48 protein-coding genes and 1 tRNA gene (2 of these 49 cut by a window edge) are annotated in these 57671 nt (G+C 41.3%); 24 read left to right on the top strand and 25 right to left on the bottom strand.

From position 1 onward, the window contains the following. From MED121_RS05935 to MED121_RS23620, 3 genes are all read right to left on the bottom strand, one after another. Positions 1 to 1296, bottom strand: the 5' portion of a protein-coding gene (locus MED121_RS05935) for a methyl-accepting chemotaxis protein (protein ID WP_009832724.1). It extends 825 nt beyond the left edge of the window; the window shows 1296 of its 2121 coding nt (coding positions 1-1296); its start codon is at positions 1294 to 1296; its stop codon lies beyond the left edge, outside the window. Between the two features lie 515 nt (positions 1297 to 1811). Next, a complete protein-coding gene (locus MED121_RS05930; RefSeq protein WP_009832723.1) occupies positions 1812 to 4334 on the bottom strand; it encodes an immune inhibitor A domain-containing protein in 2523 nt (840 codons plus the stop codon). Positions 4335 to 4406: 72 nt separating this feature from the next. Beyond that, entirely contained in the window at positions 4407 to 4838 is a 432-nt protein-coding gene (locus tag MED121_RS23620) for a hypothetical protein (RefSeq protein WP_009832722.1), read from the bottom strand. A 521-nt stretch (positions 4839 to 5359) separates the two neighbouring features. Here MED121_RS23620 and MED121_RS05920 point away from each other — a divergent pair. The 6 genes from MED121_RS05920 (at position 5360) to MED121_RS05895 (ending at position 12937) form a co-directional block, all read left to right on the top strand. Continuing rightward, entirely contained in the window at positions 5360 to 6316 is a 957-nt protein-coding gene (locus MED121_RS05920) for a LysR family transcriptional regulator (RefSeq protein WP_009832721.1), read from the top strand. Between the two features lie 225 nt (positions 6317 to 6541). Then, positions 6542 to 7972: an ethanolamine permease gene (gene eat / locus MED121_RS05915; RefSeq protein ID WP_009832720.1), complete on the top strand. Its 1431-nt coding sequence runs from the start codon at positions 6542 to 6544 to the stop codon at positions 7970 to 7972. A 191-nt stretch (positions 7973 to 8163) separates the two neighbouring features. Beyond that, the gene (locus MED121_RS05910; protein WP_009832719.1) at positions 8164 to 9537 is read left to right on the top strand and encodes a glutamine synthetase; all 1374 of its coding nucleotides are present in this window, start codon (positions 8164 to 8166) and stop codon (positions 9535 to 9537) included. 83 nt (positions 9538 to 9620) lie between these two features. After that, a complete protein-coding gene (locus MED121_RS05905) occupies positions 9621 to 11009 on the top strand; it encodes an aldehyde dehydrogenase family protein (protein ID WP_009832718.1) in 1389 nt (462 codons plus the stop codon). Positions 11010 to 11021: 12 nt separating this feature from the next. Further along, positions 11022 to 12188, top strand: a complete 1167-nt coding sequence (locus tag MED121_RS05900) for an iron-containing alcohol dehydrogenase (protein WP_036178809.1) — start codon at positions 11022 to 11024, stop codon at positions 12186 to 12188. 35 nt (positions 12189 to 12223) lie between these two features. Beyond that, positions 12224 to 12937 (top strand): GMP synthase, encoded by a 714-nt coding sequence (locus tag MED121_RS05895; RefSeq protein ID WP_009832716.1) that lies wholly within the window; start codon positions 12224 to 12226, stop codon positions 12935 to 12937. Between the two features lie 140 nt (positions 12938 to 13077). Here MED121_RS05895 and MED121_RS05890 read toward each other — a convergent pair whose 3' ends face one another. The 6 genes from MED121_RS05890 to MED121_RS05865 all read right to left on the bottom strand — a co-directional run bounded on the left by MED121_RS05890 (position 13078) and on the right by MED121_RS05865 (position 19055). Beyond that, positions 13078 to 14142 carry a M48 family metallopeptidase gene (locus tag MED121_RS05890; RefSeq protein WP_009832715.1) on the bottom strand — a complete coding sequence of 355 codons (1065 nt, stop codon included), beginning with the start codon at positions 14140 to 14142 and terminating at the stop codon, positions 13078 to 13080. Between the two features lie 26 nt (positions 14143 to 14168). After that, positions 14169 to 15200, bottom strand: coding sequence for a DUF898 family protein (locus MED121_RS05885; RefSeq protein WP_050764534.1), 1032 nt, complete (start codon positions 15198 to 15200; stop codon positions 14169 to 14171). Between the two features lie 358 nt (positions 15201 to 15558). Then, positions 15559 to 16296 (bottom strand): transporter substrate-binding domain-containing protein, encoded by a 738-nt coding sequence (locus MED121_RS05880; RefSeq protein WP_009832713.1) that lies wholly within the window; start codon positions 16294 to 16296, stop codon positions 15559 to 15561. A 209-nt stretch (positions 16297 to 16505) separates the two neighbouring features. Beyond that, positions 16506 to 17243 carry a transporter substrate-binding domain-containing protein gene (locus tag MED121_RS05875; RefSeq protein ID WP_009832712.1) on the bottom strand — a complete coding sequence of 246 codons (738 nt, stop codon included), beginning with the start codon at positions 17241 to 17243 and terminating at the stop codon, positions 16506 to 16508. 503 nt (positions 17244 to 17746) lie between these two features. Beyond that, positions 17747 to 18136, bottom strand: coding sequence for a hypothetical protein (locus MED121_RS23615; protein ID WP_009832711.1), 390 nt, complete (start codon positions 18134 to 18136; stop codon positions 17747 to 17749). Positions 18137 to 18269: 133 nt separating this feature from the next. Continuing rightward, a complete protein-coding gene (locus MED121_RS05865) occupies positions 18270 to 19055 on the bottom strand; it encodes a transporter substrate-binding domain-containing protein (RefSeq protein WP_242603179.1) in 786 nt (261 codons plus the stop codon). 283 nt (positions 19056 to 19338) lie between these two features. Here MED121_RS05865 and MED121_RS05860 point away from each other — a divergent pair, with 283 nt between their 5' ends. The 3 genes from MED121_RS05860 to MED121_RS05850 are packed head-to-tail and all read left to right on the top strand — an operon-like array spanning position 19339 to position 20970. Next, the gene (locus tag MED121_RS05860; RefSeq protein WP_009832709.1) at positions 19339 to 19884 is read left to right on the top strand and encodes a hypothetical protein; all 546 of its coding nucleotides are present in this window, start codon (positions 19339 to 19341) and stop codon (positions 19882 to 19884) included. 43 nt (positions 19885 to 19927) lie between these two features. Beyond that, positions 19928 to 20425 (top strand): dual specificity protein phosphatase family protein, encoded by a 498-nt coding sequence (locus tag MED121_RS05855; protein ID WP_009832708.1) that lies wholly within the window; start codon positions 19928 to 19930, stop codon positions 20423 to 20425. Beyond that, the gene (locus MED121_RS05850) at positions 20425 to 20970 is read left to right on the top strand and encodes a hypothetical protein (protein WP_009832707.1); all 546 of its coding nucleotides are present in this window, start codon (positions 20425 to 20427) and stop codon (positions 20968 to 20970) included. Before MED121_RS05855 ends, MED121_RS05850 begins: the two co-directional genes overlap by 1 nt. Before the next feature lie 224 nt (positions 20971 to 21194). Here MED121_RS05850 and MED121_RS05845 read toward each other — a convergent pair whose 3' ends face one another. Beyond that, complete coding sequence (locus MED121_RS05845; RefSeq protein ID WP_050764533.1) at positions 21195 to 22169, bottom strand: M14 family metallopeptidase; 975 nt, start codon at positions 22167 to 22169, stop codon at positions 21195 to 21197. Between the two features lie 349 nt (positions 22170 to 22518). On the opposite strand from MED121_RS05845, the gene MED121_RS05840 reads away from it, so the two are divergent. The 5 genes from MED121_RS05840 to MED121_RS05820 all read left to right on the top strand — a co-directional run bounded on the left by MED121_RS05840 (position 22519) and on the right by MED121_RS05820 (position 29082). Further along, positions 22519 to 23619 (top strand): substrate-binding domain-containing protein, encoded by a 1101-nt coding sequence (locus MED121_RS05840; RefSeq protein ID WP_009832705.1) that lies wholly within the window; start codon positions 22519 to 22521, stop codon positions 23617 to 23619. Between the two features lie 23 nt (positions 23620 to 23642). Further along, a complete protein-coding gene (locus MED121_RS05835) occupies positions 23643 to 25178 on the top strand; it encodes an ABC transporter substrate-binding protein (protein WP_036178805.1) in 1536 nt (511 codons plus the stop codon). 66 nt (positions 25179 to 25244) lie between these two features. Next, positions 25245 to 27245: a dipeptide ABC transporter ATP-binding protein gene (locus MED121_RS05830; RefSeq protein WP_009832703.1), complete on the top strand. Its 2001-nt coding sequence runs from the start codon at positions 25245 to 25247 to the stop codon at positions 27243 to 27245. A gap of 2 nt (positions 27246 to 27247) precedes the next feature. Beyond that, the gene (locus tag MED121_RS05825; protein ID WP_009832702.1) at positions 27248 to 28189 is read left to right on the top strand and encodes an ABC transporter permease; all 942 of its coding nucleotides are present in this window, start codon (positions 27248 to 27250) and stop codon (positions 28187 to 28189) included. Next, on the top strand, positions 28186 to 29082 hold the full coding sequence (locus MED121_RS05820; protein ID WP_009832701.1) for an ABC transporter permease: 897 nt from the start codon (positions 28186 to 28188) through the stop codon (positions 29080 to 29082). The genes MED121_RS05825 and MED121_RS05820 overlap by 4 nt, the downstream gene beginning before the upstream one ends. Before the next feature lie 135 nt (positions 29083 to 29217). Here MED121_RS05820 and MED121_RS05815 read toward each other — a convergent pair whose 3' ends face one another. The 3 genes from MED121_RS05815 to MED121_RS05805 are packed head-to-tail and all read right to left on the bottom strand — an operon-like array spanning position 29218 to position 32300. Further along, a complete protein-coding gene (locus tag MED121_RS05815; RefSeq protein ID WP_009832700.1) occupies positions 29218 to 30498 on the bottom strand; it encodes an alkaline phosphatase family protein in 1281 nt (426 codons plus the stop codon). A 22-nt stretch (positions 30499 to 30520) separates the two neighbouring features. Continuing rightward, a complete protein-coding gene (locus MED121_RS05810) occupies positions 30521 to 31087 on the bottom strand; it encodes a phosphonate degradation HD-domain oxygenase (protein WP_009832699.1) in 567 nt (188 codons plus the stop codon). A 19-nt stretch (positions 31088 to 31106) separates the two neighbouring features. Continuing rightward, on the bottom strand, positions 31107 to 32300 hold the full coding sequence (locus MED121_RS05805; protein ID WP_009832698.1) for a TauD/TfdA family dioxygenase: 1194 nt from the start codon (positions 32298 to 32300) through the stop codon (positions 31107 to 31109). Between the two features lie 275 nt (positions 32301 to 32575). Here MED121_RS05805 and MED121_RS05800 point away from each other — a divergent pair, with 275 nt between their 5' ends. Beyond that, positions 32576 to 33511 carry a LysR substrate-binding domain-containing protein gene (locus MED121_RS05800; RefSeq protein ID WP_009832697.1) on the top strand — a complete coding sequence of 312 codons (936 nt, stop codon included), beginning with the start codon at positions 32576 to 32578 and terminating at the stop codon, positions 33509 to 33511. Positions 33512 to 33601: 90 nt separating this feature from the next. On the opposite strand, the gene MED121_RS05795 is transcribed toward MED121_RS05800, so the two are convergent. Next, entirely contained in the window at positions 33602 to 34132 is a 531-nt protein-coding gene (locus MED121_RS05795) for a peroxiredoxin-like family protein (RefSeq protein ID WP_009832696.1), read from the bottom strand. 260 nt (positions 34133 to 34392) lie between these two features. Here MED121_RS05795 and MED121_RS23610 point away from each other — a divergent pair, with 260 nt between their 5' ends. Then, positions 34393 to 35328: an AraC family transcriptional regulator gene (locus MED121_RS23610; RefSeq protein ID WP_009832695.1), complete on the top strand. Its 936-nt coding sequence runs from the start codon at positions 34393 to 34395 to the stop codon at positions 35326 to 35328. A 182-nt stretch (positions 35329 to 35510) separates the two neighbouring features. Next, a tRNA-Ile gene (locus MED121_RS05785) sits at positions 35511 to 35587 on the top strand. Positions 35588 to 35687: 100 nt separating this feature from the next. Here MED121_RS05785 and MED121_RS05780 read toward each other — a convergent pair. The 6 genes from MED121_RS05780 to MED121_RS05755 all read right to left on the bottom strand — a co-directional run bounded on the left by MED121_RS05780 (position 35688) and on the right by MED121_RS05755 (position 46010). Further along, complete coding sequence (locus tag MED121_RS05780; protein ID WP_009832694.1) at positions 35688 to 37910, bottom strand: DEAD/DEAH box helicase; 2223 nt, start codon at positions 37908 to 37910, stop codon at positions 35688 to 35690. Then, entirely contained in the window at positions 37907 to 39214 is a 1308-nt protein-coding gene (locus MED121_RS05775) for an ATP-binding protein (RefSeq protein ID WP_009832693.1), read from the bottom strand. Before MED121_RS05775 ends, MED121_RS05780 begins: the two co-directional genes overlap by 4 nt. Positions 39215 to 39217: 3 nt before the next feature. Continuing rightward, the gene (locus MED121_RS05770; protein ID WP_009832692.1) at positions 39218 to 41527 is read right to left on the bottom strand and encodes a TerB N-terminal domain-containing protein; all 2310 of its coding nucleotides are present in this window, start codon (positions 41525 to 41527) and stop codon (positions 39218 to 39220) included. A 610-nt stretch (positions 41528 to 42137) separates the two neighbouring features. Next, on the bottom strand, positions 42138 to 43583 hold the full coding sequence (locus MED121_RS05765) for an IS1182 family transposase (RefSeq protein ID WP_009832691.1): 1446 nt from the start codon (positions 43581 to 43583) through the stop codon (positions 42138 to 42140). Between the two features lie 156 nt (positions 43584 to 43739). After that, positions 43740 to 45008: an MFS transporter gene (locus MED121_RS05760; protein WP_009832690.1), complete on the bottom strand. Its 1269-nt coding sequence runs from the start codon at positions 45006 to 45008 to the stop codon at positions 43740 to 43742. 225 nt (positions 45009 to 45233) lie between these two features. Next, positions 45234 to 46010: an IclR family transcriptional regulator gene (locus tag MED121_RS05755; RefSeq protein ID WP_009832689.1), complete on the bottom strand. Its 777-nt coding sequence runs from the start codon at positions 46008 to 46010 to the stop codon at positions 45234 to 45236. Between the two features lie 221 nt (positions 46011 to 46231). Here MED121_RS05755 and MED121_RS05750 point away from each other — a divergent pair, with 221 nt between their 5' ends. The 6 genes from MED121_RS05750 (at position 46232) to MED121_RS05725 (ending at position 52043) form a co-directional block, all read left to right on the top strand. After that, positions 46232 to 47182: a tripartite tricarboxylate transporter substrate binding protein gene (locus tag MED121_RS05750; RefSeq protein WP_050764532.1), complete on the top strand. Its 951-nt coding sequence runs from the start codon at positions 46232 to 46234 to the stop codon at positions 47180 to 47182. A gap of 96 nt (positions 47183 to 47278) precedes the next feature. Then, on the top strand, positions 47279 to 47743 hold the full coding sequence (locus tag MED121_RS05745) for a tripartite tricarboxylate transporter TctB family protein (protein ID WP_165474611.1): 465 nt from the start codon (positions 47279 to 47281) through the stop codon (positions 47741 to 47743). A 26-nt stretch (positions 47744 to 47769) separates the two neighbouring features. Beyond that, positions 47770 to 49287, top strand: coding sequence for a tripartite tricarboxylate transporter permease (locus MED121_RS05740; protein WP_009832686.1), 1518 nt, complete (start codon positions 47770 to 47772; stop codon positions 49285 to 49287). A gap of 18 nt (positions 49288 to 49305) precedes the next feature. Further along, complete coding sequence (locus MED121_RS05735; RefSeq protein WP_009832685.1) at positions 49306 to 50388, top strand: sugar kinase; 1083 nt, start codon at positions 49306 to 49308, stop codon at positions 50386 to 50388. Between the two features lie 218 nt (positions 50389 to 50606). Beyond that, positions 50607 to 51509, top strand: a complete 903-nt coding sequence (locus tag MED121_RS05730) for an NAD(P)-dependent oxidoreductase (RefSeq protein ID WP_009832684.1) — start codon at positions 50607 to 50609, stop codon at positions 51507 to 51509. An 87-nt stretch (positions 51510 to 51596) separates the two neighbouring features. Then, positions 51597 to 52043, top strand: coding sequence for a hypothetical protein (locus MED121_RS05725; RefSeq protein WP_009832683.1), 447 nt, complete (start codon positions 51597 to 51599; stop codon positions 52041 to 52043). Between the two features lie 167 nt (positions 52044 to 52210). On the opposite strand, the gene MED121_RS05720 is transcribed toward MED121_RS05725, so the two are convergent. From MED121_RS05720 to MED121_RS23605, 3 genes are read right to left on the bottom strand one after another with little or no spacing between them, the layout of a single operon-like run. Beyond that, positions 52211 to 52609 (bottom strand): hypothetical protein, encoded by a 399-nt coding sequence (locus MED121_RS05720; protein ID WP_009832682.1) that lies wholly within the window; start codon positions 52607 to 52609, stop codon positions 52211 to 52213. A gap of 51 nt (positions 52610 to 52660) precedes the next feature. After that, on the bottom strand, positions 52661 to 53083 hold the full coding sequence (locus MED121_RS05715; RefSeq protein ID WP_009832681.1) for a DUF1240 domain-containing protein: 423 nt from the start codon (positions 53081 to 53083) through the stop codon (positions 52661 to 52663). After that, the gene (locus MED121_RS23605) at positions 53084 to 54925 is read right to left on the bottom strand and encodes a hypothetical protein (protein ID WP_009832680.1); all 1842 of its coding nucleotides are present in this window, start codon (positions 54923 to 54925) and stop codon (positions 53084 to 53086) included. A gap of 692 nt (positions 54926 to 55617) precedes the next feature. Between MED121_RS23605 and MED121_RS05705 the strand changes: the two genes are divergently transcribed. Then, entirely contained in the window at positions 55618 to 56445 is an 828-nt protein-coding gene (locus MED121_RS05705; RefSeq protein WP_009832679.1) for a helix-turn-helix transcriptional regulator, read from the top strand. Between the two features lie 78 nt (positions 56446 to 56523). Here the strand turns inward: MED121_RS05705 and MED121_RS05700 are convergent, their stop codons facing one another. Continuing rightward, positions 56524 to 57357 carry a carbon-nitrogen hydrolase family protein gene (locus MED121_RS05700; protein WP_009832678.1) on the bottom strand — a complete coding sequence of 278 codons (834 nt, stop codon included), beginning with the start codon at positions 57355 to 57357 and terminating at the stop codon, positions 56524 to 56526. 80 nt (positions 57358 to 57437) lie between these two features. Beyond that, positions 57438 to 57671: the 3' portion of a TRAP transporter large permease gene (locus tag MED121_RS05695; RefSeq protein ID WP_009832677.1), read on the bottom strand. It continues 1062 nt past the right edge of the window; the window shows 234 of its 1296 coding nt (coding positions 1063-1296); the start codon falls outside the window, past its right edge; the stop codon is at positions 57438 to 57440.

Raw genomic sequence — 57671 nt, 5'->3', positions numbered from 1 at the left:
GATGACTTGCTTCAACAGGGGTTGAATCTGGTCAAGGAATTGATTGCAGGCATCGCTTAGCTGGCCTAATTCATCAACCGATCTATGTTGTAACCTGTGGGTAAAGTCACCTTGTGCCACTTGTTTCATAAAGCCAGTTAGCTTAACAACGGGGCGAGAGATTTGGCTCGATAACCACCAGATGATAACAATGGAGATCAGAGTGATCACTAGACCCACTAGGATGAACTGAATGTTTTGCTGGAATTGCTGCTCGCTTGTTGCTTGGTTTAGCTTGATTAAGTCCGCTAGCACAACCGCTTTAGGCACACTGATCCATAAAGACCAGTTAGGGATACCTGCTCCTACCTTGATGCTTATCATCGCCTGAAAATTCTCATCTTCAGGATCATTGATTAACTCAAAGGTGTCTTTGTTCATGTTTTCAATGATATGTGACGCTTTGCTTGGTAAAAAGCTACGAATATTATTGCCCGTTTCTTTTTTGTCGCTGTCTGAGGCGATACCACCTCGGTTACTGATAATGAGCACACGGTTATTACCGTTATATAGCTTGTCGCTAAGTTGTTTGGCAATTCCTTCTAGACTTTTTAATGAAATATCGAGTCCTGTAATGCCGACAAACTTTTGTCGAATCATAATCGGAGTCACTAAAGAGGTAAGCAGCGTATCCACCCCATTAACTGGATAAATATAAGGCTCAATTAAGCAATTGCTATGGCTATCTTTAGAGCAAAGGTAATATTCACCAACACGGTCTGTGCCGTCAGGTCGGCTGCTATCGTCATAACTTAATAGCGCTTCTACTTGAGGCCTGCCGGTATTGGAGCGGGTCCAATAGGGGATAAAGCGACCGCTTTCATCATAACCAAGCGCGCTTTGGTTTTTATATTTATCATCTTGATTATCTAAGGCATTTTCTTCCCAAAGGGTATACACCCCAAGGACTTCTGGACGCTTATCTAATGCACTTTGCAAAATGCCATTAAAATTGTCCCTTAGATTATCTTGCTCTAATTGGGTATCAGCCGCTGTTTTTAAACTAATAAAAGTACGCGCTAGATCCTCATTGATCAAAAAGCCAGTTTGCAAGAGGTTGGTGATATGTTCCGCACTGTTGCTTAGTCGACCTTCTAGCTGCTTCTCGAATAAGTTGAAAAACACTGTTTGGGTATTATCTTGAACTTCATGTTGCAGACTTTTGGTCGACAAAATAGAAAATGCAGAAAGACAAAGAATGGCAATAAGTGTTGCGAGACCAGTGAAGAGTGAGATTTTTAACTGAATTGATTTCATTAACAAAGCTCTCTTGTTTAAAGTTTAATCAATATTGTGTGGGGCAGTAAAAAAGCCTAAGCATTTCAACTAGTTAATGTTTTTAATTAGCTTTATCTAATATTTCATTTATATTTCAAATGTAATAAAGCGTTAAAAAACGATCGAATTGTAAACAAATTGTTATTGATGGGCTAGTCAAAATGCACTAACCCCTCATTTTGTCGTGTTTAAAAGTCGTACAAAATTAAAGCTTTTAGAACAATGAGTTCGGTGAGAATAGTGGTTTGAATTTAATTGAAATGACGGCAGGTGCTGAAAATAAAGGCTTGAGCTCTAGATTAAAGCTTTTAAGTTATTATTGAATGTAAAAAATTTATTTATTTTTTATTACTTAATAGAATAATAAGCCTTGTTTATATGAGAAATTAATAATTAAGATAATGCTTTATTATCTAGAAGCGTCATTGAAATAAAAAGCCATACACCTAGGTGTATGGCTTTATTGTATCACTAGATTATTGTGCGTTTAAGACTTAAAGATTAAGGCTAATCTCTTTTGTCGTTACGGCACCGTCATCGTCAGTTACGGTTAGTGTTACCACTTTTTCGCCTTTTGTTGGGAAAACGTGGATAACAAAGCGTCCTTTTTTCACTTTACCGTTAGGTAGTGTCCAAGTAGTAGAAACGATTTTACCGTCTTCGTCTTTACTCTTAGATTTAAGCATAACAAGGCGACCAAATTGCTTCACTTTCGCTTTCGCAACGGGGGCAATATTATCAGGCTCAGTTGGCTCTTCACCTTTAACATTGAGGCGAATAATCGCGTATTTGTTGCTGCTATCTTGTTCAACGATCTCAACCGACAGACCTTTCTCTGTTAATAAGCGGCCAGAATCTGGTGCTTGAGGAGAGCTATAGTCTTGATCATCTGAGAAGTAGTGGTTGCCTTCAAGATTGTTATCAATCAGTTGGTTGCCATCACTTGCTGTCAGAGTGAAAGGTGTTTGCTTCTGCAAAGAGAAGGTCGCATCACGCATTTGATAACGAGTTTGGGCAATGGCATTATCATTAGCCCAAAGTAGCGCATTTTGGTCAGCATCAACCACACCTAACCAACCTTCACCTGGGTGGTTACCAACCCAGTTATCAGAGCTAGATAGGTCAACATACCAAACCAATAGGCCTGGTTGGAAGTCCATGATTTGTCCCATACGCTTGATATTAGCTAGGCCTTCATCAACACTTTCATGACTACGCCATTGTAGAAGGTAGTAATGCTCTGCAGTGTGGAAACCTTGGTTAATGTTATAGCCGTTATAGCTAAATACATTGTCAGTTTCAGCATCAGAAATAAGCGTGCTGGTACCGTCCGCGACAAAGTTTAGGTTATCTAGGTAGAAACCTTCTTCTGTTAGGCCGCCGTCTGTCACATATTCAAAGCTTAATGTGATGTCTTGGCCTGCCCAAGCAGTAACATCAAATTCAGCATCAACCCAGCCATTAGAAGAGCCAGATAGGGCAGGTACTAGACCTGTACCATATGGGTCATCCATAGTGGTGATGTTACCGGCAATGGCTTCACCGTTAATTAGGACACGCGCAAAGTCATAGTCTTTTTCGATAGTGAACCAAGCTTTGAATTGTAAGCTAACACTCTCACCAGCTGGCACAGTTAAAGAAGCGGACATAGATGAATTTAAGTCATCACCTTTGTCAGAGTAATAATGGTTAGCTCCTTCAAAAGGCGCGATACCGTCAACTTGCTTAAGCGGTAGATCAACACGCACTAGGTTGTCTTTGCTGTTATCTACTGTTTGATTCAAAGTAACAAGCGTTGGGTTATCAGTCAGCTCTTCTAAGGTGAATCTTTGGTCATTGATCCAGTTACCACCCATGTACTCTTGTAAGTAGACTTTTGCCCAAGCACTGAATGCACTAGGTTGAGTACCACCAATCTTACCTGCCCAGCTACCTGAGGACATGATAGACCAGTAAGACACTGGCTCACCTTTGCCTGTGTATTGAGTATCGTATTCGTCAGGTAGACCTAAATCATGGCCATATTCGTGAGCACATACACCGGCAGCGGCATCAATAGGCTGCATTGTGTAATCGTAGGCGACATATTCACCGCCGAAACGTTCAAGACCGCTTGATGTACCAGAAAGAGCGTGAACATTACCTAGGTTGTATCTGTGGGACCAAATCGCATCATCACCTAAGACACCACCACCGGCTTCTTCACCAACCGATGCATGAAACACCATAAGGTGATCAATCATGCCATCAGGTTCACGGTAGTTACCGTCGCCATCATAGTCGTATCTGTCTTCTAAGTCATAATCAGCAAGGTTAATATTTGGATCTTGAGCGAGTTGGTCAAGTGCTTCACGGACCAAGCCTTGCGCGTTGATATCATTATCTGTGGTTGCTGAGTTACCACCATAAGTAGCGGCTTTTTCAGTCGCACGATACCAACCATATACAGCACCATCGACAGAATAGGTTTCACCTGATTCGTCTTGATAGTACTGGCGCATTGAAATTAGATTTTCATCGTTAGGGCCAGTGTAGCCTTCACCTGAGAAAAGCAGGTCTTGATAGTGATCAGTGCTGTAAGAATCATAAAGCATTTCCGTATGCTCAGATGTCAAACCGTTATCGTCCCAAGGCAGATCTGGGAAATCGATCAGTAGGGCTAACACCTTGTCGGTACGCATTTCTGGCTCAGTTAACGCGGTACTTCTTAGTTGTTTGTGACCGCGGTTTTTACCAATGGCTTTTAATACGCGAGCTCTTTGCTCAAGCATTTTTTTATCAGGAGCATGGCTATCAATTTGGCCACCTTTACGCTTGCGTTCTAGTAAAGCTTGAACCGCAGCACGGCGTTCAGCGATGCTAGCATCCGCACTTAACTCACCTTTTTTGATGAGCATTTGAGCAAGTTTGTCTTCATTGGCGATAGCCAAATCCGCAACGGGTTGAGCATGAGAAGGCATGCTGGATAAAGCGATAGCAACCGAAGCCGCTATCAGGGTCGTTTTAACCGGAATCATTCGTTAGTCCTTTATATAAAGTTGGTCTAATTGACGTGCAAAAAACACCAACTTGTTACTGGAATCAGAAACTTAATTGATTTTATTGGGACTAACTTGTTGTGAAGCGGGCTGACAAACTGTTTTTTCATTTGCTTTGTCACCCACCTTTGGCGGCTTGTTATTTGCTTTCTTTTGCATCTTTTTCTGAAGATAGTGTTGCAGTGCTTGCTGCTGCTCAGATGGGCTTGATTCAGCACAAATGATGCCTCTATCTATTAACGACTGGAGTAATCTTTCGTCATTGATACTACTTGCAAAAAGCGAATTAGCAGGCAGAAATGAGGCGGTACAGACAAGCGTGTAAAAAACATTTTTTTTAAACGTTTGATTCAAAAAGCTTTTTGTTAAAACCTTGAATGACTGAGTGCTCATAACGAAACCTAACAAGTTGTTCACAATAAAATCCGCTCTATTACAGTTTTTCGAGGGGCCTTCGTCAATAAAGTGTAAATCTAAGTTCATGATTCGTAAGCTTAAATGACCCTAAAATTAGCTTTAATCTTATTTTGACCAATCAGCCAAGATAAGGGAAGAAAAGGAGAAATGCGAACTTTTTCTGTCTCATTTTATTGAGGTGTCATTTTATGGGCTAATGGAACCCGTTTTAAAAGACTTATTATAAAAGACTAAAAAAATCTAAAAAAACAAACAAAAAAGACTAACAAATTCGCTTTCCATCTACTTTTTAAACGTCATATATCAATAAGGCTATAAGCTTAATGTGACTAAGTTATGCCAAATTTCAACCATGAATCATCTAATGTTAGCTAAGGAAGGTACGAATAAGACTGAGAAGAGGTGGCTTATTCGTACCTTCCCTAACACCTTGCGCTAAAACCTAGTATCAGTTGCGCCTCAAGTCATAAACCTCAGTACTTTCATTCACACGCTAAGGCAGGTGGGCTTCTTCGCATCTTCCCTAGGACTTGCGAGACGCATGTGTGACGGGCATGATGTTGGCTCTTAGGTAAAAGGTTAACAAGATGGATATTAACTTAGGGTTTGATTTAAAAGCACTTTCTGTCTTTGTGCTAGTGGCAGAAACAGGCAATATGTCACAAGCGGCAGAACGGCTTGGTACGACGCAATCTTCTATCTCGCAAACCCTCTCAAGTTTAGAAGCCAACCTGAAAACCCAGCTGATTGATCGCAGCGTGAGACCTTTGGTTATCACCTCTGCAGGTCGTTTTTTTTACGATAGGGCGTCTTACTTATTAAAAGAAGCGGCTCAGACCAGCCGTGATATCAAGCAAGAAAATTATGAGCAACTAAGGCAAGTGAATATCGCTATCGTTGACTCCCTAGTGACGGCTGTTGGTGGCCCTATTCTAGAGGCGGTAAAGCATAGAACCAGAGAGTGGAGTATCAAAACCGGCTCTTCTCATATGCATGCCCACGGGCTTTTATCTCATCAGCTAGACATTATTTTATCTGACGATGCACTAGAGGATCATCCTGATTTGTGCCGTTTTCCCATTTTACGTGAGCCTTTCATTATTGCCCTGCCCAATGACTATAAGGTGAAACAGCTTGATTTAAATAGCCTCTGTCGAGATTTAGATTTTGTGCGTTATTCAGAGCATTCCTTGATAGGACAAACGATAGAAAGGTATTTAAGGCGCATTCAATTAGAGCCCCCAATGCGCTTACAGCTCGACAACTCCTATGCGATTGCTTCCATGGTGTCAGCAGGTGCTGGTTGGACTATTACCAGCCCATTATGTTTGTTTCAATCTGGTATCAAGATGCATCAGGTTCAATGTTTACCATTACCAGGAGATAGCTTTGTGAGGGCCCTAACCTTGGTCGCAAGAAACAATGAATTGCTTGATTTACCTAAGACGATTGCCAAGGACAGTCGCGCGATTTTAAAAGAGAAGTTTTTACAGGAAGTAGGGGCGCACTTGCCCTGGTTGGAAGGTCAAATTGTGATTGAGTGAGTTTCTTATTGGAAACTTTTTCTCTGTTAGTGATTGTTTTTAAAAGAAATATTTTGACACTATTAATTTTTTTAATAGTACGAATTTATTTCAGATGATGGTGTTTGCAGAGCCTAAAAATAATCTCTTACTATCGAAAGGTATTCAATTTTTCGCAATTGAATCGCTATTTGAAAATCAGAACTATCGCTTTATCCCAACAATTATTGGAAAAGGAATAGCAAGATGTCAGACAGTAATAGCGCACTAGGTTATGACTCTGTAGCCAAAGAATACCTTCAAAAAAGGCAACTTAAACAAGGAGCCGCAGGGTGGATATTGCTTGCGGGTCTTGGGGTGTCTTATGTTATCTCAGGCGACTTTGCCGGCTGGAACTTTGGCCTAGCGCAAGGGGGGTTTGGTGGCATGCTCATCGCCACTGTTATTATGGGAATCATGTATACCTGCATGGTTTTATCATTGGCAGAGCTTTCTGCATCATTGCCTACTGCAGGTGGTGGCTATAGTTATGCCAGACGCGCATTGGGTCGTACCGGGGGCTTTTTAACCGGCACCGCCATATTACTTGAATACGCCATTGCGCCCGCTGCGATCGCAGTCTTTATTGGTGGCTATTGTAATGAATTATTTGGCTGGGATGGGGCAAGCGTCTATGCCGCTTTTTATGTGATTTTTATTGGTATTCATTTATTTGGTGCTGGCGAAGCCCTAAAAATCATGTTGGTTATCACCTCTATCGCCGCCCTTGCCATTATCGCATTTATTCTCGGTATGATTCCGCATTTTGAAGTGGCCAACCTGATGGACATTTCGGTTAACTCAAGTGCCGTTGGTGCCAGTGCGTTTCTTCCTCAAGGTTATATTGGTATTTGGGCAGCTATTCCTTTTGCTATGTGGCTTTTTTTAGCGGTTGAAGGTGTACCGCTTGCGGCAGAAGAAGCTACCGATCCTGCAAGAGATTTACCAAAAGGCATTATCACTGCCATGGTGATCTTGTTGGTTTTTGGTGGCTTAGTCTTGGTATTGGCGCCAGGTGGTTCTAGCGCAGACTTGATGAAAGATCATGCGGCGCCTTTAGTTGGTGCGTTACAGGCGGTTTATGGTGAAAACTCCATGGTCGCAACCTTTGTTAACCTAGTAGGTCTAGCCGGTTTGATTGCCAGCTTCTTCTCTATTATTTATGCCTATTCTCGTCAGGTATTTGCCTTGTCTCGTGCTGGTTACTTGCCACGTTTCTTGTCTTTGACAGGTAAACGCAAGGTGCCGACCTTAGCGTTAATCATTCCTGGCATTATAGGTTTCTTGCTGTCTTTAACCGGTGAAGGTGATTTGATGATCACCATGGCGGTATTTGGTGCCACCTTGTCTTATGCCCTGATGACCTTGTCTCACATTATCTTGCGAGTAAAAGAGCCTGATCTAGTGCGTCCATATAAAACACCTGGTGGCGTGTTCACTTCAGGTATTGCTTGTGTGTTAGCGGTTATCGCCTTTATTTCAACCTTCCTAGTGAGCCGAGAAGCGGCGATGTGGTCGGCTGTTTTCTACGGCATCATGGTGGCTTACTTCTTTTTATATAGCCGTCATCATCTTGTAGCACAGGCACCAGAAGAAGAGTTTGAAGCCATTGCAAATGCTGAAAAAGAGCTGAGCTAAGGGTTTAAAACTAACAAATAAAGCGAATTCTGAATGAGGAAAGCAGTACAAGGATGTACCTAGAGTACTGGTTAAGAGGGCTTAGAATGAGCTCTTTTAACTCTTGAAAGAAGTTAAATGCGTCGCTTGCCCTTCCAATATGGTGAGCAGACAGGTCCTAAAAAGAATATTTCGAACAAGAGTACGACATTATGTTAAATGCAAAAGATGTGAAAACAGTTGAAGATGCTAAGCGCATCATTGATGAACGTAATTTGAGCCATGTGAAGGTGGGTTTATTCGATATCGATGGCATTATGCGTGGCAAGTACATGAGCAAGGAGAAGTTCTTTTCTTCATTGGACAGTGGTTTTGCATTTTGTGATGTTGTATTAGGCTGGGATTCAAAGGATCAGCTTTATGATAATGGCAAGGTAACAGGCTGGGAAACAGGTTACCCAGATGCCCCCGTGCGCATATTACCTCATACTTGTCGTGACATAGTGGACGAGCCTGGCCAATTGCTTTTTATTGCTGAGTTTGTCGATGAGGCTGAAAAGGTCTGTCCACGTGGCACCCTGCGTAAAGTGATTGAGAAAGGCAAAGCCATGGGCTTTGATGCGTTTGCGGCGCTTGAGTATGAATTCTTTATGTTTGATGAAACCCCAGACTCCATTCGAGAAAAGGGCTTTCGTAACCTAAAACCTATCACCCCAGATTTCTTTGGCTATTCCGTCATTCGCAATTCAGTACATTCTGAGTTGTACCAGCAAATCATGGGGATGGGGGAGCTAATGGATTTCCCAATCGAAGGTTTGCACACAGAAACGGGGCCAGGTGTATTAGAAGCCGCTCTTGCGGTAGACGATGCGACCAAAGCAGCGGATAAAGCAGCGCTCTTTAAAACCTTCATGAAGGTGCTAGCACAACGTAATAATATGATGGCGACTTTTATGGCTAAGTGGTCCGGTGACTATCCGGGGCAAAGTGGCCACATTCATCTTTCTCTGAAAAATAGTGCTGATGGTAGCTCAGCTTTTTATGATGCCAATAATAAACACAATATTAGTAAGGTTCAGCGCCACTTTATTGCAGGCCAGCAGCGTCTTATGCCTGAATTACTGGCGATGTTCGCGCCAACCGTCAATAGCTATAGCCGTTTGATTCCTGGTTTTTGGGCACCGACTGATGCCACTTGGGGGGTAGAGAATAGAACCACGGCACTTCGAGTTATCCCAGGCTCGCCAAAATCTCAAAGGGTGGAATACCGTTTAGGTTCAGCTGATGCCAACCCTTATCTTGCTCTAGCGGCCGCTTTAGGTGCTGGTCTTTATGGTATAGAGCATGAACTAGAGCCAGAAGCGCAAGTCAAAGGCAACTCCTATGAGCAAACCCATTCGCCAGAATTAGCGCTGCCTCGTACCCTATGGGAATCTGCACAAAGGCTGAAGCACTCCGCCGCAGCTAAAGACTTATTTGGGGAAACCTTTGTTGAGCATTTTGCTGCAACCCGAGAGTGGGAAGAACGAGAGTTTCGCCGTCATATTACCGATTGGGAAATGGAACGTTACTTCGAAATTATTTAATCAGCTTGAGATTCACCTATTTTGAGTTGAAATTCAGATCTTTTTAGTTAAGAGCATAACCGCTTTGGATACAGGAAATTAGAATGACAAACATGATCAAAACCATCTCACCGATCAATGGTGAGGTTTATGTAGAGCGCCCTTTAGCCGCAACTAATGAAATAGACGATACCTTAATTAAAGCCAGATTAGCGCAGCAAGCTTGGTCCGCAAAAAGCGTGGCAGAACGTGCGCAAATTTGTACGGCTGCGGTTGATGCTTTTGTGGCGAACAAAGACGTGATTGCGAAAGAGTTAACTTGGCAAATGGGTCGTCCTATTCGTTATAGCCAAGGGGAAGTGGGGGGTTATGAAGAACGTGCCCGTTACATGATAGGGGCAGCAGAAGAAGCGCTAGCGCCGTTGCAGCTTGAAGAGAAAGCGGGTTTTACTCGCTACATCAAACGTGAAGCTTTAGGTGTGGTATTTGTGGTTGCCCCTTGGAACTTCCCTTTTATGACGGCGATTAATGCGGTTATGCCTGCTTTAATGGCAGGTAATGCTGTGGTACTTAAGCATTCGGCGCAAACGCCTTTATGTGCAGAACGTATGGTTGAATCCTTTGAAAAAGCAGGGTTACCAGCAGGTGTGTTCCAATATTTGCATTTATCTCATGCTGATACAGAAAGCATTATCGCCTCTGATAAGGTGGATTATGTTGCTTTTACGGGTTCTGTGGCGGGTGGTGAAATGGTTGAAAAAGCCGCAGCTGGTACTTTTAAAGGCACGGGTCTTGAGTTAGGGGGGAAAGACCCTGCTTATGTGCGCGCTGATGCCAATATTGATCAAGCGGTAGATACTGCCATTGATGGCGCTTTCTTTAACTCAGGCCAGTCATGCTGTGGTATTGAGCGTATTTACGTGCACGAGTCTGTCTATGATGAGTTCGTTGAAAAAGCAGTGGCATTGGTAAATGGCTATGTACTTGGTCGCTCTGATGATGAAAGCACAACCTTGGGCCCAGTGGTTAAAGCAAGCTCTGCTGACTTTATTCAAGGCCAAATAGACGAAGCCATAGAGCAAGGTGCAGTGGCGCATATTGATAGCAAAGCTTTTGCCATGGCAGAAAAAGGCACGCCTTACCTAGCACCACAAGTACTGACCAATGTGGATCATTCTATGCGTATTATGCAAGAAGAGTCCTTTGGCCCTGTTGTCGGCATTCAAAAAGTGGCCGATGACGAAGCGGCGATCACCTTAATGAATGACAGTGAGTTTGGCCTGACTGCCAGTGTGTTTACCACAGATGTAGAAGCCGGTATTGCAGTGGGTGAACGCCTTGAAACAGGCACCTTCTTTATCAACCGCTGTGACTACCTAGACCCAGCGCTCGCTTGGACTGGGGTGAAAAACTCAGGTAAGGGCTGCACCTTGTCATCTCTAGGGTATGACTATATTACTCGTCCAAAATCTTTCCACATTAAACTGCCTTAGTCGGAGCTTTTTATGACATATTCTCAATACACAATGAACTGGAATTATCCGACAGCGGTTCGCGCTGGTGTTGGTCGCATTAGCGAACTGGCCGATGCATGCCAATCTCTTGGGATGAAAGCGCCACTTCTAGTAACAGACCCAGGCCTGGCAAGCTTGCCTATGGTGACAGATGCTATCGCAGCCTGTGTTGAAGCGGGTTTAGATTGCCGTTTGTTTAGCAATATCAAAGGTAACCCAACCGGTGAAAACGTCAATGATGGCGTAGTCGCTTTTCGTGAAGGTAAGCATGACGGCGTGATTGCATTTGGTGGCGGCTCTGGCCTTGATGCGGCCAAAGCCATTGCCTTTATGTCTGGTCAAACCGCTGATCTATGGTCGTTTGAAGATGTGGGTGATAACTGGAGTAAAGCGATTGAATCAGGTATCGCACCGATTGTTGCGGTTCCAACGACCTCTGGTACAGGTTCAGAAGTAGGGCGAGCATCTGTGATCACCGATGATGTTAACCATGTGAAGAAAATCATCTTTCATCCAAAAATGTTGCCAGAGGTGGTGATCTTGGATCCGGTATTAACCCAAGGGCTCCCTGCCAAAATTACTGCTGCGACAGGGATGGATGCCTTATCTCATAACCTAGAAGCGTATTGCTCGCCTTACTATCACCCAATGGCTGAAGGGATTGCGATCGAAGGGATTCGCTTGGTCAAAGAGTACTTACCTCAAGCGGTTGCTAATGGGGATAACCTAGATGCCAGAATGCAGATGCTGGTGTCATCTTCCATGGGAGCGACCGCCTTTCAGCGAGGCCTTGGCGGCATGCACGCCTTAGCGCATCCTTTAGGGGCTTTATACGATGCTCACCATGGTTTATTGAATGCCATCTTGATGCCTTATGTGCTTAAAGCGAACCAAGAAGTCATTGCCGAAAAATTGTCTCGTTTAGCCCTTTATATTGGCCTAGAAGGCAGTTTTGATGCCTTTTTACAATGGGTATTAGATCTTCGTGAACAATTAGGTATTCCGCATACACTCGCGGCAATTGGCATAGATGAAGAAAAATCAGAGCGAGTAGGGCGTATGGCCACAGAAGACCCTTCTGCTGGCGGTAATCCAATTAGCTTTACCGAAGCTCAATACAGCCAGTTATTTAAAAATGCGGTACAAGGTGTGCTATAGCACCTTGTAAGCTGCAGCCATAAAGGATGCTTTAGATGAAGATTGGATTATTACAATGTGATTCTGTGATTGATGCGCTACAAGGAAAGCATGGCAATTATCCGGCTATGTTCAGGGAACTGTTTGCTCAAATTGATAGCCGTATTGAATTAACGGTTTTCAACGTCATTGAAGGTGAATATCCAGAGGATATTGACGCTTTTGATGGCTATGTCACCACAGGTAGCCGTTTTGGTGCTGAAGATGACTTACCTTGGATTATGGACTTGATCGGCTTTGTACAAACGCTCTATCAAGCCAACAAAAAGCTAGTGGGTATTTGCTTTGGTCACCAGATTATTGCAAAAGCTCTAGGTGGTCAGGTGGTGAAATCGGATAAGGGCTGGGGTGTAGGGGTTTCTGTCAATGAAGTGCTTGATGGCAATCAGCAGCAAATAGCTTGGATGAAACCGGCTAAAGCGCAAATGAAACTGATAGTGAGCCATCAAGATCAAGTGGTGCAATTACCAAAGGACAGTCAGGTGCTTGCTGCGAGTGAGTTCTGTCCAGCATATATGTACAGTGTGGGCGATTGCTTCTTGTGTGTACAAGGGCATCCTGAGTTTTCAAAATCCTATTCCAATGACCTAATGGAATCCCGTCGAGACCGCATCCCTCATGATGTGATTGAAGAGGGACAAGCCTCATTAGAGCAAGATGTGGACGATATCTTGATGACTCAATGGATAGTGAATTTCTTAAAAGACTAAACCTTCGAGCAAAGCACAAAAAAGCCCGAACACCTTTATTGGCTCGGGCTTTTTTGTGCCGCTCTTTTATTAAAAGCATTTATCAAGAGCATCTATTCAGAGTATTTATCTAATAAAGATAAGAGAATAAACAAGAGGGCTTAATGCGCTTCTTTATAATCCAAAATCGTTTGGATACGCTCTTCTGGGTCTGGGTGAGTTGAGAGGTAGCTCCCTAACTTTGAAAGTTTTCCTTTTTCTTCTGTGTCATGGGTATGGCTTTGGCTTTGGGTTAGGCGCCCCATAATTAATGCAAAGTTTTCCACGTTAATGCCGGCCAAGGTAAGTTGCTCCAACGCAAACTGATCCGCTTCTCGTTCAAAGTCACGAGAATAGGTCAGGTCGGCTAATAAGCTAGGCAGCCCCGTCACTATATCTAATGTATCAAGATCCCCTGTGACCATTAATATAAAGGCTGTCATGATAGAAGCCTGAATGGATCGCTTTAAGATATGTTTGTGCTTTAAATGGCCTATTTCATGAAAAAGTACCGAAATGATTTCGTCATCATTTTTGGTTAGCGCGATAAATTCATCGGTGAATACTAAAGTGCCGTCAGGCAAAGCAAATGCATTTGCACCAAAACCTGAGCGAAATTCTATTTTGATATTGAGATGTTCAAAATCTTTATAATAGGGCTTCATTAAGTATCTAAGGCTGCTTTGCTCTGCTTGCGATAATTCACTTGGCTCTAAAAAACTATGATCTAGAAGAGTCAGGCTTTGATCAAATTGAGTTTCTATAACCTCAGGCAAATTGTTAACAATTGCATTTGTTAGTTTAGGTATACCGTATACGACGCTGATAAACATGATGGCCACTAAAGCGCAGGTAGCGATCAGTATGGTGCTTAGGTTTGATTCGAATTTATGGAGTAGGGAGCCTTGATAGCGCGTCAAAGAAAGGGTTTTAGCCAGTGAATCTACCCCTTCATTATCATAACTAATAAAAAGCTGGTCATTTTCTAAGATGATTTCACGGGCAGTATTACCAATGCGGGACTCAATTTTAATTGAGCCCGCCTCGAAATTAATTAACTCATTACCTATGTGCTCAGCACCGGGACCATAAATGTAAAGCTTTACGCCGTTATGGTTATTGAGCTCTAAGCTTGCTTCATGGCGCTTTGATGATTTGCCATCAAGGTAATAGCCCTTAATTGTCATTTTCTAACGTCTCTAAATGATAAAGGCTAAACGCCAAAGTCAAAGGCTTGGCCCATTTCTTCACCCAGCGCGCCCACATTTTGTGAGGAGGCAGCGTAGAAATTCTCAAGGGAACCGTTAGCTTCAAGTCGAATGTTTTCGGCCATATATTTAATCATACGAATTTTTGCTGCAGGTAAATAAAGGCCCAAAGTCAAAATGGTTAAAAGCACATTAATTAACATGACTTTAAATAAACCCGGCATGGTGAAGTTGGCATTAAAATTATGCTCTTCAATATGCAGGTTTCGATAAAAGATATTATTTACAGTGACGATCGCAAAGATAATGAGCACTAGGTAAACTGGCAGAATAATAAGAGGTAGAAGAGCGACTAAAGCCGGAGCCGAACTAATGACACCTAAGGCAACTAAGCCAAAAACCAGCATCACTGCAGCAGCAATTAATGCAGGTTTACCATAATCCCAAGTTTTGGCGCTAAAGTGGAATTGAGTTGTACCGTAAGATGAGTGGTTGACTATGTATTTGTTCATTTCTTTATAGGCTTTAGGGTATAAAAGCCCAAAACTTAATACCCCAAGCAATGGCCAAATAATGACTGCCATAACCGCTTGCCAATAGGTTGCATGAAAGCGAAATTGAATATTGTTATAAGACGTCATGCGACGATTAAATGCCAAAGACTGATTAACAAAGTAAGGAATAGCAATGAATAGCGCTATACCTAATATTGCACCAAGAGTAGGCTTAAACTGCAAGGTAACCATGTAAATGATCAAGGCGACAACAGCGATTATACGCCCTTTTAATATTTGTATCGGCGTAGCTAAATAGCGAAAGTGAGTATTATTTAAATATAGATTTGAGTGTAAATAACGATTATTTCTAACTGTGGCCCAAGCGGAGTAAATACCTAAAGTTAATGCTGTTAAGAGCGCATTAACAACCCATAATTTAAAATATTCAAAACCTTGGCCGCGAAATTCAAAGGGGAGAATCTTATTTGTATGAGTTTTGTCATGATGAGTGGCGTTGTCAGTGGTTACTGATTCAGGCATTGAGCATTCCTTACTAATTTTATCCATTTTAGTTATTTCATATAAGGCTAATATATTGCCTTGTTTATGACGGTTTGCCTATCAGAAGTTTAAAAAATAATGATTTTACTTCTATCTGGGCTCACTTTCTGGCTCTTTTTGTGTCAAAAACTGATCCTGAGTGTAATGAAATAATAAAAACATTGAAAGTTATAATAAGTTGAATTTTTTAAGTGGTTAGTAAAACTATAAAGAGTTGATAATAAAATTGATAAAAAGCCATCCATGGCAAAGAGGGTCGGGTTTCCTTATTAAAAATTTAAACTCGTTTTATAAAGTTATGGAATCTGCGATTAAGTCACCTCTTCTCAGTCCTTAGTTAATTCTGATTAAATTCTTCTAGTATCTCTTGATAAATACCTTGGGATTGAATTTGAATAAATCCGGCATTAAAGTCATCCCGAATTTTTTCGCCATTAGGGATATTTTTTGACACCATGATATAAAGGTCATTTTTTTCTATTGGCGGCTGAACCATGCTTAATTCACTTGGATTCATTCCCATTTTCCCTGCAATACTTTTCACCACAGATAAGTTATCCGCATAAAGATTAATATTGTCACTGGCTAAGGCCTGCAAGCCTTCTTCCGCGCCGCTATAACCTTGAATACTCTCAAAAGGGAAGGCGTCAAAGCTTTGGCTAATGACTGATCCTTCCATTTTGCCAATCTTATATTGGTTAAGCATTTCAAACGAAGAGTAGAATTCAAGGTCGAGTTTTTGGTGCTTAATTACCCCTGTTAATACCGAATAAATAGGAATAGAAACATGGTAGTTTTGAGCTCTCTCATCAGAATAATAGGCACCCATCAGCACCTCTTTCTCTCCTGATTTGACTTGCGCCATAGCTTCTTTCCATTGGGTAAATTCGATCTCACTTTGATAACCAGACGCTTTAAAAGAGGCGGATACCAGAGCTGATATAAAGCCCCCCTGATCAAGGTTTTCTCCATAAAAAGGCTCCCAGTTTGTGGTGGTCAGTGAGACGTCTTGGGCTTGAGATAAGCTAGGTATCACCAAGCTAATTGCGAGCAAGGTTTTGAGTAAACGCGTCATTAATACACTTCCTTTAATAATTATTATGATTAATTTGCATGCAGGCTAACCTAAAAGTTTTTAGCGAATACATTAAAAAAGGTAAGAATGACTTGGCTGGATTTATAGGTGTCGTATTTGATTAAAATTTGAACGATCATTTAATAAAAAGAGATAAAAAACGTATTTGAGAGGAGAGTTTCGCCGTCCTTGGCAAACAAAATAAAATATTAATTTTGATTAAAACGAGACAAGATTTTGTCATAGGTGCCATTAACCTGAATTTGAACAAAGCCTTTGTTGAAGGCATCTCTTAACTCAATTGCACCTGGAATGTTTTTAGACACAAGTACATAAAGTTGGTTTTCTTCAATGGGGGGTTGCAGTAGTTTCAGTGAAGCGGGGTCAATTCCTATGTCTGTTGCCACATTTTTAGCGACCGCAAAACTATCAACATAAAGGTCTATGGTACCTGCATCTAGCGCTTTTAACCCATCATCAACGCCAATAAAACCTGTTAGGTTTTTAAAAGGATAAGCATCAAAACTTTTGCTCACAACAGACTGATCTATTTTGCCAATCTTATATTCATCGAGCATTTCAAAGGAGTTATAAAAGTCTAGGGGTAAACCTTCTTTTTTGATAATCCCGGTTAGTACTGAGTAGATAGGGAGGGAGAAATGATAGTCTTGGTTTCTCTCTTCTGAAAAATAGGCGCCAACTAAGATGTCTTTTTGGCCTGATTTGACTTGTTCTAGGGCATCTCCCCAGCTAATAAATTCGAGATTTGAATCGTAACCCGATGCTTTTAATGATTCGCGAACAATAACGGCAATGAAACCGCCATCATCTAGTTTAGAACCGTAAAACGGGGCCCAATCTGTGGTGGTTAAAGATATTGTTTTTGCTTGACTGAGTTGGCCAAAACCTAGGCCAAGTATCAGTAGTAGCACGGATAAAGCTTTCATTCTTTAGCTCCTAGTGTTTTAGAAAATATTGGCTTTGTTAAATATTTCTCCCTACGGCTGGAGAGCCATTAAATAAAGCAGCTGCAGATAAAAGATAGTATTAAAAAGTGAAATTATAAATGTGCTCAGAAATAATGGCGAAGGGCTGAAAGGTTATTGATGCGTCATTTTTTTATCTTGATCTTTATACGCCTACGATAAAGCCCTCCCACTTCAGTATGTGAATAAAAGCACTTAGATTTATGGTGAGGGGGCGTAATTTAATAATGATATCTGTTGATAAGCGCATCAAGAGACAAGGTTTTGGGGCACGCCTTTCGGGTCTTTGCAGAATACCTGTACGGCATTTTCATAATACCTGTACGGCATTTTCATAATACCTGTACGGCATTTTCATAATACCTGTACGGCATTTTAGAAAAAGCGTTACTCTGCGTTGCTCCTTCTCAAAGGTATCTAGATTATGTCAAAGTGACGCCTTGTTTGATGTTCTTCTCATAAGCCTATAAAGGGGCTTTATCGAATTCTTTACCAAGACGAAAACAATCAATGGCGGTATAAACCCAAGTTGCAACAATGAAATAAGTCAGGGTTTTGATAAACTCAGGGCCATACAGGGAAGGCCCATGGAGCAGTTGCTCAGTGATTTGTATTGGGTCAAAGCTTTGTTGACCCGCTAAAATTTGCTCAGCAATGATATTGGCTTTAAACATCGCTTCTTTCATGATGAAGAAGAGGGTACCCAGAGCAATGGCTAATGCAATAACACCACGAATAGGCTTTTTTAGCATAAAGTAACCGGCACCTGGAAATACGGTTGTACAAAGTAATGCGGCTTTATGGGACTTCTTCATGTATTGACCTTGCTTCGACTGATTTATCACTTTGGCCATTATAAAGCCTAGGGAAGTGATTAAATAGCGGTGAAAAGCAGCTTGTTAAAAATAGAGGGAGTATTGGCCTTAAGGAAGAGCAAGACTGGCCAGCGATAAATCATTATGCCCTCCTTGGCATTAAGCGAGTAGATTAGATTTGATTGAAGTCTTTTAGGATAGCCTCATAAGTCCCATTGGCTTGAATTTTAATAAAGCCCGAATTAAAAGCGTCCCTTAGTTCAATTGCGTTAGGGATATTTTTAGATACTAGTACATAAAGATCATTTTCTTCCAAGGGCGGTTGTACCAGTTGCAGCTGTGATGAATCCATGCCTAAATCTGTGGCAACTTGCTTTACCACCGCTACACTGTCGATATATAAATCAATTTGTCCTTGATCCAGCGCTTTCAAACCATCAGCGACACCTGGGTAACCTGTTAGGCTACTAAAGGAGTATGCATCAAAGCTTTTTCCCACTACCGAACCTTCAATTTTCCCTAATTTATAATTATTTAACTCATCGAATGAGTTAACAAAGTTAAGTGGGAATGTTTGTTTTTTTATGACGCCTGTCATCAAAGAATAAATAGGAATGGAGATATGGAAATCCCTTGCTCTTTCTTCGGAAAAATACGCCCCAACCAGCATGTCTTTCTCGCCTACTTTTACTTTCTCAAAGGCTTGTGTCCAATCACTAAAAACAATATTACTGGTATGACCTGAAGCCTTTAAGGATTCCGCCACTATGGCAGAAACAAAGCCACCACGATCCAAAGAACTACCATAAAAAGGGGCCCAATCTGTTGTTGTCAGAGAGATTTCTTGTGCTTGTATCTTACTTGCAAAGTTAAGCCCTAAAGCTAATCCAAATGTCGTCACACCTAGCCCCAAAACTCTAGGTAAGCGCCTTATTTTATCTTTAATATTCGCTATCAAAATGGTCACCTTTTATGCATTGTTAATGATATCTCCCTTAGCTTTTAAGCGTTTTATGATCACTTAATCAGCACATGAAGGGATTAAAATAGCTTAAATAGTGAACACCTTAATTAATACAGAATCTTGATTTGAAAAAACTATCGAACGATAAGCGAATTTATTTCAAGTATGGATGTTTTGTTAGGTTTAAAGTTAACTTGTTAATATAAAAGACATAAATAGGAAAAATATGCGTTTTGATTTAAGCTAAATAAAACATTGAGAGCAGATAGAGAAACGAATGTTAATAAGACGAGTATTAACCTATTTCACTTTAATTAGCTTTTTATCTGGCTGCATCATGGTGCCTAAAACGCATGAGTTTCAACAGCCAAAATGCGAGTTAGCCACTAAGAAATTAACCATAGATGTAGTGGGCTCTGATCTGGGGGATTTAAATTCCATACATGGCGATGGTGCTGCCGCTATTTTAATCCTAATGGGGGCTGTTTTTACGGTTTCTGCTGTCGTGTCTGGTTCAATTGTCGTAGCGGGTAATACGGTGCATTGGATTGAACAAGAAGGCACCTGTGATGATGGAAAAATTAAAAATGCCATTGCCGATCTCTCTGACTCGCTTTCCTCTATGGGGGGCTGGGTTGTAACTAGTTCCAAGCAAATGATCGACTGGATAAGCTTCTGGGAAAAGAGCGAAGAAGCGGATGAAATCGATGAGAAAGAAGAAGCAAAATTTGAGTTTGATAAAGAGGCTAGCACAGCAGATAACACACTAGAAGCAGAAGCAGAAGCAGAAGCAGAAGCAGAAGCAGAAGCAGAAGACGAATAGCGAGTTTAGATAAGCTCTTATTTAGAGAAGGAAAAGAGAGTTAATGAAGCATGTATTTTGGTTAATTGAAGGCAAGATAGCAGGGCGCTCTGGCCCTAATTTAGACACTTGGAACCTAGCTGAGCTCAAAGAGCAGGGCATCGCCGCCATCTTGAGTGTTAATTTTTCCGAATCGGTTGATAGTCGTGAGATGGAAGGCGCTGGGATAGCCCATGCCAATATTCCTATGTCGCCTAATGCGCCAGTACAATTGGGTGATAAAGAAACTTGCTTAGCTAATTTACCAAAAGCCATGGCTTTTATTAAGGCGCAAAAAGCGGCAGGCCCAGTGATGATTCATTGTCGTTCAGGCAAGGACAGAACAGGCTTGGTTATGGCAGCCTATCTGGTCCAATTTGAAGGTATGACAGCTAAAGAAGCCATGGATAAGGTGTTCAGTGTGAGGTCCATCGCCTTTAGTGCGGAGGGCTGGATACCTTTTGCATTGGATGTACTAGAGAGTTTTGAGATCAACTTAAGACACGAAAGGTGTCAGGCATAATGCGTATCATTTTGCTCTTGCTAATTTTAATTATTACACCAAGCTTAGCTACCGCATCTAGTATTAATAGTTGTGAGCCCAAATTTGATGCATTTATTAATAATTATGAAATTTATAGATTGCAGGCTTACAATTCAGTTATATCAAACTGCATTCCAACTAATGAATCATATATTCAAATTAAAGGCCATCCTGAGTCTAGAGTACCTTTTGAGGGATTTGTTGTAGGTATAGAAAGTTTTTGGCATCCAGCTTTGCGATATTTAGTAAAAGTTACATCCAAAGCAGGCGGGAATGTCACCTTGGTAATGCTACTTAAACATCAAAAAGCGGCAAATCAATTTGATAGGGGATTTCGGGAGGTGTTTTCCTCATCGATAGGTTATATCTCTGTTTTAAATGAAGGGCTAAATTCGCTGTTTGTAGTGACTCGAGATGAGTACATTTCTGAATCTTGTCGAGGGGTGGATGAAATAAAATATCAATATTCTGACGGTAAGTTCATTAAAACTAATAAGGCTATTATTTCACGTGAATGTAAATAAGTTTCGATGGATTTTAGCATTTTCATTCATGACGTCATGTCAACTTGCTTGGGCTAATGAAACTTGCACTTCAATAAATACCTAAATTTAGTTAGTTGCCTCTTACTAATAAGTAAGAGACAACATATGCAGATGTGTAAGGAGAAGTGACTAACAAAGCAGATATCTTCTGTCTATTGTGTCTGTTTCCTTGTTTTGGCTGCTTATATTTCAATCTTGATCATCTAAACTTCACGGGCTTCATCTACAACTGCAAGCCTGCCGCAAGGGCCGGCAAATCGTCGAAAGTGAACGGGCATAATTAAATAACAGTTATCCACTGGTGTCGTGATTTGTTTGTTTCCATCTATTCCTATCAAGCTGCCTGCTTTTTTAAAAAAAGTACCGCTTTTAAAGTCTTTTGAGAAATGAAAGCTATCAGCAGATTGTTGCATGATTTGGACTGTCTTTAATTGTCTTTGGGGAAGTGCTGGTGGTAACTCGCTAGCAGGGATCAGGCCATAGCTTTGTAAAAATTGTCTAACAATTTGATTGGCCTTCACAACCGTTTTTCGCTCCCAATGCTGACCTGCTTCAATCTGTATGGCGGCTCTTGGGTGCTTGCTGTCATTAAAATGGGGAAGATCTCTGAGCCTTAAAAGTTGAGGATCTGGCACTTTTCCTGCGATAACAAAGGGAACTTGGGTGAGTTTTTTTACGCACTCAAAAGCAGCTTCTGTGTCAGATGAGATGGCAACTGCTGGTCCACTGGCTTGCATTGAGTGTATGTCGAGTAAGTAATCAACAGTTGAGATGACGGGAAATAGCTCTCGCGCTCGCTTGATCTCATAAGAGTTTTGGCTTGTATCTGTTAGCTCTTGCCCCCAAACCCGGTTGATATCTTGATCGACAAAACGACTTTGAGTTGGGTTGTTTGCATCAAATTGTTGATAAGCTTCGGGGTTGCCAAAGCAAAAAGTAAGCTTACCTATTAAGGGTCGCATTTCTTCTGATAATAGTTGATCGAGTACGAGTGCCCCAGCAATTTCATTGCCATGCATGATGCCGCAAATCATACAGTGTGGGCCTGGTTTGCCAGAATCAAAGGTCCAAAGATAAGGAATACCAGTGTTACCTTTCGCATAGGGTTTAATATCAATAGGGTCGTATTCTACCGTTAAATAGGATACTGAAATTTCATCAAAAATAATTTTACTCATCATAGTTTCCGCAATACAAGGATCATGGCTTGATCAAATTTTCAGTGAGCGTTCAATATGCTTAGCCAATTATGGTGATTTTCTTATTTCCAGTTAAAGGGAAATACTATATTGAATGCCATGTAAAAAAGTCAGCATTATCATTTAGTTACTATTAAGTGACCCTGACAATCTTATAATCTTACAAATTGATTGATATTCTTGTAATTGATTGAATTTCAATCCATAAAGCTAATTAAAAAAGCTTATTGTTATATAAATAGCAAAAACCAACCAATCAATCAAATTGAAATTTTACTTGATTGGTTGATTGATTGTTGCTAGAACTAAATATAAGAGGAGATGCATAGTGAGCATTACAACTAAAACCTATGAAGCAATCCGTAAGGAAGTTGAATCTACCCCACCTGGGGGGAAGCTGCCGACAGTTCGAGCATTGATGGGCCGTTTAGGGGCAACTCAGTTTGCTGTTCAAAGTGCATTAAAAGCGCTTAAAGATGAAGGGATTGTGAGTACACAAGTTGGGAGAGGCTCCTTTGTTTCTGATAGCAAGGCAAAAACCAGCACCAAAAGTCAGTCTGGCAATCAGAGTCTCAATGTACTGCTCATGACGCATTCAATGCGAAGCGGAAGGGGTGATAGGGTGGCAGCAGCCATCTATGACGATTTAATGATGGCGGGAAATTCTGTGCTTGCAGTGACTTATAATGATTTAAGCAGTATCGAATCCGTATTGGTTAATAACTCATTTGATTTATGTTTATTGCAACCAAGAAGGTCGGTTTTGCCTGTCAGTGTTTTAGCTTCCCTTAAAAAATGTGCAAAACATATCATTATTGAAGGTCGTGCCTTAGAGAAGATGGATGTGGACATCATCTATCGGGATAGGTTTGAGAGCGTTAAATTAGCCTGTAGTCACTTACGCCAATTAGGGCATAAAAGTATTGGTTTAATTTCAGAAAGCCATCCAGAAAAGGTGGGATATCACGATATTGAATTGGCTTTTAGCCTTTATTGTGAGGCGGCAGAAATTGATCAAGCCCCCATTATTAAGTCGAAAGCTTTTACAGACATTGATACAGAAGATTGCTCTGAAATTCTGGCTAGCAAGCTGGATGAGCATAGGCAAAAGCATTCATCACTGCCTACTGCTTTTGTCGTCTCAGGCCATTTTAGTGGCGAATGTATTAATCAAGTCTTTAAGTCGCTTGGCTTAAGTATTCCAGAGGATGTTAGTGTCGTTAGGATACGAGCAACCGGCGACTTAAATATCCCAGGTGGCTTTTTTACATCCGTCGCCAGAACCCCGGATCAAATCGCAAAATCTATTCATAAAATGATTGATAGAAGGTTGGCTGCACCAACCTCGGAGCCAATGGTTTATCGAGATAAACCGGTTTTAAAAACGAATAAGAGTTCGAGAAGAGTGAAGATAAATAACAATAATTAGTTTTGCCTTTAGGAGGCCTTAATATGTTTACTTTAACAAGAAGACGCGTTTTACAAGGAATAGGGGGGATAGTGGCGACAGCCGCTATGCCACCACTTTCATTTGCTGCGCAAAGGCCTGCATTGACAATAGCACTACAAAGAATACCTGAAAATATCAGCCCAGGGCGAGATACCAGTGATACCTCTGTACCAATCAGCTATAACATTTTTGATAAGCTAATTGAGCAAGATTTTCATGACAATATGAAGCTAACTGCTGGGCTTGCTACCTCATGGAAAATTGTTCAAAACAAAGAAATTACCTTTTACCTTCGTCAAGGGGTGAGATTTCACAATGGTGATTTATTAACAGCAGAAGATGTGGCCTTTTCATTTAGTAAGCAAAGACGAGAGGCAGAAGGGCCAAGACGGTTAGCGCAATTTTTTGGCAATGTGCAAGCGACTGAAGTCATCGATCCTCTTACTGTAAAAATCACAATGAAAGATGTGGACCCTTTGATAGAACAGCGCTTCGCTATGTGGAGTGGTGAGATAGTCAATAAAAGGGCCTACTTGGCCGCAGCTAACTATGAGGATTGGGCGTTAAATCCGGTCGGAACCGGTCCATTTAAAGTGACTGACATTAAAACCAATGTGATCAGTCTTGTGGCATTCGATCAATATTATCGCGGTAGCCCTAGCATATCGGCTTTAAAATTTGTTGAGGTACCTGAGGTGGCTGCTCGAGTAGCGGGTCTCGCCGCAGGGGATTTTGACATCATAGGCTCAGTGCCACCGGATCAAATTTCTACTATTAAACGATTCGATGGCATTGAAGTTTTGGGTCAACCAGGCGCTAAAGTGCGAATTTTGATTTTTAATCAAGGGGAATTTGCAGCGCCAATTATGAAAAATGTCCATTTCAGACGAGCGCTCGGCTATGCCATTGATAGAGAGGCCATTGTTAAATCTTTATATGGTGGTCGAACCTCTGTTCCTAATGGTCTTCAAGTGCCTTCATTTGGGGAAACCTATGCTCCCGACTATCCCAAACCTGTTTACGATTTAGCGTTAGCTCGCCAAGAACTGGAGAAGTCGGGTTATAAAGGTGAGGTGATCGACTACCCATTATTATCCAATGTTTTAGATAGTGAAGTGGCGATTGCTGAAGTGTTGAGTGACATGTGGAAGAAGGCAGGTATTAATGTAGAAATAAGGATTAGAGAGAACTGGAAGCAGATTACTAAAGGTCAGCATAGTATTCGTAACATGTCGGCGACCATGTTATGGCAAGACCCTGCAACCATTATTTGGCGGATATTCACCCCTAAAGTCATTAAAGGGCGTGGTTGGAATTGGCATAACCCAACCTTTGTCGAAAATGGTTTGATTCTTGCCCATGAGCCGGATAAATCAAAACGTCGTGAGGCTTTCAAAAAAATGCAGCATGTTTGGGAGCATGAAGACCCTATTGGCACCATATTGTTTCAAGAGTTGTGGATGTACGGTAGCCAGAAAGAGCTAAATTGGAAGCCATATGTACTGCCTTATATGGATTTCGGTCCTAATAATATCTAACGTTTAATCTAGGAGAGGGATCTCTTGTTTCCTTGTTAACAATAAAAATTATATAAGGGCCAGTTTATGCACTCTGCTAATGCTGATAAAGAGACACCATTACTGAATATTCATGATTTAACTGTCTCCCTTTGTCAGGGCGAGTCTGTGTTTCCAGTCATTGAATCATTTGATCTAGAGGTAAAGAAAAAACAAATTATAGGTTTGGTTGGCGAAAGCGGCAGTGGTAAGTCGGTTTTGTGCATGTCCGCAATGGGGTTGCTTGATACTAACTGGCGAACCCAAGGTCAAATTAGTATTAATGGACTTGGACTTGCTGATTTATCAAAAAAAGAAATGGAAAAGGTACGTGGTCATGAAGCGGCCATGATTTTTCAAGATGCATCAGCCTCATTAAACCCCGTTGCCAAAATAGGTAAGCAACTGAGTGAAACGATACGAAGGTTACAAGGTGTAGATGCTAAAGAGGCTGAAAAAATTGCCATCGACTTGCTAGTCAGTGTGGGGATTCCTGAGCCTGAGCGTCGATACAATGAATATCCCTTTCAATTATCAGGTGGGCAAAATCAAAGGGTGATGATAGCGCTTGCCTTAGCGGGTAAACCGAAAGTTTTATTTGCTGATGAGCCTACGACAGCGCTAGATGTAACGGTTCAAGCTCAAATATTAGAGCTAATTAAACGCCTTACACAAGAGGCAGAAATGGGGGTGGTATTTGTCTCACATGATCTCGGTGTGATTGCAAATATATGCACAGATATTGCTGTTATGTACGCCGGACGCATTGTTGAACAAGGCCCTGCACACTTGATCTTAAGTCAGCCAAAGCATCCTTATACACAAGGTCTGATTAATTCAATGCCCTCAAAGCAAGTTGGCCAAACCTATTATATTAAAGGTAAGGTGCCGGCTGTCACAAACCGTCCTAAAGGTTGTGCTTTTGCTTCACGTTGTTCTCAAAAAATTGAAGCTTGTGAAAAAAATGTACCTGAATTGACCCTTGGTAAGGACGGATTAGCAGCAAACGCTTGTTTTAACCCTATCGAGTTTACGCCAATCAAATCTTATCGGGTGCCACAGGTACAGTTAGATACGCTTATTCCTGCGAAACCCTTGTTAGCACTAAACTCAGCAAGCTGTGATTATCAAATCAGAGTAAAAGCCAAATACTTATCAAAAAAAGCCATATTTAGGGCAGTAAATTCTGTCAGCTTAGAGATTGGTGAAGGAGAAAGTTTAGCTTTAATTGGAGAAAGTGGCTCTGGAAAGTCGAGTATTTCTAAATTGATTTTAGGGATTGAATCCGCCACCACAGGAAGTGTTACTTTTAAGGGTGAGCCTGTTCCCAAAGTAGGTGATCCTGACTACAAGGATTTCTCTAGAAATGTTCAGCTGATTCCACAAAGCCCTTTTTTGGCGCTTGACCCTAGAATTAAAATAGGCGATCAAATTGCAGAGCCTATCTTTATTCATGCTCTCGTTCCCGCTGCTGACATAAAGTCAAAAGTGCTTGAATTAATGGATTCGGTTGGCTTGAGTAAAGACTTTTATGCCCGTTATCCCCATGAGCTAAGTGGTGGTCAGTTACAGCGGATTGTGATTGCAAGAGCCCTAGCCCTTAAACCTAAGCTCTTAATTTGTGATGAGCCTACGTCTGCCTTAGATGTTTCAGTACAAGGTCAAATTATTGAGTTATTAAATAAACTACGCCAAAGATATAAATTAGCCTTACTTTTCATCACCCATGATTTAAGGGTCATTAGATCACTCTGCGATAATGTAACAGTTATGTTTGCGGGTCAAATCGTCGAGCAAGCTACAACAGATGATTTGTTTTTAGAGCAAGGCCACCCCTATACCCGTGATCTTTTAGCAGCGGCTCCAGATGTGGACGTAAGCATGAAAATTCCGGCAACTAATCTAACCTCAGACTTTCCTAAAAAAGGCTGTAAATACTATTGGCGCTGTTCGAAGCGCAGTGAACTTTGCGCCAAGATTGATCCCCCTCTTGTAAGAGTGGGCGCAAAACAGGCTTACTCACTTTGCCATCATATAGAAGGACAATAGAGATGAATGCTAGGTATATTTTTCAGAAGATAACGAGAGCAATATTAACTTTGATCCTAGTTGTCACCTTTATTTTTATTATTCTGCGTGTCACAGGGGATCCGGTTGTGACCATGCTACCTGATGATACAGACCCAGAAATTATTGAGCAGATGCGCATTGCTTGGGGGCTAAATAAACCCATTTGGGAGCAGTATTTAGATTATTGGGTGGGCATCTTCAGTGGCGATTTAGGTCATTCTTTTTTAGATGGACGTTCAGCAGTCGATAAAATTGTTGAGCGAATCCCAGAGACATTAAGGTTAACCGTGACCAGCTTTATGTTTATGTTGCTGATCGGTGTGCCGGCGGGTGTCTTTTCAGCGATTAAACGCAATACCTGGATAGACAGGACGATTATGACCCTCTCTGTCAGTGGCTTTAGTTTACCCAACTTCTTCTTGGGGATTTTGTTAATCATTATCTTCTCTATCTGGTTAAGGTGGTTGCCTTCGGCGGGTAGCGAGCGTAGTTGGTCCTTAGTCATGCCGGTTATTACCCTGGCAACGGCCGGGGCCGGGGTGATTGCAAGATTTGTTCGTTCTTCTGTTTTAGAGGTGCTAGGGAAGCAATATGTTAGAGCAGCAATCGCAAGAGGAATGCCTTCTCATCGGGTGATTTTATTTGTTGTCTTGCCTAATGCGGCGATACCTGTCATCACCATAGTGGGATTTATGATAGGTACCTTGATAGGGGGTTCTATCGTGACAGAAACCATTTTTTCTTGGCCAGGAGTAGGGCGTTTGCTTATCAGTTCTGTGACGGCCAGGGATCTAGCAGTGGTTCAAACTGGGATTATGATGGTTGCTTTTACCATGATTCTAGCCAATCTCTTGGTTGATTTTGCTTACTTTTTGATTGACCCAAGAATTCGACTTGGTAGCAGTAAAGGAGATAATTCATGATAGATAGCGCCGCACAAACGCCGACTATCGGTTGGTTTAAACGCTTTAAGCAGAGTGTGTCACGCTCTAATTTGATTTATCTTGCTATTGCTTGGTTAGTCATTGTTCTTGTAACGGCGATATTCGCACATTTTATTGTGCCCATGGATTATCAAGAAATTCATTTGCTCAATAGGCTCTTGCCCCCTGCAAGTGTGAGTGAGCAAGGCTTTCACTTGCTGGGTACAGACCACCTTGGGCGAGATATCACAAGTCGCATTATTATGGCCTTGCAGTTATCCATACTGGTCGCCGCACTGGGTACGGTAATCGGCGCCATAATTGGCGTATCCATTGGTTTTATTTCAGCGCATTTCGGCGGTTGGGTGGATGATATCGTCATGGTCTTCGTTGACTTTCAGGCCTCCATGCCATTTGTGATTATAGCCCTTGCTGTACTTGCTGTGACTGGGACAGGTAACCTCTTATTGTTTATTTTATTGGTTGGCTTTCAAGGTTGGGAAAAGTACGCCAGGATTACCCGAGGCCTTAGTCTTGCGGCTTTAAACCATGGATACGCAGAGTCGGTCCGTCTTATGGGGGGCAGTACTTTTCGCGTTTATCTTAAGCATATTTTACCTAATATTTTTGCCGCCTTGATCATTCAAATGTCTATTAACTTCCCTGAGACCATCATTTTAGAAACCTCTTTAAGCTTTCTTGGTGTGGGCATTCAGCCACCCAATACCTCATTGGGTAATATATTAAGTTATGGGCGTGATTACTTATTAAACGCGTGGTGGATTGCCATTACCCCAGGGGCTGTTATTTTTGTAACAGCACTTTCTATGAGTATTGTAGGGGATTGGCTAAGGGATGAATTGGACCCGGTTACTAAGCAAAATAAACATTAACAAAGCGCTGTTAACTATTTGGATAAGCAGACAATAAACAAGCCTTTACGCCATTTATAGGGCGTAAAGGCCAAGGGTTTAACAAAGTCTGCTAACAAAGAGACTCTTCGCTGCTAACAAAGTGGCTCTTCGCAGCTAACAAAGTGGCTCTTCGAGCCAGGGCGTATTTATCTTAAGAATCGATGCCAGTGTGGGCGCTACCTGAGAGGCTGTTGCAAACTCTACTTCTTGTTGTGGTACATCTGGACCAACAAACAGGCAAAAACGATAGTCTTCACGAGAACCCGGTCGCATGCCATGGTTAGATTGGTATTTAGACTTTCCGCGAATCTGCCCTGTACCTTTTAAGTCCCTTTCAAAGCTGGTTAGCGCCCCTTCTTGAGAGGTGAAGACAAGCAATTCATCTTGCTGATGTTTAGGGATAAAGTCCTTGTTCCAGGTTTCTAAACCCGCTTCTAGCAATATATTGGTGACTTGTTCCGCTTCTGTTCGAGACCTTGGGGCGATAAGTAGCATGCCCCCTTCACTGGACCAAGGTACGCCTTCAGGTAGAATCTGGTCACAATAAATTGCATCCCGCATCGCCGTATGGCCATGGTCACTCATAATGGCAAAGTTATATTCATCCAGCTTACCTGCCTGTCTTAGCCTTTCTAACAAGGTGCCCACTTGCGCATCGGCTGTGCGAAGCGAATGCTCCATCATAGGGTCATTAGCGCCATATTTATGCAGGAAATAATCGGTCGCCGCAATTTCTAGCAAGATAAGGTCTGGCGCATCATTTGAGCAAGCAAGGCCAGCGCCTATGTCCAATAATTGCTGATCAGCTAACATGCCAAAGGTCATGGTTTCTGTGTTGCTATAGTCTTGGTATTTAGCCCCATTGGGGTTAATCACCTTGGTGGCATAAATGGCTTTATCCAAGGTTTTTAAGGTGTCCTTTGTATGCTCATCAAGGGCGTGTTTAGCGTCTTGATTATCTTGCTGCTTTTGCCTTTCTTCTAGAGAGTAAGAATCGTATTTTCTGGCTCTGTTTGTGGTCTCATCAGACCACCAAGGGTCAAGGTAGAGGTCACAATCTTTAGTATTTACCATGCCATAACCTAAGCCAGCGACCTTCTTGTTAGCTTGCTTGGCATAACCTGCCACGGTAGTGGTTAATACATCTTCAGGAATCGCCCAACGAAACTCACTACCATCCCAAACCTTATTACCATACACCCCATGCTCGGCGGCGGTTTGTCCAGCAATCATAGAGGTGCGCCCCGGAAAAGAAGTACCGCAGACTTCAGGGGTTAAGGCTTTCACATAGGTGCCTTGTTTTGCCAAAGCATGCAGGTTGGGCAACCAAGCTTTCGCTTGTACAAATAGGTCGGCACTGATGCCATCTATCATAATGAGGATAAGCTTACTCATAGACAGAGCTCCTTGTAGCGATTTAAGCAGCAGGCTGAATTAACAGCTTCTGCATCATAGGAATATAATGATTCAGGTCCGGTACAGTCAGAGAATCCTGCTTACCCGCATCATCCCAGTAACGTACTTTTACCGCATCTTGATGATAAGGCTCGGCTTCAAACTGCGCCACTTCATCCGTATTCATTGGGCCGCCTTGTACCGCTAGCGACTCTTTCGATGCCTCAGAAAGCACTCGGTAATACTCAGGTTTTACCGCACATAAATAGCGTTTGCTTGCCACATGTAGACGAATCGCATCCAGTACTCTTTGAGGGAAGTGCCCCGCAAGAAAATCCGCCGCACTGTCTTCGTGTTCGTTATCTATGTCTTTTTGCAGGCAATCTTCGGCATATTCACTGGTGTAGTGGCCAATATCATGCAAAAGGGCCGCTATGATAAGTTCGTCGTCGGCACCGGCTTGCATAGCAAAAAAGGCAGATTGCAGCATATGCTCAGCCATGGTGACAGGTTCACCCATGTACCAGTCAGCACCATGGTCATTAAAGAGCGCTTCTATCTTGGTTAGAATGGTATTTTTACTTGTCATTGTTACGTCTCCTTATTTATTAGTTTGATGTCTTCTTAGCTGATGGGTTTGATGTGACTCGAGCGTCTGTTTTTGTCTGACGAGATAACACAGATTGCAAGCTGTATAAGCTATCGACATCCGCATAGGCCCCTTGTAACCAACGGCTGCCAGAGGTAGAAAAGGCCTTTCTAGCGTGGAAAACACGGGTGTTATCAAACATCACAAGTTGGCCTTGGGTGAGTTTAAAATCAACCATGATGCTGGTGCGGTTGAGTATTTCTGCATAGTGTTGATACGCCTTATAGAAGGCTTTCATTTTATGCTTATCGATATTGATAGGCGCAATCGAGCGGTTGTTAAAGCGTACTTTGACCACCTGACCCTTATCATTCACTTCAATTAAAGGCACCCGGGATTGAAGGTCTGTGTCTTTATCTTGAAAGCGAAAGTTGATCCAAGTTTGGCTTAAAAGGTCAAAATCAGCTTGGCTTTCTTCTCTTAAAATTCTGGCAGCTTTAAAGCCATCCCCCAGAATCGACTCGCCCCCTTCTACCGTGTTTTCCAAGCAATGCAGTAATTGCACTGTGGGTACCGGGTCGCGATAAGGGTTATCCGCATGCAGGCCTAAGCCTAAATTCGTAAAGGCCAGATTGTTTGGCTCAACCTGAGTTTTCACCTCAAACAACTTGCCATAGTTAGTGTCTCTGACATAACCAAAGGTGTCGATCACATCCAGAATCTGGCCTTCTTTACAAGGAACCTTCTCTAAAATGGCAAAACCATAAAGGGTGAAGTGGTCGAATACAGCACTGCGAGTATCTTTATTATTTAGGTAATCCTCATAGTCGAACACAGACTTTTTTGTATTAAAGCTTGAGTCCCATAAAACCTTATTTTGTTCTGAGTAAATATCATTGGCCAAGTGTTTGTCATAAGCATTTTGCTCAAGCCAGTCCAGACTAAACACACTGCGATGTAAGGGTGAGAAGATAATCTCAACATCGTGATTATCCAATGCTGTGATCGACTCTATGCTCACATCTAAAGGAAAGTCAGTCACATTCATCAGGCGCTGACCACTGTGAGCATCGCGACTCTCGGGCATTTGGCAATGGTCTCTTAACCAAATGGCGAGAAACTCGCTCTGATGAGCATCATTCCATTCAATATTTAACTGAGTTTTATCGTGCGCGATTGAGAGCTTATGGCCATTTGCCATTGCAATACCCATGTTTCACTACCTCATACTATTTGCCTTATCACAGGTTAAGCATGCCTGTGATTTGTATGAATATGATGACAAACTAATAGGGATAAAAATATTGAGAATTTCCAAAGCGCTAGTATAGAAATTCTAAAGTCGTTTAGCTTTAATTCGCTTTTAGACTGATCCAACACCATAAATATTGCATTTTAATGACGTTTTTATTGCCAAGAAATAAAAATGTCTTATCTGTGCTATAGAATTGCTAAAATCGAGATAGGATAGAAAAAGGAAATGACAGCATGCCCCAAGCTCAAAATTTGCCCCCCCTAAATGCCCTTCGTGCGTTTGAAGCCGCGGCGCGATTACAGAATCTCGCTAAGGCCGCAGCCGAGCTACACGTCACCCAAGGGGCGGTAAGTCAGCAAATTAAATTGTTAGAACAATATCTTGATACTCAGCTTTTTTATCGCAGAGCAAAAGGATTAGAGTTAACCGACAGCGCTAAGGCCTATCTACCTGTTTTAACCCAAGCCTTTACCAATATGCAGGCAACCACTAACGAGCTCTTTGTGTCCGATTATCGCCCGACTATTAAGGTGGCTTGTGGGACGACTTTTGCACAATGTTGGTTAATGCCAAGGTTGCCTAAGTTTTTTGCCAAGCATCCAGAATATCGTCTGAGGTTATTAAGCTCTGCTTGGCCAACAGGGCAAGGGGTGAATGATGCCGATGTGGAAATTTGCCATGGGGAAGGTGGCTTTTCTGGCTATCGAGTGCAGCGCATTATTAAAGAAGATTGGATGCTGGTTGCTAGCCCCAGTTTTATTGAAGCTCACTTGCCAGAGGGTGAAAACCAATTTAACGATTTAGAACAGATAAAAAACCTCCCTCTCATTAGCACATTGGGCTTTAAGCTGGGTTGGCGAAACTGGTTTAGCGAGTTAGGCGAAGAGGGCTTTCAGCCAGAGCCCTTGTTTGAAAGTAACCACACTTCTACCGCATTAGATATGGCCCAAGCGGGTGTGGGTTTGTTATTAGGTTTGTCTTTTTGTTTTCGTATGGCGTTAGATGAAGGCAAGGTGGTAAAGGTGCACGATCACATAGTGCCAGCAGAGGGCGGTCAGTATCTGATTTTACCAAATGCCACTATTACCCCTAAGGTAGACGCTTTTTGTCGTTGGCTGCTAGCAGAGCTAGCGGATCATCCTGATAGAGACAATTTAGACTGGGGATAGCGATATGATCTGCTTAGGAATAAAGATAGGTGTGATGCAGGTGTGAGTAAAGAAAACGCATACCCACACCTTATTTATGCCCAAGAAAACTTAAACAAGTTCTCCGCGAGCTGGGTAGTCTTTTTGAATCGCAAAGTCGATCGCACCCAATATTTCTTTAAAGTGCGGACGCGCAAATGGCATAGTGCTGATATTGCTCCAATAAAGGGTGTTATCAGGGCGAATAATAAAGATGCCAGGTTCTGTAAACTCTTCTGGCTCTTCGATACCTATGCTGGTTAAACCACGACCTTTGGATCTGTGTAAACCTAAGGCTTGAGATTGCTCAACGCTTAATCCATAACCTAGGGTGAGTTTGGGTAATTTCCATTCATCAAAAGCGGTTTGTGCTCTTTCATGGGTATCACTGCTAATTGTAAAAATATTCACGCCTCTGGCGCTAAAATCTTCTGCTAAGCGATTAAGCTCAGTCAAATAGCTCTTACAAATAGGGCAATGAAGGCCACGGTAAACCACTAACATGGTGAATTGAGCTGGCTTTTGTTCTGCCAAAGACCAATTGTCTTGCAAAGAATGAAACTGCAAAGCAGGCATGGCTTGACGAGGTTTTAAAACGATCATAATAAGCTCCTAACTTTTTCAAGGTTGAGTTTAAGAGCAGTAAGACACCTATCCGTTTGGTGATTTATTCTTATTACCTATGTTCATCAAATGACTCACTGGCCCAACTAGTTTGGAATCAAGTGGTTAATTTGTCTACTAATTAATCACACTCAATAGGTTAGAGGTTTGGTTAAAAACGCCTCTTACTAGTAATCATAGGGGAAGTTGTGTATTTTTATTGTATCAATTTAAGTTAAATTTGTAGCAGATAGTACATAATGGATAGATTAACCAGTTTACTCAATCACTTTCGACCTCAAGTTAAATCCGTAAACTATGTCCGACAACATAGGGATAATAGCGAGCAAGCCAGCGACGCTTCTTTAATCCAAGATGCTCAAACAAATGCCAGTCTGAGCCTCTCTGCTGACTCTTCTTATCTTTTATATATTGCACAAGGTACGCTGAGTTTTGTGGAGCAAGACTTTATGCTCGGTGCCCCTGAAGAGACCTTTACCCAAGGCAGTATTCTCTGGTTGGCCGCCGGCTGTGAGTTGAAGCTAGACCCCCTCGCCCAAGAGCAAGACGCCGCCATCTTGGTGTGTGAATATGACTTTGGTCTTGCTAGCCTAAACCCCTTATTAGACACCCAGTCTAAATTAGTCGGAGTGGGCCAAGAGGATGATATCGCGCTTGCTATCGCACCGATTATGGCCGTACTTATGCAAGAGCTAGATAAACTCTCCTGTGGTTTTCAAGTGGTGAGTGAGCGTTTGGCCGAAGCCCTGTTAGTACAATTCTTGCGTTTACTCATGCAGCAAAAGCGCCTGCCTTTTGGTTTATTAGCAGCGCTTTCGGATGACAAACTTGCCCGTGCCATTGTTGCCATTCATGACCAACCAGCACAAGCCTGGACTGTCGAGCGTCTTGCTCAACAGGCGGGCATGTCGCGCACTGCCTTTAATAATGCCTTTCGCGATAAATTAGGTCATACACCCCTTGAATATGTCACCCTTTGGCGCATGCGTTTAGCCAACCAAAAACTCAGACAAGGGCAACACAATCTGGCTGCTTTAAGCCTGGAGCTTGGTTATCAAAGTGAAACCGCTTTTCGCCGCGCTTTTAAAAAGAACCTAGGCTTCGCCCCAGGCCAAGTGCGGAAAAGGCAACAGGCAGAAATTCGTCAGCAAAAGAGTGTCAGACAAAGCGCCTAATGAGCCCTGAGGCGCAGGGTAAAATTGAATAAAAACAATTGAATAGAGAATTATTTCAGCAAGTTGACTAATAATTGCACTAGACCTTGTCCTCTAGAGGAAAAAGCCTAAATAAAACAAGTGAAAAGCGAAAACAAAGCTTGGCAGAAACAAATAAGCTCGATATAATGGCCGCCGTTTTAGGGCCTATAGCTCAGTTGGTTAGAGCATCCGACTCATAATCGGCAGGTCCCGTGTTCGAGTCACGGTAGGCCCACCATATTAAAAACCACCTTTGAGAAATCAAAGGTGGTTTTTTTATGTTTGTTATTTAGGTTTAATTGTCAACTATCTTAAATTAGAGGGTAACGGCTCATTGTCTATGAGTGTCTAGCTTCGTTTTCTTTTTGTTCCTTTAATAACTTAAACCATTTTTTTGCAGCTGTAGTGTTAAAAGCTTTTGTTCCATAGCTGATAGAAAGCAAATCTTCAGGTAAAAGTTCATCGAACTTCTCAATACGCTTTTCCACTACTTGATGTGCTAATTCTGTTTCTGTTGGGAGTTCTGTAGAAGCAAGCCTGAGTAATGTTGAACGAACATTTTCTAATGTTGCTTGCTCTACTTCTATAACTCCAGCATATGTATCTGCTTCAAACCCATGTCGGATAAGTAAAGCTACGATAGTATTAATTACTTTGTCGCCAAGCCATGGGAAAATGTATGTTGAATTTCCAACTTCTATTAAAGGCTCTCTTGATAGTTTCGCTTCTTTGAAATATCGCACACTCTCATTAAACAACTCTCGTGCAGCTGAATCAGCAAAGTCGATTTTGTTTCCTTCTACTGAAATTCGATAGTCGCCGTCTTTTAATATTTGGAACATTTCTTGGCGAACAACATCATGTATGTTTAGGCTAGCTCCACCAAATTTTGGAGGCTTACCACCTTTTGCATGTTCAACATAAATCGCTTTCTTTTCGCTATCAATGTCTTTTACTTTCCAGCGCTTTCCTCCAAAAATAATATGTTGACCTTCTAAAACTAATGAATCTACAGGTAATGTTCCGAGTGTCTTAGTTCCACATATAATCCGGAACTCTTGAGGTGTTTTAAACACAGCATAAAATGTGTAATGACTCGTCAATTTTTCACCCAAAAGCCCCAATACCAACTCACCACTACCTAACTGTGTTATGAGCTCTGTTTTACCCATTTGGACTAGTAGTGCTTTAAAGTTTTCAATACCAACGTTTTGAAAAGGGCCATCTTTACAGAGCAAGCTAAATAATTGCTTTGCTCTAATGCCTCCCCACTGTGCAATAACTGCAAGTATTTGATGAAGGAGTGTTGAGAAGTGATATAGCGATGTATCAGCTGGTTCATACCATTTACTGCTAATAAGAAGCCTTATCATAGCTAGTGATTGAATAAGTTCTAATCTTAGCTTATCGATAACGCTAGAGTTTTTTATTAATTCTTCTTCGGCGATGAGCATTCTTAATATTGATGCTCCTCCGCGCCTTCCAGAGCGCCCCATTCTTTGGCGTAAACTTGAAATAGAGTGAGGAGCTGTTACTTGAATTACAGACTCTACTTTGCCGATATCAATACCTAGTTCAAGAGTCATTGTGCAAATCGCTGTGGTAGGATAATGCTCCTGTTGTAATCGCTTTTCTAAGCTTTCTCGAAGATCTTTTGATAGCGAACCATGGTGGGGAAAAAATTCATTCGGTACAAATTTTTCTTCACAGAAGTCCGATAATGTAGCTGCAATGTTTTCTGTACGGCTTCTACTATTTGCAAACACAAGGTGATTTCCACCTCGACAAAATTTAAACAGATCTTGGCAGATCGTATACTCTGCATCATTGGAAGACTCAGCTTCTAAATTAGCAGGGTTCACATACCCTTTTACTTGAACCTTCAAGTTGGATGTCGAATGTGTATCTTTAATTATCTTACAAGGTAAAGAGCGATTGGGGCGAAGTGATTGAGGTACTTTCTCTAACTCTCCAAGCGTAGCACTTAGAGCTACTCTAGGGATTGGCGTTTCTAGTCTTCCGAGAAGGTGTTCAAGTCGATGAAGTAAAGATAGTAAATGATGGCCGCGCTCAGAACCAATAAAGGCATGAAACTCGTCAATAACAATATATTTCAAATTAGAAAATGCAGCTTTTATCCAGCCTGAATCTCTGATAAGTAATGACTCTAATGACTCAGGTGTTATTAACACGACACCTGATGGCGATGCTTTTAATTTCCTCTTTCGGCTCTGTGAGCTATCACCATGCCAAGGAGTAACTGGCATTTCTAACAGGTCAGATAGGCTCTCTAAGCGCCTATCTTGATCATTTATAAGGGCTTTTAGAGGGCTAATGTAAAGGATCCCTACACCAGTTTCCTGAACTGCTATTACACTGAGCGCAGGCAAGAAAAATGCCTCTGTTTTTCCTGCTGCGGTTGAAGCGCTGATCAGTACATCAGTTTTTTCAGACAATATAGGTTCAATAGCGAGGCATTGTATTTCTCGTAAGCCAACCCAGCCTTGCTTGAATATCCAGCGTTGAACCCGATGGTCTAACTTTTCATGTTCATCAATCATAGTTTGAAGTCAGCAAATCCATCTTCATTGCCTTCTGTTTCGAGTTCAACATTGGAAGGCTTATCTTCATTAATTGCTACTGATGAGATTAGACTATGCCACGCAATTTGCGGGTTTTGGTCGATTACCGCGAGCATGTCTAAAAATGCTTTAATAGTGTTCCGTGGTGTTCGAAAATACGCATCTCCTATGGTTTGGCTGCAATGCTGTAAGAATACTTTGAGAGACTCGTCTGGAACCAAGTACTTTGCTTCGTCACCTTCAGCATAAACGTGACGCAAGTTTTTAAGCAAAATATAGAGTTCTTCAGGGGTTAAGCTAGCGAGGTGAAGGGCCGGTGACGAATAATCAATCACTCCAGCTTGTTTAGCAAAACTGTTATCTGCCAACCTAGATTGCAGTGCTTCATAGCTATACAAGCCTTTGCGTGGATCTAGAAGAAACTCAGGGGTTCCCCCGAGAAGGAAACCCAAATGCTCGGCACTTCCTTGCAAGCAATCGTTTAGAATTCGGAGTATTTGCTCATAGTTAGAGGTTCTAGCTGTGGTGTTGTTCAACTTATACAGGTTTACCATCTCGTCTAGGTTAACTAGAAGCCCTTGGTAGCCAGCTTGCTTGATAAATAAACTCATTAATTTCAGAGCATCATAAAAAGATGTATCCGAAATAATTGTTCGAACACCTAGGTCATTGCGAGCATCAGTTTTAGTTGAATACTCTGCTCGTAACCATTTTATCGCGTTGGTTTTTAGTATCTCATCATCTTTCTCATGACCTATCCAATAAGCCTCAATAACTTTGGCAAAATCATAACCGCCAACGAGTTCAGAAAGTGATGCTAATTTTTCATGGATAATTGCATTTATACTCTTTCCTGAAGTTTCAGCTTCTTTTATTGCTTCTGTAATGAACTTTTCAACCACACTAGTTAGAGCATTTCCATCAGGTTTGTTACGAGTAGCCATGTTACGCATTAGCTCTGAGTAAAGGTTTCTAGCTTGGCCGGCCGATGCATGAATACGTCTATCAGGAGATAAATCTGCATTGACGGTCACAAGCTTATTCTCTAGAGCAATAGCGCGTACAACACTTAAAAAGAATGTTTTACCAGAACCATAATCGCCGATAATGAGCCTGAAAGCTGAACCACCATCTGAAATTCGATCAATGTCTTGGATCAGAGCTTTTAATTCATTTACTCGACCTACTTGGATATGCTGGATTCCTATCTTAGGAGTCACACCTGACTTCAGAGATTGGATAATTGTATCCCTTTCTTTAGCTCGTATTCTTTTTGCAACCATTATTTATCCCTTCAATTCTTCTACGATTTCTAGATCGACATAGATATCACCATCGTCATCAAGAACTGGCGCATCGACTTTGTCATAAGCCCAGTCATTAATAGTTTCTAAGGTTCCATCAACCATTAGGTTTAGTTTGCCGCATAGTTCATGAACCTCTTTACGTGGCCACGATTCTTTAGCTATCAAAGTTTCAAAAAGTTCTTTATAAGGGCTATCTAAGTCACCTTCATTGGCATTAGCTGTGAGGCTCACTTCTAGTTCAGGTTCTTCATCAACGGCAAATATACTTTCCAGCATACTCTTTGCGTCGTTGGTGTCACTTTCATGCATAGCCAGAATACCTTCATCCAATTGAAAGGTATTTTTATCAATTGAAAAGTCTTTAGATGCGGCTGATATAGGTTGTTTACTGGAGGCAAAGGCATGAATGTCACTTGTAACGAGTGATTTATCTAGACCTAACGAGGTATATAACTTTTCAATTTGCTTAATTTCAGATGCATCGATTTTTCCATCAGCAAGAGCTATGGAATGCATGAATTTTTTCAAGAATTCCACCTGTGGAACTCCGAGTTTTTCAATCCTAGATTTCAACCCCGTATTATTTACAGGGGCATTTAGACGCCAAGTTAAATATGCATTTAACGAATTCTTTTCAGAAGGAGATAGTTTGTCATCGTGGTTTATCAACGCCTGTAAGACGATTTTTTCATGATGATCTACTGTACCATCAATAGTTGCAACCATTGCCCCTAATCTAATTGCTAAACTTACTTGGTTGAATGTCGAGCTTGGCTCAAAAAACTCACCATGGCCCGGTGAGAAGAGCACAATGTTGTCGCCGATCTTCAATTTTGCATGATGAAAGCGTTGGTCTGGCGCAATACCTATTTCAGCCTTAGCAGCTAAGTTAGCAACTAGCTCATTTTCTTTTTTGTTAAACGCCTTTGGGAGAGGTGTACCTGTATGAGTCCAGAACTCCTTGACTGTGGTTAGTCCATCATTCGAACTAATTATCTGATTTGCCCAAGACTTAAATGTCTCTATAACTGGTGAGTTTGCTTCGTTTGACAGTTCTTTAGGTAATAACATCAACGCTGCAATATCATTCCTTGAGGTTTCTGTTTTTCCTAAGTAACGGCTATAGCTGCTTAACTCTTCTGTACATTGCTCGGCAATAGGAATTAGTTTATTAATTGGGCCTTTGAGAATGCTTGGATCTGGTAAGTCCCCCAACTCTAAATCAACCCCATTTACACCATTACTTGCCGCATGGTATGAAAGTCGCAGCTTAGTTTTATTGGGTTTTACGGAAACTCCTTCGCCAAATTTTTCTGAAAATCTGAGTTTGAAAAGTTGCTGAAATTCTTCTTCGCATCGGCGAGCAGGAGTTTTTAGTGAATATTCAAATGTATTTTTAAGCCACTTTAAAGCTAACGGTGCTGTTACTAGATTTCCACTAGCTACAGTTTTTGCAAGTTCAACTTTGAATGACAATGCATTATTGGTATCTGGTATGCTTGATTGCCTATTTTCAAACAAAGTAGGTCTTTGTAGTGCCATTAATTCAAGAAAATTTGCTGAGTACCCCTTAAATGAGCGATTAGCATTGAAAGCTAGATTGAGTCGCAAAACTTCTTCAAAGATTTTTATGTACTCATCATTTGATATTTGAGCTTTGGTTTTGTCTTCAATAATCCTCCTTTCAAACCCATAGAAATATATGAAAACATAACCAATTGGTGTATCAGGGGCTGAGCGTTCAGAGGCTAGCCAATCAAGGTAAGCGCCTCTACAGTCTTTAGACAAGGAAGCATAGCTAGGCCAATAACCGAGAGTCTCGTCAGTGTATATTTCTGAATCGACTGAAGGACTTGAAGCCGGACGTTTATCATCCACTAGAGATGGCTCTATGCTGTAACCATCTAGTGAATTCATCGCTCCACCAAAGTAGTAAAAGCCTTTCGTTAACTGTCTTCCATTAATGGAAAGTTGTTCACTTTCACTTATCCACCGACCTTTTCGTTTGTTCGTTGTTTTTTCTGGTTCTCGGCCAAAACTTGTATGAATAGTAAAAGTAGCAAAGTCATCATCGTCCACATAAGCATGATTAGACGTACTGGATACACTGATGCGGGAAGATCCTACTTTAATGCTAGGTGATGAAGTTCTATTTTCATTAACTTTGGTTTTTTCTGAGAAAGATTGTGGATTTTTTTTTTGTGTCGAGGCTGGAGGAGAGGATTTTTTATTTCCTTTAAATAATCTGTAAATCAAATAAGTTACAAGTAACCCAATAATAAATTCCATTTCAATTCCTTCAAAGAAAGGTTTTAATGATTAGTTTTTATTAATCATTGTTTTAATTGGTTTTTATATCAAAGCTACGGCAAAAACGCAAAGTGTAGAGAACCTAGTTCGCTGCTTATTTTTATTAAATTTTTCAAAACAATAGCCAGATTTATGCTGCATTTTTCAATAATTATTAAATAAAATACCAATTCCAGTCACCTCAGAAGTGTTTGAAACCAATAAAAAATACGTGTCACTCGTGACCCTGAGTTAATTTATGGCGGCCAAGAATATTATGTGGCACGCAATTGGGGTAAAGATAATGTGAAAGGTTTTACCAATAAAATCACTGCTCATCTCCCTTCGATTATTTACCAGCTCCATGCTGATTAATCTAATCGAGTTTATTCTCTTGTTAGCTCTTTATTGAGCTGGAGCTCAATGGTATGCATTACCACGCGGACAGGCTGTGAAAGAATTAGTTTCAATACTTTTTCATGTACTAAAGAGCTTTTTATAGCTTTTTATAGCTTTGTAGGGATTACCAGAGCTCTTTATGAAGACTTCAGAAGGAATCTGTTTTTAAGGTGCTTGCGGAACCTCTGTAGGCTTTAGATAACACTTTTTTCTATTGGCAGTAGGCTTTAAAGCCCTTTATACCAAGAATATTTAATACGCGTGTAAAATTGTAGGCAAGGTTCATTAATGACCATTCTCCTCTGACCTTTTTAAACCCTCTTACAAGAAAATGTTGCCATCCAGCTTTCATTTTCAATGTGCCAAACGGGTGCTCGACGATCGCCCCTCTTAGCTTCATTTTTCCTTCTCCCTGTCTTTCCATTCTTCTCTTATGTTCATCGATAGCAAACTCATATTCGTTTCGATACAGCTTTCGTCGAGTAGTATCTTTTGCTAAGCACTGATCTTTCTTAAAACAGTTTTTACAGTCCTTTGAATGACTAATATAAAGCTGCTGCTTTTTATTATGCTTTATTGTCAACGAACTAGATGGAATAAGTGACTTGCCTTCGGGGCAGATATAGTGATTGTTTGTTGCGTTATACTGGAAGTGATCTCTGGTAAATCGATTTTGTTTTTTGATGCTGGCTGACTTATTAGGTATGGGGACATAAGGTGTAATTTGGCTCTCAGTACAAAAGTGCAAGTTAGCTGTTTCGTAGTAACCAGCATCAGCAAGTACCGTTAATTTATCTACACCAAGCGTTTCTTTTGATCGCTTTGACATAGGATAAAGTTGCTTTTGATCATTGCCATCATTGGTGACATCACTTGCAATAATTAAGTGATGACGATCATCCACTGCAGCCTGAATATTATAACCTGCTATTTTGGCTCCTCGTTTAAAAAGCAGTCTAGCATCTGGATCTGTCCGTGATAATTGACCGTTACCTGATTGAGCTAACTCTTTTAACATTTGATTGAGATTAGCTTGCTTAGTCGTTAATTCATCAAGCTTGATGTTATCTAAGCTACCCTCTTCAGACTCTTCGTTATCTAATGCATCCAACATGGCGTGGTAGTCTTGGACTTTTTGTTCAATTGCTTTTAATTGCTGTGTTAAGCGGTTTTTCGTCAGAATACTCTGTTTACTTGCATTGCCATGAAAGAAGCTTCCATCGATTGCAATTAGCTCACCACCAACTAAATCAAGCTGCTTACAGAGTAAGACAAAGTCACGGTTTACTTGAATCAGAAGTTTATGATGATCTTTTCTAAAGTTAGCGATGGTCTTGTAACTAGGGCGTTGGTGCTTAATGAGCCACATAAGCTCGATATTTCTTCGACACTCTTTTTCAAGCTTGCGAGAACTTCGTATACCGTTAAGGTAGCCATATAAATACAAGCGTAGTAAATCAGCAGGGTTGTATGCAGGTTGTCCTCGTAATGAGGATGATGGCTTATACACATCAACAGCCAGTTGATCAAAATTCAATGTATCAATATAGGCATCAATTGCTCGCACTGGATTTACATCAGAAATGTGCTGATCAAGGTGATCAATAAACAAGGAAAATTGTGCTCGATTTTCTGTTTTACGATAGTTCTTATTCATAATGACGATAATCCACCTAGCTTCAAACTATCGCCATACTATAACAATAATTCTTTCACAGCCTGGGAGCATGGTAACGAGTTGGACAGTGCTGAACATGGTAACGGGATGGCTACTTCTTCAAATAAAAGCTTGCTTCAAAGCTAGGCCAGACACTCAATTCAGCGCAGTCCTTGGCTTTTTCATATTCGTTTTGTAATAAATATACGTTGTGCCGGTGAGGCAGATACACGCCATGGCTATCATCAATACTATGAGGTAGTTAACGCTAGGTTCGTATTCAGAAGCGATGACTGAGCCTATGACGATGTAGGATGAGGTTAGGGTGCCATAGATGGCGGCCGAGTAGCCTGTTTTTGACTTATCTACCTTCATGAAGGCATAAACTAGGGCGTAGCAGTGGACAACACTCAGGGCAAAAATAAAGCCTGAATAGCTAAGAGAAAAGAGAAGAATAAAGTTTATGCCTTGAGTTAAGCTGCTCAGGTAACTAATCAGCGCCGCCAGAATAGACAGCAGACTCCATTTTAATAGCCCTTGTATGACATTCGTTTCTCGCAAATACCTTAGGTAGTAAAGCCTTGCCAGGACTGATACCAGTATTAATAAAAAGCAGATGATGCCAAAGTTTAACGAGCTAACTTGGGCCTCTTCTATGAAGAGGAAAGAGGCGATCTGATAAAAAATCACCATGGCAACCACGGCGCTAATGCTGATAAAAGAACTGATGGTAAAGACGGAATTGCTCAGCATGGTTTTGTAGTTTGTGTATGAGGCTCTGATAAAAGAGTTTAAAGCGACAAGGCTAGTCTTAGCTGGTTCTTCGTTTACCTGATTAACCGTCTGTTTAACCGTTTTTGGAAATAAAAAATAGGTCGAAACCAACAGGATAAAACCAATAAAGGCCATACTGCTAAACACCTGATGCCATTGGCCAAACTGAATAATGAGGCCGCCAACTATGGGTGAAAGGGCAGACATCAGGGTAAAGCCTAATGAGGAGAGGGGCATTATGGTGCTGAGCCTGTTTTCTGCCACTAACTCTCTTGCTGTGGCAAAGCCAATAACATACATAGCGGCGCAGCAAGCCCCTTGAATAAAGCGATATAAATATAAGGTGTCTATCGAATGTGTGCTGACTATGGCAAGGCTTGTCAGGCTAAACACGGCGCTTGTCGCGAGTAAAATTTTACGCTTATCATAATGGGAAATGAGCGCCCCAAAGAGTAACTGACAAGTGCAAAAGCCAATGGCAAAAACCGTGATGGTTAACTGAACTTTATGAAATGGTGCCTGAAAAAGGGTCTTAATTTGCGGCAAAGAGGGCGCATATAGATCAAGCGCAAAAAAGTACATGGAGACTGTGATGATCAGAAAATAGATAGATTTCTTTTCTAACAAAGAGAAGCCTTGATTGTTTTCCATTCAAATAAAATCCAATGCCTTGGTGGGTTCTCTTTTCGCTTCAATGGGCTTAAGTGCTTGATCTTTCTCTAATGAAGCCTTGTCTGATTCTATCCTACACTATTCTCGTCTAAGAGTAATTTTGCGCTTGTCCATTTTATTTAAGTGGATTAACTAAACGATGATCAGCTAAAAATGGACAAGTGGCTAAGCTTTTGAATTAGTGTTTTCTTTACGAGCGCTTTCCTAATTAGCAGGGATATATCCCATGGCTTGAGAGATATCCATCCCTGTTTTTCTTAAATGACCAAGTACCTCAGTGCACAATGTCTCTTTTGAAACGCTCACAACAGGACAAGAAACACTGATGGCAGCGACACATTGAGAGTGAAGGTTAAGGATTGGCACAGCAATGCATTGTAATCCTAAAGCATGTTCTTGCAGATCTAAGCCATAGCCTCTGTCTTTTGTTTCTATCAAATCCTTTCTAAAAACATCTAGGCTGGTATTCGTCAATGCAGTAATAGGGTGTAGTTGAATGCGAGACAATATATCTTCGATTGAGTTGGGCTCTTGGTGCGAAAGTAAGACTTTACCTGCCGCGGTAGAGTAAAGGTCTGTTCTTAAACCTACAAAAGATGAACACTTTAATGCACCAGGTTGATGGTTCACATCTACCTTATCCACATATACCGCTTCGCCATTGTCTATCACAAACATATGGACAGTTTGGTTTAATTGCTTGCTCAAAATTTCAAGAAAATAATGCCCTCTTTCTCTCACATTTAATCTTTGCAAGTAGGTTTGGCCTACTCTTACAAGACTGAGTCCTATGTCATATTTACGGCTTTCTGGATCCTGCTGTAAATAACCATTTTCTGTCAGGGTTTTAATATGGTGATGTAAAGAGGACTTATTTAAGGCGAGGGCATCTGAGATGTCCTTGATGCTGAGCGGGCGGCCTGCTTGACTAATGGTTTCGATGACAGCAATTGCCTTGCCTAATGTATTTAATTTTTCCATAACCTTATTTGCCTTTTATTTCATATTAAGAAACGTGAGTTCAGAATATTAAACTTTCGTTGACAAGTAAAGTAAGGTGACATAACTTTACTCTGTTGTTTGATTTTACGAACGGCGTTTCTTATTTAGAAACAAATTAAATCATACCAATACAACTGAATGCATTTTCAGTTAATAAAGCTATAAATTCTATTTAATAACAAAAACTAAGAGGACTAGAGATGAAGTGTATTTCGTTTCTTTGCGTAGCATTACTAACAATTAGCAGCAGTGTGTTTGCTGATTTTCCTGAAAAAGACATCACACTTGTTGTGCCTTGGTCTGCTGGTGGTGGTACAGATACTATCGCGCGAGCATTGGTAAAAAATGCGAAACAACACATAGGTGTCAACGTTAACGTTGTGAATAAAACAGGTGGCCAAGGTGCTATTGGTATGGGAGCTACAAAACGCGCTCGTCCAGATGGCTATACTGTGGGACTAATCACCTTTGGTTTAAGTACCTACAAACCTATGGGCCTATCTAATCAAACCTTTCGAGATTATGAACTATTACAACTCCTGAACCAAAGTTCTGCTGCTTTAACCGTGGGTAAAAATTCCCAATGGAATTCTTTAGATGACCTGATTACTTATGCTAAAGCTAACCCAGGTAAAGTGACATTAGGTCATACGGGTGCTGGGGCTGCTTGGCATTTATCGGCTGCTGCCTTAGGTGTGCTTTACGATGTGGAGTTTAACTACATTCCTTTTGATGGTGGGGCACCAACACGTTCGGCTCTTTTAGGTGGTCATGTGGATGTGATTGCCACCGGCATTGATGAAGTAAAACAGCTTCATGAAGCCGATCAAATTAAAATTCTTGCGGTTAATGCGTTAACGCGTCACCCCGCATTCCCTTCCATTCCTACTCTTGCTGAAGCGGGCTACAAAGTGGATGCCCCTGTGCTTGATTGGCGTGGTCTTGCTCTTCCTAAAAATGTGCCAGATGACCGTGTTGACGTGCTCGCCAGTGGCTTCAAAAGAATGTTCGATGACCCAAGCTTTCGTGAATATTGCGAAAAAGTGGGCTTGATCTTGGTATATGAAAACTCAGATGGCTTTGAAGACTTTTTAGCGAATATGGAAAAAGTGCTAGAGCCAACATTAGGTGCAGTCGGTCTGCTTAAATAAATTTGTTCTTTGCGCAGATTTATAAAAGCATAAGCCTAATCTTCACCGGCACTAAGGTGTCGGTGAAATTAAAAAATAAATATAAGAATGATTGTGATGGATAGTAGAAGAATTGATACCGGTGTTGGTCTTGGACTGGCCGTGTTAAGTAGCGTGATTTATTTCTTTGCTGGTCAATATACCGCGTTTGGCGTTAATACGTATGGCCCTAATTTTTTCCCTCAGTTATTAGCCGTTTTACTTTTTATCTGTTCTGGATGCTTAGTGTTTAATGCGCTTCGAGGAAACTCAAAAGCAGAGTTAGAAGGGTTTCATAAAGGTGGACTGATTAAAGTCGGCGTCACATTGGCGATTGCTGTGCTGTATTTGTTTGCCATGCAACTCCTTGGCTTTGTGATATCAAGCATGATGTTTCTTTATCTCATTATGTTTGCCCTTGGTAAAAAACAACATTGGCGTATTGCCCTCATCAGCATCAGTGTGACAGCCGTTGTTTGGTTCATATTTGCCTACTTGCTGATGATTCCTATGCCTGAAGGCATTTTCAGCAGATCGTATTAACAGAGTTAAATATCGAGGATTCTAGTGTGAGTGTCGTATATTTATTAGAAGCGTTTCAAACCATTCTGTCTGACCCCAGCAGTCTGCTTTTTATTCTTACAGGGGTAACGGCCGGCATTATAGTTGGGTGTTTACCCGGCTTAACGGCAACCATGGGATGTGCCTTACTGATTCCTTTTACCTTTGGTTTGCCACCGATTCAAGGTCTCTTAATGCTAATGGGCATATTTACGGGAGGCATCTACGGTGGATCAATTTCTGGCATATTAATTAGAACGCCAGGCACCCCCGCCGCCGCGGCAACCTTACTTGATGGTTACCCTATGGCACAAAAAGGTGAAGCTGGAAAAGCCATAGGTATAGGTACGATTGCATCCTTTGTCGGTGGCACCATAGGCGCGCTTATTATGGCGTTCCTAGCGCCACAAATTGCTGACTTTGGCCTGCGCTTTGGCCCACCTGAGTTTTTCGCCTTAGCGGTTTTTGGCTTAACCATGATTATTTCTATTTCTGGGGAGTCTCTTCTTAAGGGCGCGATCGCGGCGATTTTGGGTTTGTTGCTAACCACAATAGGTTATGACCCACTTTCTGGGGTACCACGTTTTACCTTAGAAAATGACAATCTACTTGGGGGGATTACCTTTATCCCCGCATTAATAGGTATGTTTGGTTTTGCTCAAGTCTTTAGAAATATCGAAAAAATGGAAGTGGTACCTCAAGTAAAGTCGAAAGTCGGTAAAATATTACCAAGCTTTAAAGAGGTGAAACCTCTGCTACCCACTATGACAAAGTCTGGCGGAATGGGCGCGATAACCGGCAGTGTACCAGGCTTAGGGTGCGATGTTGCGGCATTTGTTGCCTATGGTGAAGCCAAGCGCACATCTAAAAAACCAGAAGAATTTGGCAAGGGTTCTCACGAAGGGATAGCGGCACCAGAAGCTGCGAATAACGGCGCAACTGGGGGCGCTATGATTCCTATGCTGACATTAGGTGTCCCAGGTGATGCGGTCACTGCGGTATTACTTGGCGCCTTAACCATTCATGGCTTTCAGCCTGGTCCTTTATTGTTTCAAGATCACCCTGAAATCGTATATCCCATTTTTGCAGGCATGATTCTATGCCAAGTCGTACTTCTCATTGTTGGGCTATTCGGGGCACGTACTTTTTCTAGATTGATTAACATCGATATCAAGGTGCTCACTCCTGTCATCTTTTTGCTCTGTATTCTGGGTTCTTACTCAATGCGTTTTAGCTTTTTTGACGTGGGGTTAGCCTTAACGATTGGTGTTTTTGCCTATTTTATGGGGCATTTTAAATTTCCTGTTTCCCCCATTTTATTAGCCCTGATTCTTGGCCCAATGGCAGAGCAAAACATGCGTCGCTCATTAATGCTGTCCCAAGATGATCTTACTATCTTCATCAGTCGTCCTATCAGTGCTGTGTTTCTTATTTTGGCTGTGGTCATGGTGATTACCAGTTATCGAAAGTATAAGAAATTGCAAAAAATCGATAACGACGCCAAGCAAAATGCACAAAAATCTTAAAATGGAATAAAGCAGAAAATGACATTAAAAATTAAGCAGGCTAAAGCATGCCATTTTGACATTGTGTCTTTAGGCGAAGTCATGTTGCGTTTTGATCCAAGTGACAGTCGCATCCGTAGAGCCCGATCTTTCGATGTTTGGGAAGGGGGTGGTGAATACAATGTAGCCCGAGGTTTAAGGCGCTGTTTTTCTCAGCGTGCTGGGGTGGTGACCGGCGCGGTTAAAAATGAGCTGGGTTATTTACTCGAAGATTTAATCCTTCAAGGTGGGCTAGATACGTCATTGATCCGTTGGTTTGATTTTGATGGCATAGGTCATGATGTCCGTAATAGTTTGAATTTTACTGAGCGGGGTTTTGGACTTCGTGGTGCATTAGGTTGCTCGGACCGTGGTCACAGTGCCACCTCAAAAATTCAACCCGGTGATATTGATTGGAATTATTTATTTGGTGAGTTAGGGGTGCGTTGGTTTCATACGGGGGGGATTTATGCTGCCTTATCTGAAAGCGCATTTGAGGTGACCCTAGAAGCCCTGAAAGCGGCAAAAAGACACGGTACGATTACTTCGTACGATTTAAATTATCGCCCATCTTTATGGCAATCAAGGGGTGGTTTAGACGCGTGTTATCAGGCAAATCAAAAGATTGCGGAATATGTTGATGTGATGATTGGGTTTCCCGGTTTACTGGGTATTGAACAATCCGCTAACGAATCGAAAGACATTCTGGATGCCGATGATTTTAAGCAAATCATACTGACTGCCCTTGAGCGTTTTCCCAACATTAAAGCCTATGCCTCCAGTATTCGGGTTGAAACAACGGCCAGTTCAAATGACTGGTCAGCAATTAGCTGGCTAGATGGCAACTTTAACCAATCTATCTCCCTCAAGGACTTGCAAGTACTAGACCGTGTTGGTGGTGGGGATAGTTTTGCAGCAGGTTATATCTACGGCTTGATGGTAGAAGGTGATGCCCAAGTCGCTGTTGATTACGGCATTGCACATGGGGCGCTTGCCATGACAACACCGGGTGATAACTCGATGGCATCTTTAGATGAAATCAAAAAAGTAATTGCTGGTAGTAGCAGTGCAACTGATAGATGAGCGCTGTCGATCCGTCAGAGGGGAATATATAAGGAGAATGAGCTGATAGAAACGCATTTTGACAAAGGGTTGTCTTCAATTGATAGGGCAAATCCCATTGAGCTATTTGTTACTGATGACTGCTGAACCTTCAATTATTTGACAATTGAATACCTAATTTAAACCCAGCTTGGTTATTTAAGAAAAATAAGCCGGCTAAACATATCAAGGTGAGATAAATGTCTGTTAAAAACCGTCCTTCAATTGGATTTATTGGTCTAGGGCTTATGGGCTCTGCAATGGTTAATCGCTTACTTGATCTTGAGTATCCATTAACAGTGCTTGGAAACCGTAGCCGCGAGCGTATCGAAGCGGCGCTTGCACGCGGTGCAAATGAAGCCAAAAGTGCCCGTGAAATTGCACAAAATAACGATATTGTGATGCTATGTATGGGGACATCTAAGCAAGTAGAGTCGCGTATTTTTGGGCCAGATGGTGTGATCAGCGGCGTCAAAGAAGGCACTATAGTCATTGATTTTGGCACCTCAGAACCTGAATCAACAAAACATATTGGCGACGAGCTAAAAAAAGTCGGGGCACATTACATGGATGCTCCCCTTGGTCGTACACCTGGTCATGCTTTAAATGGTTTACTCAACATTATGGCAGCAGGAGAGATTGAGGACTTTCATGCGGTGGAAAGTGTGTTAAATGACCTAGGGGAAAATGTCTATCACCTAGGGGCATTAGGTGCAGGCCATACCCTAAAATTGATCAATAACTTTTATTCTATGACAGTGGCAACTGCGATGTCTGAAGCCTTTGTCGTAGCTGATAAAGCGGGTATTGAGCGCGCTAAACTTTACGATGTTATGTCCAATGGACCTGCTTATTCGCCTATGATGGACTTCGTTAAAGCGAATGCTGTAGACGGTGATTCGACCAAGTTAGCCTTTGCTATCGAAAATGCCTGTAAAGACCTGACTTACTTTACCGCAATGACCGACAGTCTTAAGGCACCTACCTTTATTGCGCCTGCCACCAAACAAGCCCTAGCCATGGCAACTCAAAATGGTTTTGGGGGTAAGGATGTACCTGTTATGGTCGATTACTTTGCTGCAACCTTTGCAAATAATCCTTAACCCTAAGCTCGTTATTTGATTCCTCTAATGCCTTTTTTGATGTCATTTAAGAAAGGCTTTATTTAACCTTCAGTGAGAACGGGTCTTATGGATCATTTGAACCTTGTCCGGGATGCGGTTGCGCTTGTTAAGCCGTCTATCGAGTTACTGTTTGAGAGAACTAATCGAAAAGAGCTTCATATCGTTGTGATGGATCCAAGATTAAAGCCTTGGGAAAGCAACTTTGACGATGCCATTTTATACGAAGAATCCATTCATACCTCTCATGAATGGTCACTCCCTTTCGATGAGTTTGCCCGTAATAAAGCACAACAAGCATGGCGCGGATCGCAGCCGAACCTTGTCACACAAAGTTTGCATCCATCGTCTTTGCGAGATGAAGATTTATCTTTTTATGGCTCCTTTGTTTACGGCGATATTGTGGTTGCCTGTAGCGGCGTAGAGCAATGGTATGACATGCTAATTAGCAGTTGGATTGCTCTTGCATTTGAGCAGTTGGCCATTGCTGAACAGCACAGGGATCAAGTGACCTAGATCCTGTTTGATTAAAATTATCCTAATGCTAGTTTTAACCATGCTTGATTTATTAAGTGTGGTTTTTTTATGCTGAGAATTAGATGAGCGAGCCCTAGTATAGAAAGCACGGCTCACTCATGTTAAGTCATGTGTGTTGCAAGAAATTCTAAAAATCAATCAAGTATCTATTTCTTATGCTTTTCATATAAAGACTCAATAGGTCTATCAAAGAGGTCTTTCATCTTCTCTTTTGCTTCCGAGACGGAAATGATGCCGTATTGTTTGATGAGGCTTTTTCTTCCTATAAAGCCTAAGAAACCTGATTTAAGCACGAGATAAAAATCTAACTCAACAGAGTCCATATCGATGGGCGTAAAATCATAACGAGCGTATACATCCTCGTCACCTAAAGTGAATTGGAAACCGCCGCCAACACCATGCTCTTCGAATAGTTCCATTTCTGATTGCCAAGGGTAGTTATCGATGAGGTCACACAAATCTTTATGAAGATTAAGCGCTTTTTCATGAAGAACTAGTTCTATACCACCATCTCTTTGTTCATATACGGCTCTAACCCTGCCCATTTTGTTCTCCTTAACATGATAAGCTTTTCAAAGTTTGATATTTTAAAATTTCTACCCGCCGGCAATCCCTGATGACTCTTTACACAAATCAATAGATTTAGCATAAACACGCCAACTACTGGTTGCAGATGTTCGGGATTCTTTAACACATTTAACATAGCCTGCTGCTTCTATTCGAGTGCCGAGGTGATAGCGAGGGAGTAAACTGAGAATCGCAATAAGAACTGAAATTATACATATTATAAGTTCAGCGTTTTTATAAGGCTTTTTGTTCTTTAGTCTAAATATGAAAAGAGGAAAAAAACCAATTACGAGAGGTATAAAAAAAACAATGCCTGCAAAATTCATATAAGATATTAAACGTGTTCTATCGCTTAAAGCTATAAATGGCAGTTTTAACTCATCAAATAAACTCATATAAAAATATATAGCTGTTATTAGGACTAAGACAGTTAATGAAATATAGTTTTTCATTTATTTAAGGACCCTTTCTTTAAATTCCTGAACGATTTTATCTGAAACACCATATTCATTATCTAGGCCATCTATAATAAATCCCAAGGTTAGTGAAGCAAACGCAAAAATTACACCACTAACTAATATTGTTGACCCTAAGGTCATTGCTGCACCTATAGCAAGTCCTGTAACTGCTATCCCCTTAATAATGTCTAGAGCGGAGTAGCCAAAAAAATCTACCATGGTTTTTTCATCATTCACTATTGTTTCAACTAAATTGATTCCAATAGTAAAAATAATATTTACGACTAAACCTGTTTTTAAAAAGCTTTTAGCCATGTTCATGTTGCCTAATCCATACTGGATTGCTTGAGGGTTATTGGCACGCCAACGGTGACCTTTTACTAAGACTTTAAGGTCTCGTTTATAACCACTTATGGTCACATAATCTCGACCCTTTACGGTGGACACAGCGGCAGTCACACCTAAACCCCCAAGTCCCTTTGCTAAGGTATAAGAATCATTCGAGCCTTTTATTGCATCCATCACGCTTTTGATTTTACCTAAAGAATCCTTACCGTCTTTATCTATCCAAAGGTTTTCGGCAAACTCTAAAGCTTCTTCAAATGTCATTATGATCAGATGTTGCGCTTCTTCGCCATATTGAACTTGAATATCAGCAAGATCTATTTTATGTAAAATGCTGTCGTCAGGTGCGCCTGATGCTTGGCTCATTTTTTCTTGCCAATTATTGAATGCCCAATCTGAAGCCTTGATTGAAGCGGTTTCCAGTGGAATCTCGATAGGCACTTTATGATGATATTCTGAATTAAACGGGCGTTTGGCTTTTAACGGGTTAACTAGGTTAGCTAAAGCAGAGGCTGTCCCTGAATAGACATCACAGTCCATATCTGTTGCTGAAGATAATAAGACTTGTGTGCTAATGCGTTGGCTAATATTACCTGTTAGGGTGCTAATAGAATCAGATACCGTATTGAGTGATACATGAGCTTCTGCTTCATCAGATAGACATACACTTAGTTCGATAAGCTGCTCTGGAGACATGCTGCTAATAAAGCGCTGACTGGTACTAGCGAGAAGACTACGGGTTTTTTGGTCATTTAAGAGAAGAATTAACTTCTCCATCGCTTTTGATTCGGCTTTTAAATTAATATCAGTTCGTGCCCCCCAGTTTGCTAAAGAATCTTCTAGAGAATCAATATCACCCGTGATGATGGCCTTTGTTAATGCATTTTGAATCGGTTTATCTGCATTTAAGGCCAATACTGATTTTTCATCAGGTAAATGGGAGAGAATGACATTAGCGAGTTGATTGTCAGACTTCTCACCTAATTCGTTTGATCTTGTAATGCTATGATCATAGAGGCTCAATTGGTCTTCACCGACTCGGTTTTGTGCTAACTCATCAAGGTAATCTAACAACGTATTTTTAGAATTCTCTGTAATATCTTTATGTTCATGCTCTTTTAAGCTTTCAATCGAATGTTTTGAAAAGCGCTCGACTGTTTCATCCAATGCTGACTCAAGAGCGTTATAAGCCTTATCTAATTCAGCATCATTAGCACCGCTATCTCCAAAAGTCACTTTGGCTTTCGCATTAGGGCAGCCTTCAATACAAGCCCATCCCTTAGGGTTCAAGGTGCCTGTTAACGTGGTTTTTGAAGCATCATCAAACACTAGTTTATAGGGAATATTTCCCGCTGGTGTTTTTTCTTTATCATCATAAATTAATTCTAAAATCAGCGGTGCAGGAGGTTGGCCAAAGGATGCTGGCACTTTGGTTTGGCTCACCTCAGGCTCTGGATCTTTTACCACAGGTTCTGATGCTTTTTCTTCCATTGGGGCGGCTGGATGTAAGTTGCCATTTGATTGTGCAGCATAACTTGCACCACTGCCTTTGCTTTCAAAGCGTGAAGCAAGCCTATGGATTGTCTCTTGGCTGACATCAGAACCCGCTAAAGCATTAACAATGTATTCGTCTTTTTCGAAAGTAAAAAGAGGAGCATTTGGTGTTTCATTTAAGATGATGAAATCGCCATTGATGACTTTTTGCTTAACCTGTTCGGGAGTAAGGCTAGTAGGCGTTAACGATTGCCACTGATCATCAGCAAAAGAAGAAAAGTCTGATTCTATTGTTTTGCATCGGTTAATAGGAGTGAGTCAATAGTAGCGAGCTTAAGAGACATTTTGTCCGCATCCTTGCGAGTAAAGCGCGCATTAAAACCGAATTAAGTGAATAAGTTAAAAGAAGTTTTGTAAAAAATGGTGTGGTAAGCTCTGACCTTAAAAGCCTTACTTTATTTTGTTAATGGGTTATTTGCTAACGGGCTTGTCGTCCTTGAAAAAATAAAAGCGAGTAAAATTAAAGGTGTCAAAGCGCCGTATAAAAATTGCTTTAAGGTCATTAAGTTAGCACAATAAAAAGTGTACTATTATTTAAGTGGCTGATGTTTTGATGTTATGCCTCGCTCAAACAGACCCTTGTTTGAGCATCTTTGTTGAGTTGAATCCGATTATGGACCCCATGAGAGATGAATAAACAGAACTTTGCCGATAACCTTAGATTACTCTGTAATTATAAAAAATCTATCTCAGAAGTTTGTCGCGAGTTGGAGATCAACCGCCAACAATTCAATAAGTATTTGAGTGCTAAAACCACGCCTTCTGGTAATAATTTACGCCGAATTTGCGACTACTTTGGTTTAGAAGAGCATGAAATCTACCTGCCTCATGATGAGTTTGAGCAGATTATCAGAGTCAGACCTGCCCATGAATTGAATGTGGCCTCTTTGAACCGTCCAGAACTGCATATCATAGATGAACTCATGACTAACTCGACCATGGATTTGGCTAAGTATGAGGGGAGTTACCATATCTATTATTATTCCACTTCTTTTCCTACTCAGGTTCTTAAAGCTTACGGCATGATTTTTAAAGAAGATGGTCGTTACTTTATTAAGTGGATTGAGCGTTTGTCGCAAAAGGATAAATCCAGTCATAACGATTTTATTTATAAGATCAAAGGCATGGTAACTGGCTTGGGCAATCGTATTTTTATCAGTGGTTATGAGGCGCTTTTACAGAATGAAATGATCCATTTGACCTTGTTTCCAACTTATAAAAATAAGGTGTCATTATTATCGGGGTTGATGTTAGGTGTATCCGGTACCGATGCAAGAGAACCTGTGAGTCAAAGGGTTGTATTTTCTTATCTGGGTAAGCATTATGACCATAGACAAGCTATCAAGGCCTGCGGTATTTTTGAAGAAGACTCTGGGGTAATCGAAGAGCAGATTCGTAAGCATATTAGTAATGATATTGATCCTGAAGAGAAGGTGTTTTACGCAAGGCCTCTCTAGTTTTTTGCTCATTTTAGATGCAAAAAAAAGCCCTTATCAGTCACCTGATAAGGGCTTTTTTGAGATTGTTATTGCTCGCTATTTATTTTCTGAACTGCGTACCGGTAAAACATCATAATCCGCTAAGGTATCTCTGCGATAAGGGATTTCTTTACGCACCTTGCTAATCACATCACGGTCCACCTCGACTAGGTGGAAGGTTTCTTCCTGACCAAATATCAGCGGTTGCACCTTATTATCGACCCAAGGTGGGCAAATAATGGATTGTCCAAAATGATCACCACTTTGGTTAATACTCATAAAGTAGACTTGATTCTCAAGTGCTCGGCTGACGACAAATTGCTTCCAAGTATGGAAGGAAAGGTCTTGCGCAAAGGCGACGGGATGCAAAATCACATCCACAGAGAATTCGCCACATAAGCGTCTGATGAGCTCAGGGAAACGCATGTCATAACAGATGATGATGCCGGCTCTGACGCCATCTACTTCAAATACTGATAAGTGGTTACCTCGTTTGAAATATTTAAGCTCAGCCGCATCGCCATACTCTGCTGTATGTATCTTGTCATAGTGGGTGAGATACTCACCATTTCGACCTAAAGTGACTTGGCTGATGTAGGCATCACCGTCTTCTTCTCGCGGCATACCATAGCAGATAGCCACATTATTCCTGCGACAGAAGTCAGCGAACTTATGGTAGGTTTCCCCATAAAGTTCTTCGCTGAATAGGTGAATGTTCATGAAATTTTCTGCTGAATATTCCATGGTTGATAATTCAGGTAATACCACCAAATCAACTTGTTTATTTATCAGCTCTGTTTCAAGCTTTTTGATAACAGCGTCGATATGTTGCAGTTGTTTTTCACGGCTATCTATCGCCGGAATATTAATCTGACAGGCTAATATACGCATACCAGAATGACTCCATGATGTTTTTAATAAATCTGTTTATTAAAAAGTGCTTAAAAAAAGAATTTCAAACCTTTAATGTGCTAGCCCAAAAGCAGCTCAGGTAAAAAGAGTGATAATTCTGGGATAAAGGTGGTTAGCATCAAAGTAGGTAACCAAGCAAAAATGATAAAGATTAACGTGGGTTTCATCATTTTATTCACAGGTACCTGTGTCACCCTTGCCCCTAAATAGAGTAAAGGTGCAGTAGGTGGTGTGATATTTGCCATACCAAGGTTAACGCCAAGTACAGCGGCAAAGTGAATCGGGTCCATGCC

Origin of the sequence: Marinomonas sp. MED121, assembly GCF_000153025.1 — a bacterium.
In the GTDB taxonomy this organism is placed as follows: Bacteria; Pseudomonadota; Gammaproteobacteria; order Pseudomonadales; family Marinomonadaceae; genus Marinomonas.
Note: the sequence above shows the minus strand (reverse complement) of the source record. Positions and strands in the feature narration are given on the sequence as shown.

What these genes read in the sequence shown, in the direction of transcription:
- MED121_RS05880 (WP_009832713.1), bottom strand. Translation starts at nt 16,296, where the DNA reads ATGACGCGTTTACTCAAAACCTTGCTCGCAATTAGCTTGGTGATACCT.
- MED121_RS05830 (WP_009832703.1), top strand. Translation starts at nt 25,245, where the DNA reads ATGCACTCTGCTAATGCTGATAAAGAGACACCATTACTGAATATTCAT.
- MED121_RS05905 (WP_009832718.1), top strand. Translation starts at nt 9,621, where the DNA reads ATGACAAACATGATCAAAACCATCTCACCGATCAATGGTGAGGTTTAT.
- MED121_RS05720 (WP_009832682.1), bottom strand. Translation starts at nt 52,609, where the DNA reads ATGGGCAGGGTTAGAGCCGTATATGAACAAAGAGATGGTGGTATAGAA.
- MED121_RS05810 (WP_009832699.1), bottom strand. Translation starts at nt 31,087, where the DNA reads ATGACAAGTAAAAATACCATTCTAACCAAGATAGAAGCGCTCTTTAAT.
- MED121_RS05920 (WP_009832721.1), top strand. Translation starts at nt 5,360, where the DNA reads ATGGATATTAACTTAGGGTTTGATTTAAAAGCACTTTCTGTCTTTGTG.
- MED121_RS05705 (WP_009832679.1), top strand. Translation starts at nt 55,618, where the DNA reads ATGAATAAACAGAACTTTGCCGATAACCTTAGATTACTCTGTAATTAT.
- MED121_RS05700 (WP_009832678.1), bottom strand. Translation starts at nt 57,357, where the DNA reads ATGCGTATATTAGCCTGTCAGATTAATATTCCGGCGATAGATAGCCGT.
- MED121_RS05765 (WP_009832691.1), bottom strand. Translation starts at nt 43,583, where the DNA reads ATGAATAAGAACTATCGTAAAACAGAAAATCGAGCACAATTTTCCTTG.
- MED121_RS23620 (WP_009832722.1), bottom strand. Translation starts at nt 4,838, where the DNA reads ATGAACTTAGATTTACACTTTATTGACGAAGGCCCCTCGAAAAACTGT.
- MED121_RS05910 (WP_009832719.1), top strand. Translation starts at nt 8,164, where the DNA reads ATGTTAAATGCAAAAGATGTGAAAACAGTTGAAGATGCTAAGCGCATC.
- MED121_RS05885 (WP_050764534.1), bottom strand. Translation starts at nt 15,200, where the DNA reads ATGCCTGAATCAGTAACCACTGACAACGCCACTCATCATGACAAAACT.
- MED121_RS23615 (WP_009832711.1), bottom strand. Translation starts at nt 18,136, where the DNA reads ATGGCCAAAGTGATAAATCAGTCGAAGCAAGGTCAATACATGAAGAAG.
- MED121_RS05800 (WP_009832697.1), top strand. Translation starts at nt 32,576, where the DNA reads ATGCCCCAAGCTCAAAATTTGCCCCCCCTAAATGCCCTTCGTGCGTTT.
- MED121_RS05845 (WP_050764533.1), bottom strand. Translation starts at nt 22,169, where the DNA reads ATGAGTAAAATTATTTTTGATGAAATTTCAGTATCCTATTTAACGGTA.
- MED121_RS23605 (WP_009832680.1), bottom strand. Translation starts at nt 54,925, where the DNA reads ATGGAAGAAAAAGCATCAGAACCTGTGGTAAAAGATCCAGAGCCTGAG.
- MED121_RS05760 (WP_009832690.1), bottom strand. Translation starts at nt 45,008, where the DNA reads ATGGAAAACAATCAAGGCTTCTCTTTGTTAGAAAAGAAATCTATCTAT.
- eat (WP_009832720.1), top strand. Translation starts at nt 6,542, where the DNA reads ATGTCAGACAGTAATAGCGCACTAGGTTATGACTCTGTAGCCAAAGAA.
- MED121_RS05775 (WP_009832693.1), bottom strand. Translation starts at nt 39,214, where the DNA reads ATGGTTGCAAAAAGAATACGAGCTAAAGAAAGGGATACAATTATCCAA.
- MED121_RS05930 (WP_009832723.1), bottom strand. Translation starts at nt 4,334, where the DNA reads ATGATTCCGGTTAAAACGACCCTGATAGCGGCTTCGGTTGCTATCGCT.
- MED121_RS05750 (WP_050764532.1), top strand. Translation starts at nt 46,232, where the DNA reads ATGAAGTGTATTTCGTTTCTTTGCGTAGCATTACTAACAATTAGCAGC.
- MED121_RS05715 (WP_009832681.1), bottom strand. Translation starts at nt 53,083, where the DNA reads ATGAAAAACTATATTTCATTAACTGTCTTAGTCCTAATAACAGCTATA.
- MED121_RS05850 (WP_009832707.1), top strand. Translation starts at nt 20,425, where the DNA reads ATGCGTATCATTTTGCTCTTGCTAATTTTAATTATTACACCAAGCTTA.
- MED121_RS05820 (WP_009832701.1), top strand. Translation starts at nt 28,186, where the DNA reads ATGATAGATAGCGCCGCACAAACGCCGACTATCGGTTGGTTTAAACGC.
- MED121_RS05780 (WP_009832694.1), bottom strand. Translation starts at nt 37,910, where the DNA reads ATGATTGATGAACATGAAAAGTTAGACCATCGGGTTCAACGCTGGATA.
- MED121_RS05795 (WP_009832696.1), bottom strand. Translation starts at nt 34,132, where the DNA reads ATGATCGTTTTAAAACCTCGTCAAGCCATGCCTGCTTTGCAGTTTCAT.
- MED121_RS05815 (WP_009832700.1), bottom strand. Translation starts at nt 30,498, where the DNA reads ATGAGTAAGCTTATCCTCATTATGATAGATGGCATCAGTGCCGACCTA.
- MED121_RS05730 (WP_009832684.1), top strand. Translation starts at nt 50,607, where the DNA reads ATGTCTGTTAAAAACCGTCCTTCAATTGGATTTATTGGTCTAGGGCTT.
- MED121_RS05835 (WP_036178805.1), top strand. Translation starts at nt 23,643, where the DNA reads ATGTTTACTTTAACAAGAAGACGCGTTTTACAAGGAATAGGGGGGATA.
- MED121_RS05725 (WP_009832683.1), top strand. Translation starts at nt 51,597, where the DNA reads ATGGATCATTTGAACCTTGTCCGGGATGCGGTTGCGCTTGTTAAGCCG.
- MED121_RS05860 (WP_009832709.1), top strand. Translation starts at nt 19,339, where the DNA reads ATGTTAATAAGACGAGTATTAACCTATTTCACTTTAATTAGCTTTTTA.
- MED121_RS23610 (WP_009832695.1), top strand. Translation starts at nt 34,393, where the DNA reads ATGGATAGATTAACCAGTTTACTCAATCACTTTCGACCTCAAGTTAAA.
- MED121_RS05735 (WP_009832685.1), top strand. Translation starts at nt 49,306, where the DNA reads ATGACATTAAAAATTAAGCAGGCTAAAGCATGCCATTTTGACATTGTG.
- MED121_RS05890 (WP_009832715.1), bottom strand. Translation starts at nt 14,142, where the DNA reads ATGACAATTAAGGGCTATTACCTTGATGGCAAATCATCAAAGCGCCAT.
- MED121_RS05875 (WP_009832712.1), bottom strand. Translation starts at nt 17,243, where the DNA reads ATGAAAGCTTTATCCGTGCTACTACTGATACTTGGCCTAGGTTTTGGC.
- MED121_RS05755 (WP_009832689.1), bottom strand. Translation starts at nt 46,010, where the DNA reads ATGGAAAAATTAAATACATTAGGCAAGGCAATTGCTGTCATCGAAACC.
- MED121_RS05855 (WP_009832708.1), top strand. Translation starts at nt 19,928, where the DNA reads ATGAAGCATGTATTTTGGTTAATTGAAGGCAAGATAGCAGGGCGCTCT.
- MED121_RS05805 (WP_009832698.1), bottom strand. Translation starts at nt 32,300, where the DNA reads ATGGGTATTGCAATGGCAAATGGCCATAAGCTCTCAATCGCGCACGAT.
- MED121_RS05770 (WP_009832692.1), bottom strand. Translation starts at nt 41,527, where the DNA reads ATGGAATTTATTATTGGGTTACTTGTAACTTATTTGATTTACAGATTA.
- MED121_RS05900 (WP_036178809.1), top strand. Translation starts at nt 11,022, where the DNA reads ATGACATATTCTCAATACACAATGAACTGGAATTATCCGACAGCGGTT.
- MED121_RS05895 (WP_009832716.1), top strand. Translation starts at nt 12,224, where the DNA reads ATGAAGATTGGATTATTACAATGTGATTCTGTGATTGATGCGCTACAA.
- MED121_RS05745 (WP_165474611.1), top strand. Translation starts at nt 47,279, where the DNA reads ATGGATAGTAGAAGAATTGATACCGGTGTTGGTCTTGGACTGGCCGTG.
- MED121_RS05825 (WP_009832702.1), top strand. Translation starts at nt 27,248, where the DNA reads ATGAATGCTAGGTATATTTTTCAGAAGATAACGAGAGCAATATTAACT.